Raw genomic sequence first — 56,279 nt, forward strand, 5'->3', positions numbered from 1 at the left:
GGCTTCGTGGAGCCGGGCGAGTCCATCGAGACGTCGGTGCGGCGCGAGGTGTGGGAGGAGGCCGGTGTCATGATCGGCGACGTCGAATACGTCGCGAGCCAGCCCTGGCCGTTCCCCTCCAGCCTGATGCTGGGCTTCATGGCCGCGGCCACGTCGTCGGAGATCAACGTGGACGGCGAGGAGATCTCCGAGGCCCGATGGTTCTCCCGGGAAGACCTGCGGGCCGCATTCGAGTCCGGGGAGGTCCTGCCTCCCTACGGGATCTCGATTGCGGCCCGACTGATCGAGCTCTGGTACGGCAAGCCCCTGCCGAAGCCGGGCACCGTCGGCTAGGGGCCTGACGTCAGGTCAGGCCCGGCCGCTCAGGCGGCCAGCTTCTGCTTCACCTGGGCCAGCGACGGGTTCGTCAGCGTCGAGCCGTCAGGGAAGAGAACGGTGGGAACCGTCTGGTTTCCGCCGTTCGCCTTCTCGACGAAGGCCGCGGAGTCCGGGTCGTGCTCAATGTTGATCTCGTTGTACGTGATGCCCTCGCGGTCCATCTGGCCCTTGAGCCGGCGGCAGTAGCCGCACCACGTGGTGCTGTACATCGTCACAGTGCCCGGCATGTGTCTCGCGCTCCTTTGTAGCTCGGGGTGCGTCATCGCAATGACCTGAACGTACGTGACCCGGCCACCATTCCCGCATTAGTACGACCGCACCGGCCTCCCTGTGGACAACCGGCTCACGCGCCTCCGGCGACCTGGCAGCATGGCGGGGTGACAGCAGCAACGCACTCCACCCTCTTCCCGCAGGTCCCGGACTCTGCCGACGCGGTGCTCGCCGGGCTCGACCCCGAGCAGCGCGAGGTGGCCACCGCCCTGCACGGGCCGGTGTGCGTCCTGGCAGGCGCGGGCACGGGCAAGACACGGGCGATCACGCACCGGATCGCCTATGGCGTGCGCGCAGGGATCCTCCAGCCCGCCAGCGTGCTCGCCGTCACGTTCACCAACCGCGCGGCGGGCGAGATGCGCGGCCGTCTGCGCCAGCTCGGCGCCTCCGGGGTCCAGGCGCGCACGTTCCACTCCGCGGCCCTGCGCCAGCTCCAGTTCTTCTGGCCGAAAGCGGTCGGCGGCCAGCTGCCCCGGATCGTCGACCGCAAGATCAAGCTCGTCGCCGACGCGGCGGCCGCATCGCGCATCCGCCTCGACCGCAATGAACTGCGCGACGTGACGAGCGAGATCGAGTGGTCCAAGGTCACCCAGACCGTCCCCGCCGACTATGCGGCCGCCGCCGCGAAGTCGGGCCGCCTCATCCCCCGGGACGCGGCGGAGATCGCCCAGATCTACGGTGCGTATGAAGACCTCAAGCGCGACCGCTCCGTCATCGACTTCGAAGACGTCCTGCTCCTGGCCGTCGGCATCCTCCAGGATCGCCACGACATCGCCGACCAGGTCCGCGCCCAGTACCAGCACTTCGTGGTCGACGAATATCAGGACGTCAGCCCGCTCCAGCAGCGCCTCCTGGAGCTGTGGCTCGGCGACCGCGACAGCCTCTGCGTCGTCGGCGACGCCAGCCAGACGATCTACTCCTTCACCGGCGCGACCCCCGACCACCTGCTGAACTTCCGCACCCGCCACCCCGGGGCGACGGTCGTCAAGCTCGTCAGGGACTACCGCTCCACACCCCAGGTCGTCCACCTCGCCAACGGCCTGCTCTCCCAGGCCCGCGGCCGCGCCGCGGACCACCGCCTCGAACTGATCTCCCAGCGCGACGCCGGGGCCGAACCGGTCTATACGGAGTACGCGGACGAGCCCGCCGAGGCCGAAGGCGCCGCCCGCCGCATCCGTGCCCTCATCGCCGACGGCGTACCGGCGAGCGAGATCGCGGTCCTGTTCCGCACGAACTCCCAGTCCGAGATCTACGAACAGGCCCTCGCCGACGCCGGAGTGCCCTATCAGCTGCGGGGCGCCGAGCGGTTCTTCGAGCGCACCGAGGTCAGGGAGGCGGGCGCCGCGCTGCGCGGCGCGGCACGCTTCGGGGGTAACGACTCCCTGCTCGACGACGTCGTCGACCTCCCCTCGCAGGTGCGGGCCGTCCTTTCTACGAAGGGCTGGACGACACAGCCCCCGGCCGGCTCCGGCGCGGCCCGCGACCGCTGGGAGTCCCTGGCGGCCCTGGTGCGCCTCGCGGAGGACTTCGAGCGGGCCAAGCCGGACGCGACGCTCTCCGACCTCGTGGGGGAGCTCGACGAGCGCGCGAGCGCCCAGCACGCGCCGACCGTCGAGGGCGTCACCCTCGCCTCGCTGCACGCAGCCAAGGGCCTGGAGTGGGACGCCGTCTTCCTGGTCGGCCTCGCCGAGGGCATGATGCCGATCACGTACGCCAAGACCGACGAGCAGGTGGAGGAAGAGCGCCGCCTCTTGTACGTGGGCGTCACCCGGGCCCGTGTGCACCTCTCCCTCTCCTGGGCACTGTCGCGTTCGCCGGGCGGTCGCGCGGGACGCCGGCCCAGCCGCTTCCTGGACGGGCTGCGGCCGGGCTCGGGGGCGGGCACCGGAGCGCGCGCCGCGGGCGGCGGACCCGGCGGCGTCGAGCGCGGCAGCGGCGGCGAGGAGAGCGGCGGCGCCAGGAGCCGCCGGAGGACGAGCAGGTCCCCGGCCCGGTGCCGGGTCTGCGGGCGGACCCTGACCGACGCGGGCGAGATGAAGCTCATGCGGTGCGAGGACTGCCCGTCCGACATGGACGAAGGGCTCTACGAACGACTGCGGGAGTGGCGCTCGGGCCAGGCGGAGCTCCTTGGACAGCCCGCGTACTGCGTGTTCACGGACAAGACCTTGATCGCCATCGCGGAGGCCGCACCCGACGAAGAGGGCGAGCTGGCCCGGATCCCGGGCGTCGGCGTGCGCAAGCTCAACCGCTTCGGATCTGATGTCCTCGCTATTTGTGCAGGTGAGGAGCGTGTAAGGGGCGCCGATGGCAACTGATTCAAACTCGTCGAAAAAATAGTTTGCGCATGCGCAAGGAAGACCCATAGGTTCTTAAGCACGGGAACGGCGGCTTCTCCGAAGCCCTGGCCTCGTGCTGTACTTAATAGTCCGCCCGCAGGATCGGTTCCGGCCGATCCCATAGACGCCGAGAGGAGGCGATTCCAGTGATCAGCATCAACGAGAGCTTCATCAGCACCGCGAAAATGACCGATCGCTCGGTCGTCGCTTCCTGCCTGCTCGGCTTCTCGAACCTGGGCACCGGTCTGTCCGGTGGCATCGCTGCCGCCGCCATCCGTCCGGAGTCCTCTGTCCTGCCTCTGTTCCCGCGCGCCGCCAGCACCGCTCTCAACGTGCTTCCGATGCGTGAGGTCAATGAAGGCAGCGAGCGAGCGACCAAGGCACCGGAAGCAGTAGCGACGGCACAGGCGCAGGCCTATGCCTTTGCCGCAGCCGGTGCCGGATCCAAGAAGCAGACGACGCAGCACCAGACGCAGCAGCACCACACGATGTGGGCCTTCCGTGGGCTCGAACCCTGGAGTGATCCAGTCTGATCCTCGATCAGACCGGCGCCTTCAGGGCCGCGGAACCCCACCCGGGATCCGCGGCCCTTCTGTTTTCCCCAAAACGGGATGACGGAGCGAAGGGGCCGAGCAAGACCCGGTACCAGCCGCCAACCGGCCGACCCAGGCCGGCACGACCAGACGAGGAAAACACCACCGTGCAACTCGAAGCGCACGCCCCGTCCGTACCGCCTTCAGAGACTCTCCCCCCGCCCGCTCCCACGGAGGACCCGACCTTGACTCCCCTGACCGCGCTCACCGCGCTCGACGACGCCATCGAGAACCTCGGCGTACCCGTTCCCTGCCGTGCCTACGACCCTGAGGTCTTCTTCGCCGAGTCGCCCGCCGACGTCGAGTACGCCAAGTCCCTCTGCCGTACCTGCCCGCTGATGGAGGCCTGCCTCGCCGGCGCCAAGGAGCGGCGTGAGCCGTGGGGCGTCTGGGGCGGCGAGCTCTTCGTCCAGGGTGTCGTCGTTGCCCGCAAGCGGCCGCGTGGCCGTCCGCGCAAGAACCCGGTTGCGGCATGAGCATCACCGGAACGATCGATCGCCCCCTGACGCACGACCCCAAGAAGCAGGCCCCGATGAAGGCAGCCACCGCCGAGCCCGCGCGCTCCGCAACCCCAGACTTCACCACCACCGGCGCGAACGACTCGCGCCAGAACAGGACCCGCGAGATGCAACTCATCCCAGAAGCCTTGGCTCGTGCGCATATGCACGAACGCATGCGTGAGGCCGAGGCCCAGCGCCCGGCCGCCCGCCTGATAGCGGCCCGCCGGATGCAGCGCCGCGCCGAGCGCGCGTCGCTGCGCGCCAGGCGCGCGCTCGCCATCGCCGTCATGCAGTGACGAGCCGGCCGACACGCTGACTGAGCTTCACCACGATGCCCGCGGGGGCCGGTCCGAACGGACCGGCCCCCGCGGTGCGTTGTGCCGGGCGAACCTCCGGGAGCGGCGATATGGTCGCCGGGTGGACCAGCAGACTCCTCAGCCCGCGGGCATCGAGAATGCCGAGAACCTCGTGTGTCACTGCTGCGGCAAGATCGCCGAAGGCGCGCCACCCACCTGGACCTGCTCCGTGGAGAACGGCGTCCGTCGCTACTTCTGCGACTCCTGCGCCCGCGAGAACCTCAGGGCCATCGAGGGACGCCTCGACTCCACCTGGTGGTGAGGCCTACCCCGTGGTGAGGCCTACCGCCTACCCGGTGGTGAGGTCCGCCTCATCCTCCGGCTCCTCCTCCAGGAAGCCCGGCAGCCACTCCTCGAGCTCTTCCCGCATCCGCACCGTAGCCCCGAGCTGACAGAGCACCCCGATCGTGCTCAACGTCACACGGTGGATCAGCAGATACGACGGCGGGAGGTTCAGCCGCTTGCCCAACTGATAGGCGGGGGACCGGGGATCGGCCACCCGCGCCGCCTGGCCGCGCATCCAGCCGCGGGTGAAGGTGAACTCCTCCACCAGCATCGGTTCGATGATCGGCAGCAGATAGTCGAGCACCGCGTCCGGTTCGAGCTCCACGGAATCCTGGACGAAGTCCTCCTCGCGCAACATCGCGTAGACCGCGTCGGCCTCGCCGTCGAGCGTCATCCGCAGGGAGCGGCCGATGGTCGGGGGGAGCCCCCCGGGCAGCCGGTCCACCGTGCCGAAGTCGAGGACCCCGAGCCGCCAGCCGTCCTTCTCGTCGGGCAGCAGACGGAAGTTGCCCGGATGCGGATCGGCGTGCAGCAGGCCGGTGCGCGCCGGACCCGAGAAGAGGAAACGGGCGAGGAGCTGTCCCGCCCGGTCCCGCTGCTCCTGCGTGCCGTCCGCGATCACGTCCGAGAGCGGAATCCCGTCGATCCACTCGGTCACCAGGACCTGCTCGCACTGATGCACCACATCGGGCACCACGACATCCGGATCGTCCGCGAACTCCTCGGCGTGCGCCCGCTGAGCCTGGGCCTCCAGGCTGTAGTCGAGCTCCTCGGAGACCCGGTCGCGCAGCTCCGCGATGAGGGGCTTGATGTCCATGCCCGGGATCAGCGGCCCCAGGAGCCGGGCGAACCTGCTGAGTTGGTTCAGGTCGGAGAGCAGCGCCTCGCCCGCCCCCGGATACTGCACCTTGACCGCGACCTCGCGCCCGTCCTTCCACACCGCCCGGTGGACCTGGCCTATCGAGGCGGCGGCGGCCGGCTTGTCCTCGAACTCCAGGAACAGCTCGCGCCAGTCCTCACCCAGCCGCTCAGCGAGCACGGCGTGCACGGTGCGCGTCGGCATCGGCGGCGCCGCTTCCTGCAGCTTCGTCAGCGCGGCGCGATACGGCCCCGCGACCTCCTCAGGCAGCGCCGACTCGAAGACCGACAGAGCCTGGCCGAACTTCATGGCCCCGCCCTTGAGCTCGCCGAGCACCTTGAACAGCTGCTCCGCCGTGCGCTGTTGCAGCTCACGGCCGACGATCTCCGCCGACTTGCCCCCGATCCGCTTGCCGAGCCCCCAGGTCGCCCGCCCGGCGAAGCCGAGTGGCAGCGCGGCCAGTTTGGCGGTACGGGTTACCGCCTTCCGGGGAAGATCAGACATGCGCCCCTCCAAGTCCCAGACAGCCACGCCCTCGCAGGCGGTTACCCGGCCATTGTGTCGTGCGGCTCTGTGTCCCTGGCGAGGTGTTCCCCCTTATCCACCACACCCGCCCCGCACGGGCACGTGAGATGCGGTGGCACCGGCCGTGCGTGCCAGTCGAATCCGGGCACGGACGCCTCCCAGCGAACCCCGGCGCTCGCCGGTGCCGCCCCGTCCAGAAAGGCCAGGGCATGCGCCGCGGCAAGGCCTGCGACCGTGGTCGACAGTGCCAGGTCGCATGCGTGCACATGGCGCGCGCGTCCCGAACGCCACTGCGCCAGCATGCGCGGCCAGGTCGGATCACGGTCCGCGCGATCCAGCGCCAGACACCCCGCGCAGGCTGTCGTCCCCGGCAGGACGAGCGGCCCGACCACTCCCGTTCCCTCGATCACACCCGCATAGAGATGAGGCGTCCCCGACGAGACGAGCGGCTCAGCGGTGAGCGGATCGGGTGCGTGGACGTCGAGCCCGTCCCGCGGGGCGATGATCACGAGGGAGAGACCCGGCTCCCCTTCGCCCGGCGCCTGAGTCTCCTTCCGGCCCCGGCGGTCCGGCCGGTCCGGAGCCGACCGCCGCACGACCTTCCGCGCCGCCGTGTCCCTGCGATGCCCCACCGCGTCGGCGGGCAGGCCACCCGGCGCCACATCCCAGGGTTCGACGACGCCCCCCTCCATCACGTCGACCTGCCCCACGCCCGCCCCGGACAGGACCGAGGCCACCACCGCCCCCACCCGGCCCGCTCCGCGGACCTGCACCCGCATCGCGCGACGCGCCGCCAGCTTTCTCATCCCGTCGCCCGGTTCGGGAGTCACGACCGACAGGGAGGCCAGATCCGGGCGCAGCCGGTCCATGGCCGACGTCCGTTTGCGCAAGGCGTCGGCTGCCGCGCCCCCTCCCGTCGCGTCGTCGATGAGCCCGGCTCTGGACAGTCGCCGCACGAGCTTGTCCACGTGATCGTCGGGCAGGCCCATCCGCTTGCCCTCGTCGCGCAGGAGCGGCAGCCCGCGTGTCCCGTCCAGGAGCTGGAGAAAGCTGCCCGTCGCCGTGTCGACAGGGCCGAGCACCAGGGCATGCGCGGGCGCCACGCCGAACTGGATGGTGTTCAGATCGCGCCAGCCGCGCCGCAGCGCCGGTTTCAAGATCGGATGCATGGTCTTCGTCCCCCGTGGTTCCCCGTGTTTTCGCCGGCGCTGTCCCCGTCCGCATCACCGGTCGACAGCCAGAATGCCCGCCCCGCCGGACAGTCGCCGAGCGTTGTCCACAGGCAGGGGGTATTCGTCGTACTAATCGATCGCACGGGGAGCGATACCCCGCCGAACCGTCCCGGAGGCGGGACTTCCCCCACGTCCAGCGGGTAACGTCGGGGCGTGCCCGCCGACCCACTGCACCGCGCCGGAAACCCACAGCGCAGCACGACCAGCCCGCCGTCACCCGGCCCGCGGACGAGCGCGGTCGAGGTCAGACGGAGCGCCCGCCGCCGCAGAACGGTCTCCGCGTACCGAGAGGGCGATCGCACCGTCGTGCTCATCCCCGCCCGCATGTCCGAGGCCGAGGAACAGCGCTGGGTCAACGTCATGCTCGACAAGCTCGCGGCCCAGGAGAGCAAGCGGGTCCTGGGCGACGCGGAACTCGCCGAGCGCGCCGAGCGTCTCTCCGAGCAGTACTTCGGCGGTCGCGCCAGACCCACGTCCGTTCGCTGGGTCACGAACCAGAACACCCGGTGGGGTTCGTGCACCCCGTCGGAAGGCAGCATCCGCCTTTCGCACCGGTTGCAGGGCATGCCCGAGTACGTCGTCGACTACGTCCTCGTCCACGAGCTCGCGCATCTCCTCGTCCCCGGTCACGGGCCCAATTTCTGGCAGCTCCTCGAGGCGTATCCCCGTACGGAGCGGGCTCGTGGGTACCTCGAAGGTGTGGTCGCGGCCGACCGGCTGCCCCATCTGCCGGCCGCCCGCGACGAGTGAACTTCCGCCGGGTGCGCGGGTTGTGTACCGGGTCTGTACCGGCTTGGTCCGCTGTCCGAGTTTGCGGTTAGCCTGGCGCGACGCATTTACATTCGGGATGGGGGACGGTCGTTACGTATGGCCAGGGAATTCCAACGCGGCCACAAGGCCAAGATCAGTGACCTCACCGCGGGGACCGATCTGTACGTAGGCGTGCAGATCTCCGCCCCCGGACTGAGCTTCGACATCAGCTGCTTCGGCCTGGACGCGGACGAGCGCCTGTCGGACGACAGTTACTTCATCTTCTTCAACCAGCCGAAGTCTCCCGAGGAGTCCATCCAGCTCCTCGGCGCGCAGGCCGGCGACACGGAGTCCTTCCGGGTCACGCTCGACCGCATCCCGGCGAAGATCCAGAAGCTGTCCTTCACGGCGACCATCGACGGCGCGGGACAGATGTCGCAGGTCGCCCCCGGGTACATCCGGATCGTCGCGGGCGGCGAGGAAGTGGCCCGCTACTCCTTCAACGGCGCGGAGTTCTCCACGGAGCGTGCCGTGATGCTGGGCGACTTCTACATGAAGGACGTCTGGCGGTTCGCCGCGATCGGCCAGGGCTTCGACGGAGGCCTCGACGCGCTCCTGAAGAACTTCGGTGGCGAGGTCGCCGAGGAGGAGCCCGCGCCGCAGGCACCGCAGGCCACCGGCGCCCCGGCCTTCGCACCGCCCGGCCAGGCCGCCGCACCGCCCGCCTTCGGCGCCCCCGCTGCACCCGCCCAAACCCCGGCACCGGCGCCCGCTCCGGCCCCCGCGCCCGCCCCTGCTCCGGCCCAGAATTTCGCGCCGCCGCAGGGTGTCACTCCGCCGCCCGCCCCGGCCCCGGTGGACCCCTCGGTGCACGCCGCGCAGACCATCGTGGCGCCGATGAACCAGCCGCAGGGCGGCACGGTCCCGCCCCCGCCGGCCCCCACGCCGTACGGCCAGCCGGGACAGCCAGGCCAGCAGCCGCCGCAGCAGCCGCAGTTCGGCCAGGTCCCCGGCCAGTCGGCGCCCCCGCCGCCCGGTTACGGCCAGCAGCCGAGCGCCCCGATGCCGCCCGGCTACGGCCAGCAGCCCCCCGGCCAGTTCCCCGGCCAGCCCGCCGCCCCGTCCCCGTACGGAGCCGGAGCTCCCCAGGGCGCTCCGCAGCCCGGCGGCGTGGCAGCGGCTCTCGCCGCGTACCGCGAGGCCCCCACCGGGCAGCGCTGGACGCAGCAGAACGAGAAGCTGATCCGCGTCGACCTCGGCATCAGCGAGCAGGCCGTGCTCGCCCGGCAGGGCAGCATGGTGCTCTACCAGGGCAAGGTCGAATTCAGCTACAAGGGCGCGGGCTTCGCGGGCCGCGTCGTGGGCAACTCCACCGGCCAGGAGATGCAGTTGATGCGCTGCTCCGGCCGGGGCCAGGTCTTCCTCGCCGAGGCAGCCACCTACCTGCACCCCATCGAGCTCCAGGGGGACGCGATCTGCGTCTCCGCGGAGAACGTCCTCGCGTTCGACGAGTCCCTCCAGCACGAGGTGCGCAGGATCGAGGGCCACGGCATCCCCGGCGGCGCGCTGTTCGTGATGCAGTTCCAGGGCACTGGCACGGTCATCGTCAAGACACACGGTGTGCCCGTCGTCCTGCCCGTCACGCCGACGACGTTCGCCGACTGCCACGCCGTCGTCGCCTGGTCGGCGGCGTCCCAGGCGATCGTCTCCAGCCAGGTGCGGCTGCGCAGCAACGCGTACGCGGGCTCCACGGGGGAGAGCGTGAACCTCCAGTTCCGGGGCGCTCCCGGCAACTTCATCATCGTCCAGCCGTACGAGGTCTGAGGGAGCCCGTCATGAATCAGCAACTCGCGGGCTTTGCCCCGGCGCCTGTCGCCGCCCGTATGGAGAACCACGGCCACCACATGGTCAAGGTGGCGATGCAGACCGGAAACGACCTCCTCGCGCGCGTGGGTTCGATGGTCGCCTACGAAGGGTTCGTGCAGTACGAGCCCAATCCGCCCGCGGTCCGCCAGATCGCCAAGGAGTGGATGACCGGCGAAGGCGCACCTCTGATGAAGTGCTCCGGAGACGGCCTGCTCTATCTCGCCGACTACGGAGCCGACGTCGTCGTCATCAATCTGGCGGGCGACTCGCTCTCGGTGAACGGCACGAACCTCCTGGCCTTCGACGCGAACCTCCAGTGGGGTGTCGAGCGGGTCAAGGGCCTTGCCAAGTTCGCCGGTCAGGGCCTGTGGAACATCAAGATCTCCGGCCAGGGCTGGGTGGCGCTGACCTCCCGAGGCACCCCGATCGTCGTTGACTGCGGCCGCGGCGATGACGAGACGTACGTCGACCCGGACGCCCTGATCGCCTGGTCCCCGAACCTCAAGGTGAAGGGCAAGCGCAGCTTCAAGGCCGGTTCGCTCATCGGGCGCGGCAGTGGCGAGGCCTACCAGATGGGCTTCTCCGGAGAGGGCATCGTCGTCGTACAGCCCAGCGAGGACAGCACCGACCGTCTCCGAGCCCGGGGCTGAGGGGGAGCAACACACCATGCAGAGCCCACTTTTCGCGCACACCGAGCAGCAGACTCAGGAGCGCTACACCGTCCAGAACCCGCAGCTGCTGCGGGTCGCCCTCGCGGGCCACGACGACATCCTGGCCCGCAAGGGCGCCATGGTCGCCTATCAGGGTCTGGTCGAGTTCGACGCCGAGTACCAGAGCCAGGGCAACCAGCGGGCCCGCGCCCACACCGGCGAGGGCCTCGACCTGATGCGCTGCCACGGCCAGGGCACGGTCTATCTCGCCAACCTCGCCCAGTACATCCACGTGGTGGATGTGGACCAGGACGGCCTGACCGTGGACAGCAGCTATGTCCTCGCGCTCGACTCGTCGCTGACCCATCAGGTCATCGCCGTGGACAGCCAGTACGGCATCTCCGGCTCCGGCAAGTACCAGCTCAACATCACGGGCCGCGGCAAGGTCGCCCTGATGACCTCGGGGCAGCCGCTGATGCTCCAGGTCACGCCGGACCAGTACGTGAACGCCGACGCCGACGCGATCGTCGCCTGGTCCAACGGTCTGCGAGTGCAGATGCAGGCCCAGACGCACTCCTCGGGAGTGTGGCGGCGCCGCGGCAACACCGGTGAGGGCTGGGAGCTCAGCTTCATGGGCCAGGGCTACGCACTCGTCCAGCCGAGCGAGATGCTGCCGCCCCAGAACGCCGTGATCGGGCAGGGCGCCAGGGCTCAGTACGGCATGGGCCAGCAGGGCGCTCGGGGGCAGAATCAGGGCAACGTCTGGAGCTGAGCCTTCTCCGGGCGGGACGGAACCAAAAGGGGCGCGGAAAATCTGCGGGCCGGTTGTGGCTGGTCGCGCGGTTCCCCGCGCCCCTTACGGGGCACGGCTACAGCCGTGCCCTCGTTGCTTCCATCAGGCGTACCACCGACTCGTCCGCCACCCCCGCCACCTCGTCGTACGCGAACCAGCGCAGGTCCAGTGACTCGTCGCTGATCGCCTCGACGGCGTCGGCGGGAGCCAGGGCGGCGTACTGCACGTCCAGGTGCTGTGTGCAGGGCCTCGGGATCGGGTGGCGGTCCAGTCGGACGGGGCCTCCCGGCAGGAGCGTCAGGCCCGGCACACCCGACTCCTCCGTGGCCTCGCGCAGCGCCGCCGCGGCCAGGGTCGGGTCGCCCGGCTCGCAGTGGCCGCCCATCTGAAGCCACATCCGCAGCTTCTTGTGCAAGGTCAGCAGCACGCGCCCGCGCGCCGGGTCGATCACCAGGGCGCTGGCCGTCACATGCCCGTCCGTGCAGGCCTTCCACATGCCGTCCTCGGGGTGGGCGGCGAGATGGTCCAGGTAGTACTGGCGCAGCTCTTCCTGGTCCTCGTCCTCGTACCCCTTCAGGACGAGGACCGTGTCGTCGTACAGGCTCACTTGTCGCTGTCGCCCTTGTCCTCGCCCTTGTTTTCGTCCTTGGTGTCGCCGTCGTCCTCGGTGTCCTTCTTGAGGTCCGGCTTGGCGGAGCCGCCCGCTGCCTCGCCGAGCATCTTGTCCAGCTCGGAGAAGTCCAGCTGCTCGTGGTGCACGAAGCCGTCCGGGTCGTCCAGGTCCGAGGCCGTCGGCAGCATGTCCGGGTGGGCCCACAGGCCGTCGCGGCCGTCCACGCCGCGCGCGTCCGTGAGCGAGGCCCACAGGCGCGAGGCGTCACGCAGCCGGCGCGGGCGCAGCTCAAGGCCGATGAGCGTGGCGAACGTCTGCTCCGCGGGGCCGCCCGTCGCGCGGCGGCGGCGCAGCGTCTCACGGAGGGCGTCGGCGGACGACAGGCGGGGCTTGGCCGCAGCGTGCACGACCGCGTCCACCCAGCCCTCGACGAGCGCGAGAGCCGTCTCCAGGCGGGCCAGGGCGGCCTTCTGGGCGGGAGTGTCCTCGGGCTGGAACATGCCCTGCTGGAGCGCTTCCTGAAGCTGCTCGGGGTTCTGCGGGTCGAGCTGGCCGACCACGTCCTCCAGCTTGGCGGTGTCGACCTTGATGCCCCGGGCGTACCCCTCGACCGCGCCGAACAGATGCGAGCGCAGCCACGGCACGTGGGCGAAGAGCCGCTGGTGGGCGGCTTCGCGCAGCGCCAGGTAGAGCCGGACCTCCTCCTGGGCGATGCCCAGGTCCTTGCCGAAGGCCTCGACGTTCACCGGAAGCAGGGCGGCCTTGCCGGCCGGGCCGAGCGGCAGGCCGATGTCGGTGGAGCCGACGACCTCGCCCGCGAGCACGCCCACGGCCTGGCCGATCTGCTGGCCGAACATGGCGCCGCCCATGGAGCGCATCATCCCGATCAGCGGGCCCGCCATGGCCTGCATCTCCTCGGGGAGCACGTCACCCATGGCGAGGCCGACGCGCTCGGCGACCGGGTCGACCAGTTCCTTCCACACCGGGAGGGTCGCCTCGACCCACTCGGCGCGGCTCCAGGCCACGGCCACGCCGGAGCCGGACGGCAGGGACGTCGCGTCGTCGAGCCACAGGTCGGCGAGGCGGATGGCCTCCTCGACCGCGCCGCGCTCCGTGGGACCGACGCTCGCGTCCTTGGTGCCGTCGGGCGTCCCCTGGGAGACGGTCTGGCGGGCGATGTCCTTGGCCATGTCCCAGTTCACCGGGCCGCCCTCGTACGAGAGCATCTGGCCGAGCTGCTGGAACGCGGCGCCCAGGTCGTTCGGGTTCATCGAGCCGAACATGGCTGCGAACGGATTGTCACCGCCCGGGCCGCCCGCGCCGGGCAGGCCTCCGAAGCCGAACGGGTTCCCAGGGCCGCCTGCACCCTGTCCCCCTCCGGGGCTGTCCTTCTTCTTGCCCTCGTCGCCGTTCTCCGGCTCCTCCGGCGGAAGGCCGAATCCGAATGGGGTGTCACTCACGGGATTCCTCGGCTCGTCAGGCCGCCGGTACGGTTCCGGCGGCGGCTGCCTTACAACACCACCCAGCGTAGACACCGTGACGGGATCGGGCCTCAGTGCTCCGCCGACTCATGGCCTGCGGCAGGATGGATGCCACCTGGTACGTACGCGTCATTCGCGTACGTACTGAAGACAACCGCTGGAGACGCCTGGTGAGTTCCCCAGATCCACAGGTTCGCGCAGCGCGAAACCTTTCAACCCCGGCCCCCGTCCGAGGGCCCGTGGTCGCCGTCACCGGCGCCGCCTCCGGCGTGGGCGCGCTCCTGACCGAGCGCCTGGCCGCGTCCGAGGAGATCAAGCAGGTCGTTGCCATCGACGAGCGGCGGGGCGAGTGCGCCCAGGCCCAGTGGCACATCCTGGACGTCAGGGACCCGGCCATCGCCGAGAAGCTGCGGGGCGCGGACGTCGTGGTCCACCTCGCGCTCGATCTCGACCTGGAGACCGACGCCGCGGCCCGTACGGCGTACAACGTGCGCGGCACGCAGACCGTGCTGACGGCCGCCGCCGCGGCCGGTGTCCACCGCGTCGTGCTCTGCACGTCGGCGATGGTCTACGGAGCGCTGTCCGACAACGAACTTCCCCTCTCCGAAGACGCCGAACTGCGCGCCACCGCGGAGGCGACCGGTGTCGGTGACCTCCTGGAGGTCGAGCGCCTCGCCCGGCGCGCGCCCCGGGCCCACCCCGGTCTGAACGTCACCGTGGTGCGGCCCGCGATCCTGGTGGGCGGCACGGACACCGCGCTCACGCGGTACTTCGAGTCGCCCCGGCTGCTGGTGGTGGCCGGTTCGCGCCCCGCCTGGCAGTTCTGCCACGTCGAGGACCTGTGCAGCGCTCTTGAGTACGCCGTTCTGGAGAAGGTCGACGGGGAGCTGGCTGTGGGCTGCGACGGCTGGCTGGAGCAGGAAGAGGTCGAGGAGCTCAGCGAGATCCGGCGGATGGAGCTGCCCTCCACGGTGGCCCTGGGCGCGGCAGCGCGGCTGCACCGGATCGGTCTCACTCCGTCTCCGGCCGGTGACCTCGCGTACACGATGTACCCGTGGGTGGTCAGCGTCAGCAGGCTGCACGACGCGGGATGGCGGCCGCAGTGGACCAACGAGGAGGTCCTCGCGGAGCTGCTCGAGGAGGTCGCGGGGCGCCGGACCGTGGCGGGACGCAGGCTGGGCCGCAAGGACGCGACGGCCGCGGGCGCCGCGGGTGCGACGGTCGCGCTGCTGGGCGCCGCCGCGGTTGTGCGGCGTGCGCGGAAGGCGCGGCGCCGGATCTGAGACGTGGCCGGGCCCGGCCGCGGTCCTGTAGAGAGCTCCAACGCGGCACGCGCGCGTGCCGGGCGAAAGCGCTATTCCGTGATGTCCGTGCCGTGCGGCACCATGGCCGCATGGCACGCACCACGAACGACCACCCCGGCGAGCAGGCCGCGCAGGACCCCATCAGGCTCCTCGCGATCCGTGACGCACCGCTCTCCCTGGACGAGGTCTTCCGGGCCGTCGGCGACGACGCCGCGGGTGGCACGGCGCTCTTCGTGGGGACCGTGCGCAATCACGACGGCGGTGCGGACGTCGACGAGCTCGGCTATTCGACCCACCCGACGGCCGAGGCCGAGATGCGCCGGGTGGCCGAGAAGGTCGTCGCCGAATATCCGGTGCGCGCGCTGGCCGCCGTCCACCGCGTCGGCGACCTGGCGGTGGGGGACCTCGCGGTCGTCGTGGCGGTTTCCTGCCCGCACCGCGCGGAGGCCTTCGCCGCCTGCCGCAAGTTGATCGACGACCTCAAGCACGAAGTGCCGATCTGGAAGCACCAGCGCTTCTCCGACGGCCAGGAGGAGTGGGTCGGGGCCTGCTGAGGTCCTGCCGCCACCAACCGGCCAGTTGGCCCCAAGTGCTTCCGGTTGCGTAACCCGACCCCTGGCGTGAGCGTTGACGCAGCGGATGGTTAATCTGCTGATCAGTCAGTTGCGGTCGCTCAAGGGGTCGGGAGGTCGACATGGCATCACTTGCCTGGTTGCTGATTCCGTTTGCGGCAGCGGTCGGTGCGGGGCTGTGGGCTGCCTTGGCGGCGCGCAACCGGAAGTCCGGAAAGACCGGGGACCACACCGAGCTGAACGGCTACGCGGCCTTCCGCGAGGCGATGGAGAAGTCCCACTCCGGAACGTGAGGCCCCGGGCCCCGTACGGACTGGCCCCAGGGGTGCACTGACAGACAGGTCCCGTACTGTCGTTCCATGCCACGCCGCACCGCGACGATGCTCGCCTCCACCCTGATGCTGATCGCGCTGCTCTGCGCCGGAGTCCTCATCAAAGTGCCGTACTCGGAGATGTCCCCGGGTCCGACGGTGAACACCCTCGGCGACCACGGCGGCGAGCCGGTGCTGCAGATCTCCGGCCACAAGACCTATCCGACGACCGGTCACCTGAACATGACGACGGTCCGGGTCACGAGCGCCGACTACAACATGAACATCGCGGAGGCCGTGTACGGCTGGCTGGCCCACGACAACATCGTGGTGCCGCACGACACCCTCTACCCGAACGGCAAGACCGAGCAGCAGTCGACCCAGGAGAACGCCGAGGAGTTCAGCCAGTCCCAGGAGAGCGCCAAGGTCGCGGCGCTCAAGGAACTGGACCTCCCGGTGAAGTCCCAGGTCGTCGTCTCCACCGTCTTCAAGAACAGCCCCGCCGAGGGCAAGCTCCACGCCGGTGACGTCATCAGGAAGGTCGACGGCACGCCCGTGAAGGAGATGACGGACGTCGCCAAGCTGGTCACCAAGCACAAGCCCGGCCAGGACGTCGTCTTCAGTGTCGTCCCCGTCAAGGAGGCGGCCGCCGCCGAGAAGGCGGGCAAGGAGCCGACCCGGACGGACGAGGTCAAGATCACCACGGAGAAGGCGCAGGACGGCCGCGCGATCGTCGGCATCGAAGCCGGCACCGATCACACGTTCCCGTTCACGATCGACATCAAGCTCGCCGACGTCGGCGGCCCCAGCGCCGGACTGATGTTCGCGCTCGGCATCGTCGACAAGCTGACCCCGGAAGACCTCACCGGCGGCAAATTCGTGGCCGGCACCGGCACGATCGACGCTAAGGGCAAGGTCGGCCCGATCGGCGGCATCGGTATGAAGACGGTCGGCGCGCGCGCCAAGGGCGCCGAGTACTTCCTGACGCCGAAGGACAACTGCGCCACGGCCGCCAAGGACGTCCCCGACGGGCTCACGCTGGTCAAGGTGGACACCATCGACGACGCGGTCGACGCACTCGACGACATCCGCAAGGGCGACACCGCGGACCTGCCGCAGTGCACGGCGAAGAAGTAGCGGCACGGACCACGAAGACAGAAGTACGCGGGTGGGGCCGCCCCCACCCGCGTACGAGAACGTCGTGGTGTCAGTCGGCGAACGTGGCCGCCAGCGCGTCCGCGAGCCCCGGAACCAGGTCGGACCCCGTGAGGACCTCGGTGGGCGAGTCCTTCTCGCGCAGCCGCAGAGCCGACTCACGCGCACCGTCACGCAGCACCGCCACCGTCATGCGGACCTCCTGGCGGTCGGGGTGCTCGGCCACCCACTTCGCGAGCTGACCCTCGCTGAGGCCCTCCGGCACGGAGGTCTCCGCCGACGGCGGCAGCATCAGGCGCTCCACCGTGAGGGCGCAGCCCGCCACGGCGTCCGGCCAGGCGATGGTGCCGAGGAACTCGTCCAGCGGCTTGCCCTCCGGGATCTCCTCCTGCTCGATGGGGGTGAGGCCGGTTTCCTCGGGGGAGTTGTCGAGGCCGAGCTGGTTGGCGAGGCCGGGTTCTTGGGAGCGCAGTCGCGCCGTGTCGACGAGCGCGAAGAGGCGTGCGGGCCGGTCCCAGCCGATGCCGGACGCGTACTCATCGATCTCGAGTACGGCACGGGTGAGGGGGCTCGCTGCCATGGGAGTGTTGGACATGGTCACAATCCTGCCTCGTTAGTCCCGAGAAACGGGAACCGAGTAAAGCGTAGGTAAGTTGCATAGGTGTGGGTCCACGATCACAGGGCCCTGACGGACCAACAGAATCAACATCGAACTTCGAGGTGCGCACCTTGGCTTTCCAGATGCCGGACCGCGGCGGAGGCCCGACGGGGCCACGGATCAGAGTGGGCCGACCGTCCCGTCGCGTCCGGACCCTGCTCATGACACTGGGCATCCTGGCGGTACTCGCCATGGTGTTCGTCATGTTCGCGGGGTTCTGGACGGACTGGCTGTGGTACCGCTCGGTCAACTATTCGTCGGTCTTCACGACGACCTTGTGGACCAAGATCGGCCTGTTCTTCGTCTTCGGCCTCCTGATGGCGGCCGCGGTCGGACTGAACATCTGGCTGGCGCACCGGCTGCGCCCGCCGCTGAGCGCCATGTCGATGGAGCAGCAGAGCCTCGACCGGTACCGCATGAGCATCGCGCCGTACAAGAAGTGGCTGCTGCTCGGCATCGCCACGCTCGTCGGCCTGATCGCGGGCGCGTCCGCCGCGGGCCAGTGGCGCACGTGGCTCCTGTGGGTGAACGGCGTCTCCTTCGGTCAGAAGGACCCGCAGTTCCACCTGGACGTGTCGTTCTTCGCGTTCGACCTGCCCTGGTACCGCTTCCTGCTGGGCTTCGGCTTCGCGGCGACGGTGCTCTCCCTGATCGCCGCGGCCCTCACGCACTACCTGTACGGCGGGCTGCGGATCACCAGCCCCGGCGCGCGCGCCACGGCGGCGTCCACCGGGCACCTGTCGGTGCTGCTCGGCGTCTTCGTGACGCTCAAGGCAGTGGCGTACTGGCTCGACCGGTACGGCCTCGCGGTGAAGTCCAGCGACTTCAAGGCGACGGGCAACTGGACAGGCCTTCGCTACGTGGACGCGAACGCGTACCTGCCGGCGAAGACCATCCTGTTCTGCATCGCCGTCATCTGCGCCCTGCTCTTCTTCGGGACGCTGTGGCGGCGCACCTGGCAGCTTCCGGTCATCGGCTTCGGCCTGATGGTCCTCTCGGCCATCCTCATCGGCGGTCTGTACCCGGCCATCGTGCAGAAGTTCCAGGTCTCGCCGAACGAGCAGGCCAAGGAAGCGCCCTACATCCAGAAGAACATCAAGGCGACGCGCGACGCGTACGGCATCAGTGGCGTGAAGCCCGAGGACTACAAGGGCGCGGGCAAGGCCGACGAGGATCCCAAGAAGAAGCGCGACGACGCGGACTCGGCCGCCAACTACCGGCTGAACGACCCGAACATCGTCTCGCCGACGTTCCAGCAGCTGGAGCAGGAGCGCGAGTACTACCGCTTCCCGACGACCCTGGACGTGGACCGCTACAACGGCCAGGACACCGTCGTCGGTCTGCGTGAGCTGAGCCTCGACAAGCTCGACAAGCGCAACTGGATCAACGACCACTTCGCCTACACCCACGGCTACGGCATGGTCACGGCCAAGGGCACGGAGACGAAGAAGGGCTCCAAGGGCGCGCCGGACTTCACGAACTACGGCCTGCCGACCGCCGGCAACCTCGGCCAGTACGAGCAGCGGATCTACTACGGCGAGAAGACCACCCAGTACTCGATCGTGGGCGGGCCCCAGAAGGAGCTCGACTACGAAGAGGACGGCGGAGGCCAGAAGACCTACAGCTACAAGGGCAACAGCGGGGTCAACCTCTCCAACCCGATCAACCGAGCCGCGTACGCCGTGTCCTTCGGCGAACCGCAGATGCTGTACTCGGGCGCGATCGGCGAGGGGTCGCGGATTCTCTACAACCGCACACCCAAGGAGCGCGTCGAGTCGGTGGCTCCCTGGCTGACCATCGACGGCGACACGTATCCGACGGTCGTCGACGGCAAGATCCAGTGGGTCGTCGACGCCTATACGACGAGCAACGGCTATCCGTACGCCTCGCGGACCACGCTCGGCGACACCACGGCCGACTCGCTCTCCGAGTCCGACGACGCGCGCGCGGTGGTGGCCCAGCAGAACCGGGTCAACTACATCCGCAACTCGGTGAAGGCGACCGTCGACGCGTACACCGGAGAGGTCAAGCTCTACACCTGGGACGACAAGGACCCGGTCCTGAAGACCTGGAAGAAGGCGTTCCCGGACACCGTCAAGGACAAGGGTGAGATCCCCAAGGCCCTGATGGACCACCTGCGCTATCCCCAGGACATGTTCAAGGTGCAGCGCGAGCTCCTGACGCTCTACCACGTCACGGACCCCGGCCAGTTCTACAACGCGAGTGACGCCTGGCAGGTGCCGAACGACCCGACGAAGAAGGACAACAGCGCGGTCCCGCCGTACTACCTGTCCATGAAGACGCCGGGCCAGACGCAGCAGCAGTTCGCACTGACGACGACGTTCACCCCAAGCGGGCGCCCCAATCTGCGCGCCTTCATGACGGTCGACGCCGACGCCAGAAGCAAGGACTTCGGCAAGATGAAACTGCTGAGAGTCACGGGCGACGTGGACGGCCCGGAACAGGTCCAGAACAAGCTGAACTCGATGACCGAGGTCGGTAACTTCGTCCGGGACATGAAGGGCGCCGACTCCGACGTCCTCTACGGAAATCTGCTGACCGTGCCACTGGACGACGGGTTCCTCTACGTCGAGCCCGTGTACGTACAGGGACGTAAATCGGCGTATCCGCTCCTGAAGAAGGTGGCGGTGTCCTACGGTACGGAGACCGCGTTCGCGGACTCCCTGAGCGACGGCCTCAACCAGGTCTTCGGTGCCGAAGGGTCCACCAAGCCACCGGCCGACGAGGGCGACACGGACGAGCCGACCGAGCCGCCCAAGACGAACGACCCGACGGTGCAGGCCGCCCTCGACGACGCCCAGAAGGCGTTCGAGGACGGGCAGACGGCCCTGAAGGACGGCGACTGGAAGGCCTACGGCGAAGCGCAGGAGAAGCTCGAGGACGCCCTGCAGCGAGCCGAGGACGCCCAGGCAGCGGCGGACAAGAAGGACGACAAGAACGCGGACAAGAACGGCGACAAGGACGGCGACAAGAACGGCGGCTGACCAGCTGCGAAACACCCCCTCCGCGCCGTGGTACGGTTTGAACACAACGGCGCGGGGTGGAGCAGCTCGGTAGCTCGCTGGGCTCATAACCCAGAGGTCGCAGGTTCAAATCCTGTCCCCGCTACTAGAAGACGAAGGCCCGGATCCTTATCGGATCCGGGCCTTCGTCGTGTGTGACCGGGGTCCGTGGTGTCGTGCGCTGGTCTGTGCGAACCGTGCTCCGCCCGGGGGGAGTTGGGAAAACTGTGTTTCACTTATCTCTCTGTGGGCATGTCGACAAAACGCTGAAGTGACCTCACTGGCTGCGGTATACCAGGTGTACCCAGGTTGCAGGTGGTGCGACGATGGACGTTATGGGGGACAAGGCAACTCTGTTGGAGACAGGGCGGTTTATGCAGCCGGCCGACCGGGAGGATCCCGGGGCGGCCGCCGAGGAGATGCGCCATCGGCTGGCCGCCGAGGCCGGAGACGTCGACGCGATGAGCGTCCTCGGAAGCCTTCTGCTGCGCCGCGGTGATCTCGACGGGGCCGAATCTCTCCTGCGTGCTGCGACCGCCGAGGGCGACCGCGCCGCCGCCAACAACCTCGGAGTCCTCCTCCACCAGCGCGGATACGCCGACGAGGCGGCCGGCTGGTGGCGGGTCGCCGCCGTCGCCGGTTCCGCCGCGGCCGCGCACGCGCTCGGACGGCACCACCGCGAGCGCGGCGACGAGCCCGCCGCGGAGTACTGGCTGCGGCAGTCCGCCGAGCAGGGCCACGCCCTGGGCGCGTACGCCCTCGCCGATCTTCTGGAGCACCGCGGGGACGTCGGCGCCGAGCGCTGGATGCGGGCATCGGCCGAGCGCGGTCACCGCGAGGCCGCGTACCGCATCGCCCGCGCCCTCGACCGGCGCGCCACAGCCGAGCGCACCGAAGACGGAGGCGTACGTTCCGCTGCCGCCGAGGCCGAGCAGTGGTACCGCCAGGCCGCCGCGCGCGGTCACCGGCGGGCCGCGCTGCACCTCGGCGCGATCCTGGAGCAGCGCGGCGAGCTGAAGGAGGCGGGGCGCTGGTACCTGAACTCCGCGAAGGACGGGGAGGCGCGCGCCGCCTGCGCCCTCGGCTTCCTGCTGCGTGACGCGGGCGACGAGGAGAGCGCCGCCGTCTGGTGGCTGAAAGCAGCCCAGGACGGCGACGGGAACGCCGCGAACGCCCTGGGCGCGCTGCACGCCGAGCGGGGCGAGACCCAGACCGCCGAGCGGTGGTACAGGGCGGCCATGGACGCGGGCGACGTGAACGGCGCGTACAACCTCGGTCTGCTCTGCGCCGAGCAGGGGCGGACCGCGCAGGCCGACCAGTGGTACAGGCGCGCCGCGTACGCCGGTCACCGCGAGGCCGCCAACGCGCTCGCCGTGCTGCTGCTCCAGGGCGGCGACGCGGCCGGCGCCGAGCCGTGGTTCTCCAAGGCCGCGGAGGCTGGCAGCGTGGACGCGGCCTTCAACCTCGGGATTCTGTACGCGTCCCGTGACGACGAGGGCTCCGCCCTGCCCTGGTACGAGCGTGCGGCGGCCGCCGGGCACACCGAGGCCGCGCTTCAGGTCGGCACCGCGCGGCTGCGGGAGGGCGACGAGCAGGACGCCGAGCGGCATCTGCGGTGCGCTGCCGGTGGCGGCAGCGCGGAGGCGGCGTACCGGCTCGGCACCGTGCTCGACGCGCGGCGGTCCGCCGCGGGCCCGCCCGCCCTCGGGGAGCCCGCCGCGGAGAAGACCGAGTGCGAGGAGTGGTACGAGCGGGCGGCACAGCAGGGGCACCGGCGTGCGCAGGTCCGGGTCGGGATGCTGGCCGCGGGGCGCGGTGACGTCGTCGAGGCGGCGCGGTGGTACCGCCTCGCGGCGGACGCGGGCAGCCGGAACGGCGCGTTCAATCTGGGGCTGCTGCTTGCGCGTGAGGGCAGTGAGCCCGAGGCCGCGCTGTGGTGGACGCGGGCCGCTGACGCGGGGCACGGGCGGGCTGCGCTGCGGCTTGCGCTGCTTTACGCTCGGCGCGGGCAGCTGGTCGAGGGGCAGCGGTGGGCTTCCCGGGCCGTGGAGCTTGGGCCCGCTGAGGTTTCCGAGCGGGCGGCTCGCTTGCGCGAGGCGCTTCAGCAGGAGCTGACTGCCTGACCGCTGTGGGTGGGCACAGCCCACCCACAGCCAGCGCGCGGAACGGATTTGCGCTGGTCGTCGCGCTTGACGTACGGTTACAACACAACGGCGCGGGGTGGAGCAGCTCGGTAGCTCGCTGGGCTCATAACCCAGAGGTCGCAGGTTCAAATCCTGTCCCCGCTACTAAAGGCCAAGGGCCGGAAAGCTTTTCGAAGCTTTCCGGCCCTTGGTGCGTTACCGGCCCGTTTGTCCTGTGTGGTGCGTAACCGGTCCGCTACCGCTTGTGACCCACCGCCTCCTCGTACAGCTTGCGGTCCACCGCCTTCTCCTCCGGGACCTTGTCGCCCTCGGCGACGCCCGCGGCCTCGTACGCCGCCTGGAGCCGGTCCGTCGTGCCGGCCCGGATCTCCCAGTCCATGCGCAGTGACGGAGTCGACCTCAGGACCGCCTCGTCGGTCTTCAGGAGCTTCGCGAGCTCGGCCACGAAGGCCTTGTCCGCCTTGTAGTCACCGGCGAAGTACGTGTTCACGGTCCTGATGTACGCGCGCAGCAGCGCGACGCCCGCGTCCGGGTCCTTGGTCAGGAGGTTGGGGCCGAACAGGAGGCCGCCGAGCGGCTCGCCCCGAGGTTGCCCGCCGAGGAAGGCGTACTGCTTGTCGCCGTCGACCTTGCGCCAGACCGGGTCGAGGAGCCAGGCGGAGTCGGTGCCGCCGTTCTGGAGTGCCGTCAGGACGTCCGCCGAACCCAGCTGCTGGAACTGGATCTTGTCGAGGCCGCCGCCGTGCTTCTTCAGGGCCTTGCTCATGGGGTACGAGATGACCGAGCCCTTGCCGATCATGGTGCCGAGCTTGCGGCCCGCCATCGGGACGTGGTCCGCGCTCTCGCCCTTCTTCAGCTTCACCCACAGGCCGCTCTTGGACTTCGGGTCGGGGGAGAAGTTCCCGGCCGCCCACTTGATGGTGAAGCCGCCCGTGATGCCGTTCATGACGGCGGCCTCGGGGGCGGCCCACTGGGCGTCGATGTCTCCCTTGGCGAGGAGCGGGAGGGCATCGGGGGTGGGGAGCACCTTGAGGTGGACGTTCAAGCCCTCCTTCTTGAACTCGCCCTTCTGCACGGCCATTTGAAGGGGCGCGACGTACTCGGCGCTGAGTGTGCCGGTCGCGATGGTGAGGCTGCGCTCCTTGGGCAGGGGGCGCGGGGCCGGGGCGCCCTTGTCGCAGCGGGCGGGCGCGCGGTCCTTGGCGAGGTCGGACGGGTCCGTCCAACTGCCCTTGCCGCAGCCGGGGACCGCCTTGATGGTGCGGGGCTTCGCGGGCGCTGCCGAGTCCGTGGTGTCGTCCTCCTTCGCGCAGCCCGCGGAGGCGAGCAGCGCGCCCGCCACGAGCAGCGTGAGGGCAGCGACGCCAGGGGTGCGGATGCGGGTGTGCATGGAGCCTCCGTACGCGTACGAATGGTTCATGACAGCTGGTACATGACTGCTGGTTCATGGCTGCTGCTTCAGGACTGGCTTCTGCCGCGGTCGCGCGGGGCCCACGGGGTGAGCAACCGGCCCGCGATCCGCACCAGTTCGGAGAAGACGACGCCGAGCACGGCCACGCACACGATGCCGACGAACATCACGTCGTTCTGGAAGAGCGCCCGGGAGTCGAAGATCAGGTGGCCGAGGCCGTTCGACGCCGCGATCTGCTCCGACGCCACGATCACCAGGACCGCGACGCCCGCCGCGATCCGCGCGCCCACGAGCACGGCGGGCAGCGAGGCGGGCAGCAGGACGTGGCGGAACATCTGCCACGGCGACGCGCCGAAGACCTGGCCCGCGTCGCGGTGTCCGGACGGTACGGCGAGCACGGCCGCCATCGTCGAGATCCACACGAAGAAGAAGACGGTGGCCGCCACGAGCGCGATCTGCGGGCCTTCCCCGAGGCCGAACATGTTCAGGAAGACGGGCAGCAGGGCCAGCTTCGGTACGACGTACAGCGCGTCCAGGAGCGGTTCGAGCGCCGCGCGTACGAGGGAGAGCGAGCCCATGAGGAGGCCGAGCGCGTAGCCGGTGACCGTGCCGATCGCGTAGCCGGCGAGCACGCGCTTGAGCGTGGCCCAGACGTCGGGCCACAGGTCGCCGTCCGCCGCGCGCTCCCAGCCGTCCTCGAGGATGGTCTGGGGAGCGGGGTAGACGCGGTCGTCGATCCAGGCCTGGGTGGCGGCCAGCTGCCAGAGGAGGATCAGGGCGAGGGGGACGGCTACGGCGAGGCCGATCTCCAGGGTGCGGCGCCTGCGGTGGGTGCGGGCGGGGTGCAGCTCCTGGGGGCCGGGCTTGCGGACGAGCACGCCGTCCTGGGGTTCTCCGGGCGCTTTGGGTGAGGTGGTCGTCGTCATGCCACGGCCGCCTCGTCCTGCGAGCCCTCGCGGACCACCTCGCCACGCAGCAGGTCCCACAACTCGCCCTTGAGGGCGGTGAATTCAGGGGTCGCGCGTACGTCTCCGGTGCGGGGCCTCGGGAACGGAGGGCGGTGTTCGGCGATGATGCGGCCCGGCCGGGCGGACATGACCAGGACGCGGTCGCCGAGGACGATCGCCTCTTCGAGGCTGTGGGTGATGAAGAGGGTGGTGGTGCGGGTGGTCTGGGTGAGGTCGAGGAGCTCGTCCTGGAGGATCGTGCGGAGCTGGGCGTCCAGGGCCGCGAACGGCTCGTCCATCAGGAGGATCTCGGGCTCCACGGCCAGGGCGCGGGCGATGGCCACGCGTTGGCGCATGCCGCCGGAGAGGGTGGCGGGGTAGGCGTCGGCGAAGTCGGCGAGGCCTAAGCGGGTCAGCAGGGCCGTGGCGCGGGCGTTTGCTTCTTTTCGCGGTACGCGCTGGATGTCCAGGCCGAAGCGGACGTTGGCCTGGACGGTCTTCCAGTCGTAGATGCCGTAGTCCTGGAAGATCATCGCGGCGGGTCGCTGCGCGGCTGTGCGGATGGTCAGCTCGCCCCTGCTGGGGCGCAGTAAGCCTGCGGCTATGCGGAGCAGCGTTGATTTTCCGCAGCCTGAGGGGCCGACTATGCAGGCGAATTCACCTGGGGCGATGGTGAGGTCCAGCGGGCCCAGGGCGTCCACGGCCTTGGCGCCGCGGCCGAACGTTCTCGTTACTGCGTGGGCTTCTAGTTTGGGGTGCGGATCTCCCACGGTGTCTCCTTGCGGAGGGCAGGCGGATGTTGGGCGCCGCCGACCATATGACGCACCGTCAGATTCCGGAAGAGGTCTGCTCTGGCTGAGATTCGCTGCCGTGTGCGGATCGTGGGTGGTTTGTGCCCACCCGTTCCGCCCTGCGGAACGCCTGCCCACAAACCAGGCGAAAGCCTTACGCCCCCGCGCAGTTCGGGCACGTGCCCCTGTAGGTGACGTCCGCGCCCTCGATCGTGAAGCCGAAGCGTTCCGAGTCAGGGAGGCTGCTCAGGGGGTTGCCCGTGGGGTGGACGTCGCGGATCGTGCCGCACTTCGCGCACACCAGGTGCTGGTGGGGGCGGTGGGCGTTCGGGTCGTACCGCTTGGCCCTGCGGTCCGTCGAGACCTCGAGGACCTCGCCGATGGTCACCAGCTCGCCCAGGGTGTTGTAGACGGTCGCCCGGGAGATCTCGGGCAGCTTGTCCACGGCGCGGGCGTGCACCTCGTCCGCGGTCAGGTGTACGTGGTCCCCGTCGAGGACCTCGGCCACGACGCGCCGCTGCGCGGTCATGCGCCAGCCGCGGCCGCGCAGTCGTTCCAACAGGTCGCTCATGAGAACCAGCCTAGCAGGCGAGGAGCCTAACTCCCGACGAGGTGTGACTTTGGATGTTCACTTGACTTAGACAAAGTCCATCGTAGGATCGGGTTCAGCGAAACCCAAGGACAGGACTTGCAGGAAATGACGCAGGAGGCGCACGTGACGCAGGGACCGCTCACCACGGAGGCCGGCGCGCCGGTCGCTGACAACCAGAACAGCGAGACCGCTGGTGTCGGCGGTCCGGTTCTCGTCCAGGACCAGGCGCTGCTCGAGAAGCTCGCGCACTTCAACCGCGAGCGCATCCCGGAGCGCATCGTCCACGCGCGCGGCGCCGGTGCGTACGGCACCTTCACGCTGACCCGCGACGTCTCGCAGTGGACGCGTGCGAAGTTCCTCTCCGAGGTCGGCAAGCAGACGGAGACCTTCCTCCGCTTCTCCACCGTCGCCGGCAACCTCGGCTCGGCCGACGCCGTGCGCGACCCCCGTGGCTTCGCGCTGAAGTTCTACACGGAGGAGGGGAACTACGACCTGGTCGGGAACAACACCCCCGTCTTCTTCATCAAGGACGCCATCAAGTTCCCCGACTTCATCCACACGCAGAAGCGCGACCCGTACACGGGCTCGCAGGAAGCCGACAACGTCTGGGACTTCTGGGGCCTGAGCCCCGAGTCGACCCACCAGGTCACCTGGCTCTTCGGCGACCGCGGCATCCCGGCGACGCTGCGCCACATGAACGGGTACGGCTCGCACACGTACCAGTGGAACAACGAGGCCGGCGAGGTCTTCTGGGTCAAGTACCACTTCAAGACCGACCAGGGCATCAAGAACCTGACGGCGGCCGACGCGGCGAAGCTCGCGGGTGAGGACCCCGACTCCCACCAGCGCGACCTGCGCGAGGCCATCGAGCGCGGCGACTTCCCGTCCTGGACCGTGCAGGTGCAGATCATGCCGGCGGCCGAAGCGGCGACGTACCGCTTCAATCCGTTCGACCTCACCAAGGTGTGGCCGCACGAGGACTACCCGCCGATCGAGATCGGCAAGCTGGAGCTCAACCGCAACCCGGAGAACATCTTCGCCGAGGTCGAGCAGAGCATTTTCAGTCCCGCGCACTTCGTGCCGGGCATCGGTCCCTCGCCCGACAAGATGCTCCAGGGCCGCCTCTTCGCGTACGGCGACGCCCACCGCTACCGCGTCGGCATCAACGCCGACCACCTGCCGGTGAACCGCCCGCACGCCACCGAGGCGCGCACCAACTCGCGTGACGGCGCGCTGTACGACGGCCGCCACAAGGGCGCGAAGAACTACGAGCCGAACTCCTTCGGCGGCCCGTTCCAGACGGACCGGCCGCTCTGGGTGACCACCCCGGTCAGTGGTGGCACGGGCAACCACGAGGCGCCCTCGCACGCCGAGGACAACGACTTCGTGCAGGCGGGCAACCTCTACCGCAAGATGTCCGAGGACGAGAAGGCACGGCTGATCGAGAACCTCGCGGGCAACATCGCGGGTGTCTCGCGCGACGACATCGCCGAGCGCGCGATCAACAACTTCCGTCAGGCGGACGGCGACTTCGGCAAGCGTCTTGAGGCCGCGGTCCAGGCCCTGCGCGGCTGAGACCGTTTGTCGTAGGGAGAACAGGCGGGCCGGATCCCTTCGGGGGTCCGGCCCGCCTGCCGTTCACGGGTCGCGGGGAGTGCTCAGGCCGTGAGCGTGGGCGCGGGGCGCCTGCTCGGGGCCCAGCAGCGGATGATGTCGCGGACCGAGACGATGCCGGTCGGTTCGTTCCCGTCCATCACGATCAGGTGCCGGAAGCCGCCGTGCGCCATGGCGTCGGCCGCCTCCTCCAGGGTCCATGACGGGGCGGCGAAGACGACATCGGTCGTGGTGTGGGTGCCGGCGGTCTCGGTGTCGGGGTTCTGGCCGAGTCCCAGCGAGATGAGGACGTCGCGCTCGGTCAGGATTCCCAGACCGGAGTTGTCGGAGTCGAGGACGACGGCCGCGCCGACGCGGCGCGTCGACATCAGACGCGCGGCCTGGCGCAGTGTGTGGGCGGGACCGATGGTGAGGACCACCGTGCTCATGGCGTCGCGGACGAGCATGGGCTTGAGCCACCTCCTGAGTGGACCGCAAGAGAAGCGATTCACAAGTTCACAAGTGGGGGGACTCTCAGAGTCGCAGCCATGCGGGTCGTCAACAAGGGGGCGCGTGCTGCCAGTTCAGGGCGTGCGCCAAAGGGACGTACGCCTCAGTAGCGCTGGTTGAGGTAGCCGAGCAGCTCGTCGTGGAGCAGGCCGTTCGACGCCGCGGCGTTGCCGCTGTGCGGGCCGGGAGCGCCGTCGAGGCCGGTGAAGGTGCCGCCCGCCTCGGTCACGATGATCGCGGTCGCCGCCATGTCCCAGAGCGAGAGCTCGGGCTCCGCGCAGATGTCGACCGAACCCTCGGCGACCATCATGTACGGCCAGAAGTCGCCGTAGCCACGCGTGCGCCAGACCGCGCGCGTGAGGTCCATGAACCCGTCCAGGCGGCCCTGCTCCTCCCAGCCCGTGAGCGAGGAGTACGCGAACGAGGCGTCCTGGAGCCGCGAGACCTTGGAGGCGTGGAGCCTGGTCGCGGAGGTCAGGCTGCGCCCGGTGTAGGCGCCCGCGCCCTTCGCGGCCCACCAGCGTCGGCCGAGCGCGGGCGCCGACACGACACCCACCACCGGCTGGAAGCCGCCCTCGCCCGCCTCCATCAGGGAGATCAGCGTGGCCCAGACCGGCACCCCGCGTACGTAGTTCTTGGTGCCGTCGATCGGGTCGATCACCCAGCGGCGGGGGCCCGTGCCCTCGACTCCGAACTCCTCACCGAGGATCGCGTCGCGCGGCCGGCCCCGCTTCAGGTTCGAGCGGATCAGCTCCTCGGCCGTTTTGTCCGCCTCGCTCACCGGCGTCATGTCCGGCTTGGTCTCGACCTTGAGGTCGAGAGCCTTGAACCGGTCCATCGTCGCGGCGTCGGCGGCGTCCGCGAGGACGTGGGCAAGACGCAGATCATCGTGGTAGTCGGGCATGAGTGAACAGTATCGATCTCGTTGTGCCTGAGCCACAGCGCCGTATGTCCGGGCCATTCCGGGACATGACGCATACCGTGCCAGGTCGCGCCGGGCCTATTGACACCGCTCCAGAGCACGTCAACTCTGGCCGCAGAGCCGCTTCGGCCCCCGGGAGGCGACGATGCCTGCGGCACGGGAATCCTTATTGGACGCGGCCAAGACGGCGCTCGCCCGCCGACCGTGGCCAGGCGTCCGCATGGTCGATGTCGCGGCCACCGCCGGGGTGTCACGGCAGACCCTCTACAACGAGTTCGGCAGCAAGGACGGCCTCGCCCGCGCCCTGCTCCGGCGCGAGACCGACGCCTATCTGCACGGCGTGGAGCGCGCGTTGGCCACGGAGGGCGGCCCGGTGGACCGGCTCGCCGCCGTGGGCGCCTGGACGATCGCCGCCGCCCGCGCGAACGAACTCACGCGGGCCATGCTCACCGGCTGCTGGAGCGAACGCCTGCCCGCGCCGAGCAGGCCCGGGGTCTCCGCCTCACCCGTACCGGCACAGCGGCGCGCGGACGCGGGCGTTCCCTCGCCCACCGAACTGCTCGCCCTCGTCCGGGACAAGGCGGTGAACGCGCTGAACGGCAGGGCACGGCCGAAGGACACGGAAGAGCTGGCCATGGCCTGCGAGAGCGCCGTGCGGATGGCCTTGTCGTACGTCGTCGCGCCCTCGCCCACAGGTGAGGATCCCGTGGAACTGGTACGCGGGGTCCTGGGGCACTGGACCGGCGCCTGAGGACCCGCGGCCAGGTCAGACAGGTCAGGTCAGGTCAGTGGGCGGAGCCCGAGAGCTGGAGGCCGATGACACCGGCGATCACCAGCGAGATGGAGACGATCTTGAGCGTGGAGACCACGTCACCGAGGAAGATCATTCCGTAGATCGCGGTGCCCGCGGCGCCGATGCCCGTCCAGACCGCGTACGCGGGCCCCACGTCGAGCTTCCGCAGCGCGAGCGTGAGCAGACCGAAGCTGCCCAGGGCGAAGGCCGCGAAGGTGATCGTCGGCCAGAGCCGGGTGAAGCCGTGCGAGAGCTTGAGGCAGACCGCGAAACCGGTCTCCAGGAACCCCGCGACAATGACCAGCAGCCACGCCATGTATCTGCCTCCCGCAACCGTACGTTCGGTGACCGCTTCGCCTGGCTTGGATCAGGCATGGTGCGATTATGCCTTTGCCACTGTGCCCCGGGCGCAAACAACGGCGAGGTCAGTCGTCCTCGCGTCGCTCACGGGTCGCCAGGAGCCTGCGCAGCGAGTAGAGACGCGCCGGATCCGCGTGCCCCTCCTCCACCCACGCGTCGAGCGCGCAGTCCGGCTCGTCGTGGCTGCACGCACGCGGACAGTCCTCCGTCCCCGGCACCAGGTCGGGGAACGCGAGGATCACGCGGGACGGGTCGACGTGGTGCAGGCCGAAGGACCGCACGCCGGGCGTGTCGATCACCCACCCGCCGTGCGAGCCCGCGAGCGGGAGCGCGAGCGCCGACGTGGTGGTGTGGCGGCCGCGGCCCGTCACGGCGTTCACGTGGCCGGTGGAGCGCCGGCGATCCTCGGGGACCAGGGCGTTCACCAGCGTCGTCTTGCCCACTCCGGAGTGGCCGACGAACGCGGTGACCTTGCCGTCGAGCACCTCACGCACCCGGGCGAGGTCCGTCTCGTCGGTGAACTCCTCGCGGCTGGTGACCACGTAGGGCATGTCGAGCGTGGAGTACGTCTCCAGGATCTTGTCGGCGGAGGCCAGATCGGACTTGGTCAGGACGAGGAGCGGCGTGAGGCCGCCGTCGTACGCCGCCACGATGCACCGGTCGATCAGCCGCGTGCGCGGCTCCGGGTCGGCGAGGGCGGTGACGATGGCCAGTTGGTCGGCGTTGGCGACGACCACACGCTCGTACGGGTCGTCGTCGTCGGCCGTGCGCCGCAGGACCGACGTACGCGGCGAGATGCGCACGATGCGCGCGAGGGTGTCCTTCTTGCCGGAGAGATCACCGACGAGCGAGACGCGGTCGCCCACCACGGCGGCCTTGCGGCCCAGTTCGCGGGCCTTCATGGCCAGTACGATCCGGTCGTCGACCAGGACGGTGAGGCGGCCCCGGTCGACGGTGAGGACCATGCCGTCGGACGCGTCCTCGTGCTTGGGCCTGATGTGCGTGCGCGGGCGGTTGCCCTTGCGGTTGGGGCGGACGCGGATGTCGTCCTCGTCGGGGTTCTTTCCGTAGCGGCGCATGTTCTGGATCCGCCCGTCAGTTCCCGAGCATTCCGGTCCAGAGGTCGGGGAAGTCGGGCAGCGTCTTCGCCGTCGTCGCGACATTCTCGATCTGTACGCCCTCCACCGCGAGGCCGATGATGGCGCCCGCGGTGGCCATGCGGTGGTCGTCGTACGTGTGGAAGATCCCGCCGTGCAGGCGGCGCGGACGGATGTGCAGGCCGTCGGCGGTCTCGGTGACGTCGCCGCCGAGTTCGTTGATCTCCTTGGTGAGGGCCGCCAGGCGGTCCGTCTCGTGCAGGCGCAGGTGGGCGACGCCGCGCAGGGTCGAGGGGGAGTCGGCGAGGGCCGCGACGGCCGCGATGCCGGGGGTGAGCTCGCCGACCTCGCTCAGGTCCACGTCGATGCCGTGGATCGAGCCGGATCCGGTGAACACGAGCCCCTGCTCGGTCAGTTCGCAGGAACCACCCATCTCGGTGAAGATCTCCCGCAGCTTGTCGCCGGGCTGGGTGGTGTGCGCGGGCCAGTCGGGGATGGTCACGCGGCCGCCGGTGACCAGCGCGGCGGCCAGGAACGGCTGGGCGTTGGAGAGGTCCGGCTCGACGGTCAGGTCACGGCCGAGCAGGGCGCCGGGGGTGACCCGCCACACGTTCGGCTCGCCGCCCGACTCCGGGGTGTCCACCTGGGCGCCGACCGCGCGGAGCATGTCGACGGTCATCCGGATGTGCGGCATGGAGGGCAGGGCGGAGCCGGTGTGCCGTACCTCGACACCCTGGTTGAAACGCGGGCCCGAGAGCAGCAGGGCGCTCACGAACTGGGAGGACGAGGAGGCGTCGATCTCGACAGGGCCGCCGTCCAGGGCGCCCGCGCCGTGCACGGTCAGCGGCAGCGCGCCGCGGCTGTCGTCGTCGATGCGGGCGCCGAGCGCGCGCAGGGCGTCGATCACGCCGTTCAGCGGCCGCTCGTACGAACGGGGGTCGCCGTCGAAGCGGATCGCGCCGTCGGCGAGAGCGGCGACCGGGGGCAGGAAGCGCATGACCGTACCGGCGTTGCCGACGTCGACCGTGGCGGGGCCGTGCAGACCGGAGGGGATGATCCGCCAGGCCTCACCGGAACCGTCCGGGCCCACGCCTTCCTCGATACCGACGCCGAGCGCGCGCAGGGCGCCCGCCATCAGGAGGGTGTCGCGGGAGCGCAGCGGCCGGCGGAGCCAGCCGGGCTCGGCGGCGAGAGCGGCGAGGACGAGGCCGCGGTTGGTGACCGATTTGGACCCGGGCACATGGACCGTCGCGGCGACGGCTCCGCTCGCGTGCGGGGCTGGCCAGAGGGTGCTGTGCGCTGGGTTTGCGGTCATGCCCCCACTTTAGTGGCAGAGAGCTGAGGGGTCGTCGCTGCTCAGAGGCCGAGCAACCAGCGTCCGCCGCCTATCAGCGAGCACAGTGAGACGGCGTGGAAGAGGAAGAGCCACATCCCCGCGGGCACGTGCGTGAGCCGGGACAGCTGGTCCGCGTCCGAGTCGCCCGCGCCCCCGCGCCTGCGCTTGGACTGCAGCTCGAAGGCGGGACGTACGCCTCCCAGGAGCAGGAACCACACCACCGCGTACGCGAAGGCCGCCTGCACCTGCGAGCTGGTCAGCCAGGAGACGAGCAGGAAGGTGCCGCCGGTGATGATCACGGTGAGGGCGCCGTACGCGTTCCGGATCATGACCAGCATCACGATGAGCAGCGCCGTCGCGATCCACAGGAACGCCGTGATGTGGTCGGCGGCGAGGAGCGCGGCGCCCGCGAGGCCCAGCAGCGGCGGCGCGGTGTAGCCCGACGCCGCGGTCAGAATCATGCCGAGGCCGGTGGGCTTGCCGCGGGAGACGGTGAGGCCGCTGGTGTCGGAGTGCAGCCGGATGCCGTCGAGGCGGCGGCCGGTCAGGAGGGCGACCAGGCCGTGGCCGCCCTCGTGCGCGATGGTGATGGCGTTGCGGGCTATGCGCCAGATCCCGTGCGGGAGGATGACGGCCAGCGCGAGGACGCCGGTGGCGATGACCAGCCACTCGTCGGGTGCGGCCTGCGTGCCGAAGACGCGGTCCCAGAGGTCGGTCAGGCTGGCGTTCGCGGTGCTTTCCATTGCTCGTGCCATCTTCGGGACCGGCTCCTCTGGTCGTACGGGGTCTGGCAGTCTGGCACGTATGTGCGGACGGTATGCATCGAGTCGTAGGCCCGAGGATCTCGCAGGAATTTTTGAGATCGAGAAGTGGGAGCCGGAGGAGGGCCTCGCCCCCGATTTCAACGTGGCCCCCACCAAGGAGGTCTACGCGGTCCTGGACCGTCCTCTGAAAGACGCCGAGGACCCTGCTCCGGTTCGCCAGCTGCGCACGCTCAAGTGGGGACTCGTCCCGTCCTGGTCCAAGACGCCCGAGGGCGCAGCCCGGATGATCAACGCCCGCGCGGAGACCGTGCACGAGAAGCCGTCCTACCGCCGGGCCTTCACCTCACGCCGCTGCGTCATCCCGGCCGACGGCTACTACGAGTGGGTCACCGGCTCCGGCGAGCGCGATCTTGAGGTCGAGGGCAAGAAGAAGCGCCCCCGCAAGCAGCCGTACTTCGTGACGCCCGCCGACGGCTCGGTCTTCGCGATGGCGGGGCTCTATGAGTTCTGGCGCGACAAGACGCTCCCCGACGAGCACCCCCTCGCCTGGTGGGTGACGTGCACGGTGATCACCACCGAGGCGGAGACCGCGCCCCTGGCGGTCGCCCCGGAGGAAGGCCCGCGCTCGCTGCACGACATCCACCCGCGGATGCCGCTGATGCTGACGCCCGACCGCTGGGACGCCTGGCTCGACCCCTCGCGCACGGACGTCGAGGACCTGCGGCCGCTCCTGGAGCCGCCGCCGCACGGCCTGATGCGGGCCTACCCGGTGTCGACGGCGGTCAGCAACGTACGCAACAACGGCCCGGAGCTCCTGAAGGAGCTGGAAGGGCCCGAAGAAGGCACACTCTTCTGACGTGACCAAGAGTGCTGTGACCAAGAGCGAGATCGTCCAGACCGATGCCGGTGAGGCCCGCATCACCTGGCACCCCGCGCCGAAGTCCAAAGCCCGCCACGTCCTGGCTCTCAGCCACGGAGCCGGCGGCGGCATCGAGGCGCGCGACCTGCGGGCCATCGCCGCCGCCCTGCCCGCGCACGGCGTCACCGTCGCCCTGGTGGAGCAGCCCTGGCGCGTCGCGGGGAAGAAGCTGGCGCCCGCGCCGAAGACGCTGGACGTGGGATGGCGCGGCCTGTGGCCCGCGCTCGCCAAGCCCGGCCTCCCGGTGATCGCGGGCGGCCGCAGCGCAGGGGCCCGCGTCGCGTGCCGTACCGCCACGGAGCTGGGCGCCGCCGCCGTGCTCGCCCTCAGCTTCCCGCTGCACCCGCCGGGCAAGCCGGAGAAGTCACGCGCGGAGGAACTGCTCGGGGCAGGGGTGCCGACCCTCGTTGTGCAGGGCGGGAACGACCCCTTCGGGAAGCCCGCTGAGTTCCCGGAGGGGACGTACGAACTGGTAGAGGTCCCCTACGGCGATCACGGCTTCGCGATCCCCAAGCGCGCGGACATCACCGAGGCCGAGGCCATGACGCGCATCACGGATGGCGTCATCCGGTGGGCGGGAATGTTGGGTGCGTGACCTCTGTTGTGCCGAACAGACGTTAAACGCTGTTCGTACGAGAGGAAGTCCGCCGCATGGGTTCGACCATCTGCCCGGCCCGCTCCAGCGCCTCTGACCTGGAATGGACGGTGCTGAGCGCGCCCAAGACCGCTCCTATTCGGGCGGCGGCGGGACCGGATCGTCGTCTATCCTCCGATTCGAGTGGGACTGCTTTTGGTCTCACCACGTCTTTGGAGGAGGTGGGTCCGGTCACTGGGACCGACGCAGGGGCCGAGAACGGCCAGGCGGAGCGACCCGACGGAAGCGCTGAGACGTCGGCGGAGCGCACCGCCCGCTTCGAGCGGGACGCCCTGGGCTTCCTCGACCAGATGTACTCGGCGGCGCTGCGCATGACGCGCAACCCGGCGGACGCGGAGGACCTGGTGCAGGAGACCTACGCCAAGGCGTACGCGTCGTTCCACCAGTTCCGTGAGGGCACCAACCTCAAGGCGTGGCTGTACCGCATCCTCACCAACACGTTCATCAACTCGTACCGCAAGAAGCAGCGCGAGCCCCAGCGCAGCGCCGCCGAGGAGATCGAGGACTGGCAGCTCGCGCGTGCCGAGTCGCACATGTCCACCGGTCTGCGCTCGGCCGAGTCGCAGGCGCTCGATCACCTGCCCGACTCGGACGTGAAGTCCGCACTTCAGGCGATCCCCGAGGAATTCCGCATCGCCGTCTATCTGGCCGACGTAGAGGGCTTTGCGTACAAGGAGATCGCGGACATTATGGGGACACCCATCGGTACGGTGATGTCCCGGTTGCACCGCGGCCGTCGCCAACTGCGCGGCATGCTCGAGGACTACGCCCGCGACCGCGGCCTCGTCCCCGCCGGCGCCGCGTCAGAGTCGTCGAACGAAGCGAAAGGCTCAGGCTCATGAGCTGCGGAGAGCCGCACGAGACGGATTGCAGTGAAGTCCTGGACCATCTGTACGAGTTCCTGGACCACGAGATGCCGGACAGCGACTGCACCAAGTTCGAGACGCACTTCGAGGAGTGCTCTCCGTGCCTGGAGAAGTACGGCCTCGAGCAGGCGGTCAAGAAGCTGGTGAAGCGCTGCTGCGGCCAGGACGACGTGCCGGTCGACCTGCGCGCCAAGGTCATGGGTCGCATCGATCTGATCCGCTCGGGCGAGGCGGTCCCCGAGCACGATGTGACGGTGGAGACGACGGCCGCCGACGCCGGTGTCTCTGCGAAGAGTCTGAGGGCCAAGGAAGCCTGAGCTTCCGGTAGTTGAGTGTGAGCAGGCCGTGACGGGAGTCCGTCACGGCCTGCTTTTTTTCTGCGCCCCGTCGTTCACTGTCACTCGTACGTGCCAATTTCCGCGAGGGGGGCTCGGAGCGGAGGGCAGTCGTTCTAGTCTCCGGACCTTGGAACGTGGTCCCTGGGGGCGGTCACGGGGGAGGAGACGGTGCCATGCGGTCCATCGCCCCATGGGCGCGCGCCTACATCCTGTGCGCCGCCCTGGCCGGTGCCGCCTGCGCCGCGCCCGCGCTGACCTCGTCGCGCACGCCGTGGGGCGCGCTCGCCCTGCTCGCCGCGCTGTACGCCGGGTGCGAGCAGATCACGCGGTGCCGGGTGATCGGCCGCCGCGCCGGGCCCGGACTCAACGGCCTCGGCACCTTCTTCCCCGTGCTGCTCGCCGCCGTCTTCCTGCTGCCGCCCGCGTCCGCCGCCCTCGTCGCGGTGCCGGGGGCGCTGCTCGCCCGCGTCGAGCGACGCCCCCGGTGGGTGCGCAGGGTCTGGCGCGCGGCCCAACTCGCCCTGGCCGCATGGGCTTCGGCGTGGACGTACGGAGCGCTCGGCGGTCGCGAGGCCGTGGCCGCGCCCGACTTTCCGTACGCGCTCGCTCCCGCGGGGGCGGCCGTCCTCGCCTTCTCCGGCGTACTGACGGTCCTGGACGGCGGCATCCTCGCCACGGCGGAACGGGTGCCGGTGCGGACCGCGTGGCGAGGGCTCTTCCTGCGGTCGTTCGCGCCGGTCGCGGTGCACGGACTCGCCGGTCTGATGATGGCGGTGCTGTGGCGCAGTCCGTACGGGCCGCTCGCCGCGCTCCTCGTGCTGCTTCCGATGGGGGTCTCCTGCTGGGTCTTCGCGCAGTACCACCGCGAGCGCGCCGCGCATCAGGCCACCATCCGGGCGCTCGTGCAGGCCGTCGACATCAAGGACCGGTACACCCGCGGGCACAGCGAGCGCGTGGGGCGGGCCTCCGTGATGATCGCGCGGGAGCTGGGGATGGCGGACGAGCGGGTGGAGAGCCTGCGGTTCGCCGGGATCCTGCACGACGTCGGCAAACTCGGCGTACCGACCCGGCTCCTTCGCAAGGACGGGCCGCTGACCCCCGAGGAGCGGCGGGTCATCGAGCTGCATCCCGAGTACGGGCACGAGATGGTGCGCGGGATCGGCTTCCTCGGGGAGGCACGGGCGGCGATCCTCCACCACCACGAGCGGATGGACGGCAGCGGGTATCCCTACGGGCTCGTGGGGCGGCAGATTCCGGAGTTCGCCCGGGTGGTGGCCGTCGCGGACGCGTTTGACGCCATGACGTCCACCAGGTCCTACCGGCGGGGGAGGCCTGTCACCGCTGCTGTGGCCGAGCTGTCCCGGTGCGCGGGGGCGCAGTTCGATCCTGTGATGGTGGCGGCGTTGCAGCGGGCGCTCGACCGGTACGGATGGCACCCCGCTGTCACGGCGGACACCGGTGACGTGCCCGCGCCCCGCCGAGGAGCGCCCAGCGTTCCCGCGGCCCCCGGGACGGCGTCACGGTGAGGGCCGTCACGGGGCTCATTTACGGCGCCGCCGGGCTGCTCACTCTCCTCGGTCTCGGGTGGACCCTCTGGCACGGGGTGGCCGAAGGGGGGATCGCGCTCGCCTTCGGGGGACTCGTCGCCGTGGGGGAGCTGGCCCGGTGGGGCGCCCGCGGGAGCGACCGGGAGCCCGCGCCGCTCGGGGCCGCGGGGGCGCTCTCGTACGCGCTGCTCGGGGAGGTCGGGGGGCGGTCCACGCACCACGGAGTCCTCCAGGTGATCGCCGTGGTCGTCGCGGCCGCGCTCGTCGGAGCCGTGCCGCACGTCGCGCTCGGCAAGGGGCCCGCCCTCGACCACGTGGCCCGGCGCGTGCTCACCGTCGGATTCGCCGCCGCGTGCTTCCAACCGCTCTACAACGCGGGCAAGTTGGGGGAGTGGGTGGGGCAGGGCCCGGCCTTCGCCGTCGTCATCGTCGCGCTGCTCGTCCTGACCGCCCTGTGCGACGCCGTGCTCGCCGCCGCCATGGCGCACGCCCGTACCCGTTGGCCCTTCGGACCGCTCCTGCGCGACGAACTGCGGGCCATGCTCGGCATCGGGTCCGCCGTGTGCGCGACGGGGGCCGTCATGGCGCTCGCGGTCGCCGTGGCGGGGCTCTGGGCGCTGCCGGTGTTCAGCCTGCCGCTGCTCCTGACCCAGCTGTCGTTCGGGCGGTACGCCGCGGTGCGGACCACCTACCGGCAGACCATCACCTCCCTCGCGAGGTCCACCGAGATCGCCGGGTACACCCCGCAGGGCCACGCACGCCGCGTGGCCGCGCTCAGCCGGGCCGTCGGGCGTGAGCTGGGGCTCTCCGCGCCGGACCTCGCCGTTCTGGAGCACGCGGCGCTGATGCACGACATCGGGCAGCTCTCCCTCGTCGACCCCGTGCCCGCGGGCGCCACCGCCGCCCTGCCGGACGCGGAACAGCGGCGCATCGCCCTGCTCGGGGGCGCCGTCGTGCGTCAGACGGGAGTGGACGGCGACGTCGCCGTGGTCGTGGAGCGGCAGGCGGACCCGTACCGCGACCAGCCGCTCACCGCCCGTATTGTGCGAGCCGCCAACGCGTACGACGAGATGGCCAGGGGAGAAGGTCCCACAGGCCCGCTCCACGCCCTGGAGCGGCTGCGGCTCGGCACCGGCCGTGACTATCAGCCCGAGGTGGTGGAAGCCCTGGCCCGGGTGCTTTCGCGGGGCGGTCATAGCTTGCCGCCGGTTGGGTAACCCATGGGTAATGAGCGGCCGTCCGACCGTACGTGGTTGGATGCGAAGAGGGCCCTCGGGCACAGCGGAACACAGGAACTCAAGTACCGGCAGGCGGGAATCGTGAGGATCTTCGGCAAGGGACGGCACCGGCCCTCCGCCTCATGGCGGCAGGCCACCGACCGCGCCTTCACGCTGATCGGCGACGGGCGGTACGAGGACGCGGGCGCGCTCCTTACCCGCGCGGCGGATCTGGAGCCGTGGCTCTCGGAGTCCTGGTTCAACCTCGCGCTGCTCCACAAGTTCCGGCACGACTGGGAGCAGGCACGGGCCGCGGGCCTGCGGGCCGTCGCGCTGCTCGACCGGTCGCAGGGCGCCCCCGACTGGTGGAACGTGGGGATCGCCGCCACCGCCCTCCAGGACTGGCCCCTTGCCCGGCGCGCCTGGCAGGCGTACGGCCTGCGGGTGCCGGGCGGTGTGGCCGCCTCCGGGGAGCCCACCGGCATGGACCTGGGCAGCGCCGCCGTGCGGCTCTCGCCCGAGGGTGAGGCCGAGGTCGTGTGGGGGCGCAGGCTCGACCCCGCACGCATCGAGGTGCTCTCCATCCCGCTGCCGTCCTCCGGGCGCCGCTGGGGCGAGGTCGTGCTGCACGACGGCGTTCCGCACGGCGAGCGGACGACGGGCGCGGGGGACTCGTATCCCGTGTTCGACGAGATCGAGCTGTGGGCTCCCTCACCCGTTCCCACCTGGGTGGTTCTCCTGGAGGCCGCCACCGAGGACGACAGGGACGCCCTGGAGAAGCTCGCCGCGGACGCGGGCTTCGCCGCCGAGGACTGGTCCTCGTCCGTACGGCTGCTGTGCCGCATGTGCTCCGAGAGCCGCATGCCGAGCGACGAGGGCGATGGCGAGCACCTGGACCCGCACGACCACAGCGAGCCGGGTCACCCCGGGCCGCTCGGCCACCGCAGCCCCGGCGCCCTGTGGGTGCCCGAGCGCGAGTGCGGCATCGCGGCGCCCGCCGCCCTGGTGCGCGGCCTGCTCGACGGCTGGGTCGCGGACAGCCCGGACTCCCGCGACTGGCGGGATCTGGAAGAGGTCTGCTGACTCCTGGCCGTAGGCTGTACCGGCACTATCTCTTGTGGGTTCCCAGGAAGGCGTACGTCGGACAATGGCGCAGGACACTGAGCAGCAGGCCTCGGGCGGGGTCCTCCCCGTCGACGACGAGGGCTTCGTCATCGACACGGAGGACTGCGAGGAGCGGGAGACGGCCTACCGCGAGCGCGGCACGTCCCGGCCCATCACGGTCGTCGGCAATCCTGTGCTGCACAAGGAGTGCAAGGACGTCACCGCCTTCGACGCCGAGCTCGAACAGCTCGTCGCCGACATGTTCGCCAGCCAGCGGACCGCCGAGGGCGTGGGCCTTGCCGCCAACCAGATCGGCGTCGACCTGAAGGTCTTCGTCTACGACTGCATGGACGACGAGGGCAGGCGGCACGTCGGCGTGGTCTGCAACCCCGTCGTGCGCGAGCTCCCCGCGGACCGGCGCCGCCTGGACGACTCGAACGAGGGCTGCCTCTCGGTGCCCACGGCCTACGCCGAGCTGGCCCGCCCGGACTTCGCGGAAGTGACCGGGCAGGACGAGAAGGGCAACCCCATCAAGGTGCGGGGCACCGGCTACTTCTCCCGCTGCCTCCAGCACGAGACGGACCACCTGTACGGCTACCTCTACATCGACCGCCTGTCCAAGCGTGACCGCAAGGACGCGCTGCGGCAGATGGAAGAGGGCACCCCGCGCTACCCCGTGGTGCCGAACGCCTGAGCCGACTCCAGACACGGGCGCACCACGCGCCACCTGCGGCCCCTGGCCGGGAACTCCTTCCCGGCCAGGGGCCGTTCGCGTGAACCGACACCAACCGGTCAGCTGTGCGATCGAATCTGGCTCATGGTGATCCATAATCAGTCACGTACGGGGATTTTCTCGGCACTGGGGGGTAGTGAATGGCGCAAATCTGTTCCCTGAACGGTCAGTTGTGGTGCTGAATGGAAAGCGCGGGGATACACAACGGCGCGCGCCCGGTACGGCGGGAGGGGCGTGCGTTTTCACGCGGCTGAGAGGGGTTTGTCCGTGCCTGCATATGCACACAGCACTTCACCGACACAGACGCAGGCGCCGGCGGTATCCGTGCCACCGGCGTTGGCACTTCCAGTGATCGAGTCGGGGTTTCCTCGCCAACTGCACCCGTATTGGCCGCAGCTCCAGGAGAAGTCCAGGACGTGGCTGCGCGAAATGCGCCTCATGCCCGCGGACAAGGTCGAGCGGTACGCGGACAGCCTGTGCTACACGGACCTGGTGGCCGGCTACTACATTGGCGCACCCGATGAGTTGCTCAGTGCGATAGCCGACCTCAGCAGTTGGTTCTTCGCGTGGGACGACCGGCACGACCGCGACTCGGTGCACGGCAGGGCGGCACAGTGGCGCCGTCTGTGCCGCGGGCTCCACGAGACGCTCCGGACTCCCCGGCAGCAACTGCGCCACCGTGACCCTCTGGTAGCGGGGTTCGCGGACTGCGTCCTCCGGTTGTACTCCCACCTCGGCCCCAGCTGGAACGCCCGGTTCGCCCGGCATTTCCACAGCGTGATCGAGGCGTACGACCTGGAGTTCAGGAACCGCAGAACGGGCACGGTCCCGACGGTCGAGGCCTACATCGAGCTCCGCAGACTCACGTTCGCACACTGGACGTGGATCGACCTGCTCGAGCCCACGGCGCGCCACGAGCTGCCTCCGGCGGTGCGGAAGCATCCCGCGTACCGGCGGGCGGCGCTCGCCACGCAGGATTTCTCCGCCTGGTACAACGACCTGTGCTCGCTCCCCAAAGAACTCGCGGGAGATGAATTGCACAATCTCGGGATCAGTCTGATCCAGCACGAGGGACTTTCCCTGGAAGAAGCCGTGGCGGAAGTGCACGCGCGGGTCACCCGATGCATATCGGATTTCCTCGTGGCGGAAAAGGAAGTACTGCGCCTCGCCGGGCAATTGGCCGACGGAAGCGTACAGGGAAGGAAACTCTCGGACGCGGTGGAATCGTGTGTCGCCAATATGCGGAACTGGTTCTCTTCCGTGTACTGGTTCCATCACGAATCCGGCCGCTATCGGGTGGACAGCTGGGACGACAGGTCCATTCCTCCGTATGTGAGCGACGCCGCAATGAGCGAACTGGCCGAAACTGAATTGGTAGGTGAGGAATGAGCGTCGAATCCGCGATACCCGCGACCATGACTCCACCGCTCGTCAGCGGTGGCGCCCCGCTCATCGGTCACGCCTGGAACCTGGTGCGCGACCCCCTCGGCTTCCTCGCCGCGCTGCGGGATCATGGTGATCTCGTACGCATAAGGCTGGGACCCAAGACCGCGTACGCGGTCTGCGACCCCGAGTTGGTCGGGCAGCTCCTGAGGAGCCCCGACTACATCGTCGGAGGGCCGCTCTGGGACACCCTGGAGGTGCTCCTCGGTAAGGGCGTGGCGACCAGCAACGGCAAGCTGCACCGGCGTCAACGGCGCATGATGCAGCCCGCGTTCAGGCGCGAGCGGGTCGCCGGCTACGCCAAGGTGATGGAGGAGGAGGCCCGCATGGCGGCCGCGCGCTGGCGGCCGGGCGAGATGGTCGACATCAACGCGGAGATGTTCCGCACCGCCGTGCGCGTCGTGTCCCGTTCGCTCCTGGAGGTCGACGCGATCAGCGAGAAGGCGGACCGCATCGCCGAATCGCTGCACACCGTCTTCGAGGGTCTCTACCGCAGGATGGTTCTCTCGGTCGGGCCGTTGTACCGCGTGCCGACCCAGGGAAACCGCCGCTTCCAGAACGCGCTCGCCGAGCTGCACGCACTGGTCGACGAGATCGTCGCCGAAGGCAGGGCGGCGGGCGACGACCAGGACGACCTGTTGGCCGAAATGCTGCGGGCGCGCGATGAATCAGGGCAGCTGCTCAGCGACCAGGAGGTCCACGACCACGTGATCTCCCTTGTCGTGGCGGGCGCCGAGAATATCGCGTCGACCCTGGCGTGGACGTTCCATCTGCTGGCCCAACACCCCGAGCAGGAAAGGCGATTGGTTGAAGAAGTAAATTCCGTGGCACCGGACCGGGAGATCACATTCGCCGACCTCGGTGACCTGCCGCACACCCGGAATGTCGTCACCGAGGCCATGCGTATACAACCGGCCGCCTGGATATTCACCCGCAGGTCGGTGGGAGAAACCAACCTGGGTGGCTACCGCATTCCGGCCGGTGCCGACATCGTCTACAGCGTGTACGCGATGCAGCGCGATCCGCGTTCCTTCGAGCAGCACCTCGAGTTCGACCCGGACCGCTGGAGGCCGGAACGTGCGGGCGACGTACCGGAGTTCGCGATGATGCCGTTCGGCACCGGTAACCGCAAGTGCCCGGGCGACCATTTCAGCCTGGTCGAACTGGCCATCATCCTGGCGACGGTGGCCCCGAAGTGGCACCTGGCGCCGGTCGCGGAGACCGACGCCGACACGAAGATCGGGATCACGCTACAGCCGAAGAAGCTGGTTCTCCGGGCCGAGCGGCGCTGACGGCCGGGCCGCGGAAGGTGCGGCGGTAGGCGTTCGGCGTGGTGCCGAGCGCCCGCAGGAACTGGTGGCGCATCGCCGCGGCGTTGCCGAAACCGGCACGCCCGGCGATGGCGTCCACCGTCTCGTCCGAGCCTTCGAGCAACTCCTGCGCCAGCAGCACGCGTTGGCGCAGGAGCCAGCGGTAGGGCGTGGTGCCGGTCTCCTGCTGGAAGCGGCGCGCGAAGGTGCGCGGCGACATGTGCGCACGCTCGGCGAGCCGCTCGACGGTGATCTCCTCGTCCAGATGGCGCTCCATCCAGGCCAGTACCCCGCCCACGGTGTCGCACGCCGATCGCGGCAGCGGGCGCGCCACGAACTGGGCCTGCCCGCCGTCGCGGTGGGGCGGTACGACCATGCGCCGGGCGATGGCGTTGGCGACCTCGGTGCCGTGCTCCTGGCGCACGATGTGCAGGCAGGCGTCGATCCCGGCTGCGGTGCCCGCCGACGTCACGACCGGGCCCTCGTCCACGTACAGGACGTCGGGTTCGACCCGGGCGCGCGGATAGCGCACCGCGAGCTCCGTGGAGTGCTGCCAGTGCACGGCGCAGCGGCGCCCGTCGAGCAGCCCCGCGGCGCCGAGCACGAAGACGCCGGAGCAGACGGAGAGGATGCGGGCCCCGCGGTCCACCCCGCGGCGCAGGGCGGCGAGCAGCTCCTCGGGGTAGTCGCGGGCCACGAACGACTGGCCCGCGGGGACGGCGATGAGGTCGGCCTCTTCGAGCCGGTCGAGGCCGTACGGAGTGGTGATCGAGAACCCGGCGTGATTGCTCAGGGGCCCGCTCTCCGCGGCGACCACAGCGAAGTCGTACACGGGAAGGCCCTCGTCGCTCCGGTCGAGGCCGAACACCTCGCAGACGACGCCGAGTTCGAAGGGATGCACGCCGTCGAGCAGCACGACGGCCACGTTCTTCAGCATGCTGCCAGTGTGCCGCGGTCTTGGCAGTAAGTCGATGGTGTGTGGCAGTCCTGCCACTGACGTTACGGTCCGGCACGCACGACAGTGAGGACATGAACACATTCCTCGGATACGTGACCGTTGTGACCGTCTTCCTCCTCCTGGCCGCACCCTCGCTCGTCGGGTACGTCCACGACCGCAGGATCGACCGTGAGCTGCGTGAGGCCCCCCGCGCCCCACGCAGCTCACGGAAGCCGGAGGTTCTAGAACTCGTCGTCGAAGGAGACCGAACCCTCGACGGCGACCTGGTAGGCGGAAGGCCGCCGCTCGAAGAAGTTGGTCAGCTCCTGGACACCCTGGAGCTCCATGAACGAGAACGGGTTTGACGAGCCGTAGACCGGCGCGAAGCCGAGCCGCTGGAGCCGCTGGTCGGCGACGCACTGCAGGTACTCGCGCATGGAGTCGGTGTTCATGCCGGGCAGGCCCTCACCGCACAGGTCGCGCGCGAACTGCAGCTCGGCCTCGACGGCCTCTTTGAGCATGTCCGTGACCTGCGTCTGGAGCGCGTCGTCGAAGAGCTCGGGCTCCTCCTTGCGGACGGTGTCGACGACGTCGAAGGCGAAGCTCATGTGCATCGTCTCGTCGCGGAACACCCAGTTCGTGCCGGTGGCCAGGCCGTGCAGCAGACCGCGCGAGCGGAACCAGTAGACGTAGGCGAAGGCACCGTAGAAGAAGAGCCCCTCGATGCACGCGGCGAAGCAGATCAGGTTCAGCAGGAAGCGGCGCCGGTCGGCCTTGGTCTCCAGACGGTCCATCTTCTCGACCGAGTCCATCCACTTGAAGCAGAACTCGGCCTTCTCGCGGATGGAGGGGATCTCCTCGACCGCGTCGAAGGCGGCGGCGCGGTCCTCCGGGTCGGGCAGATAGGTGTCGAGCAGCGTCAGATAGAACTGGACGTGCACGGCCTCCTCGAAGAGCTGGCGGCTCAAGTAGAGCCGTGCCTCGGGGGAGTTGATGTGCTTGTAGAGCGTGAGCACGAGGTTGTTGGAGACGATCGAGTCGCCGGTCGCGAAGAACGCGACCAGGCGGCCGATCATGTGCTGCTCGCCGGGCGAGAGCTTGGCGAGGTCGGCGACGTCCGAGTGGAGGTCGACCTCCTCCACCGTCCAGGTGTTCTTGATCGCGTCCCGGTAGCGCTCGTAGAAGTCGGGGTAGCGCATGGGGCGCAGGGTCAGTTCGAAGCCCGGGTCGAGCAGGTTCTTCTCGGCGTTCGTGGTGGAGCTCATTACTGGCAGGCCTCGCAGGACTCGGGGTTTTCCAGGGAGCAGGCGACGGCTTCTTCGGCCGTGACCTGGGCGGGGACGGGGGCGGGGGCGGCTGCCTCGGTCTGGCCGGCCGCCGCGCGGGCGATGCGGGTCGCCGGGCGCGAGCGCAGGTAGTACGTGGTCTTCAGACCCTGCTGCCAGGCGTAGGCGTACATCGAGGAGAGCTTGCCGATGGTCGGCGTCTCCAGGAACAGGTTCAGGGACTGCGCCTGGTCGAGGAACGGCGTGCGCGCGGCGGCCATGTCGATCAGGCCGCGCTGCGGGATCTCCCACGCGGTGCGGTAGAGCTCGCGCACCTCGGCCGGGATCCAACTGAAGCCCTGCACCGAGCCGTTGGCCTCGCGCAGCGCCTCGCGAGTCTGCGCGTCCCAGACGCCGAGCCGTTTGAGCTCCTGCACCAAGTAGGCGTTGACCTGGAGGAATTCACCACTCAGCGTCTCGCGCTTGAAGAGGTTGGAGACCTGCGGCTCGATGCACTCGTACACGCCCGCGATGGACGCGATCGTGGCGGTCGGCGCGATGGCGAGAAGCAGCGAGTTGCGCATGCCGGTCGCGGCGATACGTTCGCGCAGCGCGGCCCAGCGCTCCGGCCAGGTCAGCTCGACGCCGTAGTGGTCGGGGTGCAGGACGCCGCGCGCGGTGCGGGTCTTCTCCCAGGCGGGCAGCGGGCCGTTGCGCTCGGCGAGGTCGGCGGACGCCTCGTACGCGGCGAGCATGATCCGCTCGGCGATGCGCGTCGAGAGGGCGCGCGCGGCGGGCGAGTCGAAGGGCAGCTTCAGCTGGAAGAAGACGTCCTGGAGGCCCATGGCGCCCAGGCCGACCGGACGCCACCTGGCGTTGGAGCGGCCTGCCTGCTCGGTCGGGTAGAAGTTGATGTCGACGACGCGGTCGAGGAAGGTGACGGCGGTGCGGACGGTCTCGTCGAGCCGCTCCCAGTCGATGTCACCGGCGGCCGTGTCCACGAAGGCGCCGAGGTTCACCGAGCCCAGGTTGCAGACGGCCGTCTCGCCGTCGTCCGTCACCTCCAGGATCTCCGTGCAGAGGTTGGAGGAGTGGACGGTGTGGCCGGGCTCCGCCGTCTGGTTGGCGGTGCGGTTGGCGGCGTCCTTGAACGTCATCCAGCCGTTGCCGGTCTGCGCCAGGGTGCGCATCATGCGGCCGTACAGATCGCGCGCGGGGATGGTCTTGCGGGCGAGCCCGGCGGCCTCGGCCTTGCGGTAGGCGGCGTCGAACTCGTCGCCCCACAGGTCGACGAGCTCCGGCACGTCGGCCGGAGAGAACAGCGACCAGTCCTGGTCGGCGGCGACCCGGCGCATGAACTCGTCCGGGATCCAGTGCGCGAGGTTGAGGTTGTGCGTGCGGCGCGCGTCCTCACCCGTGTTGTCGCGCAGCTCCAGGAACTCCTCGATGTCGGAGTGCCACGTCTCCAGATAGACCGCGGCGGCGCCCTTGCGGCGCCCGCCCTGGTTCACGGCGGCGACGGAGGCGTCCAGCGTCTTCAGGAACGGCACGATGCCGTTGGAGTGACCGTTCGTGCCGCGGATCAGCGAACCGCGGGCGCGGATGCGGGAGTACGAGAGGCCGATGCCGCCCGCGTGCTTGGAGAGGCGCGCGACCTGGTGGTAGCGGTCGTAGATGGAGTCCAGCTCGTCCAGCGGGGAGTCGAGGAGGTAGCAGGACGACATCTGCGGGTGGCGGGTGCCGGAGTTGAAGAGCGTCGGCGAGGACGGCAGGTAGTCCAGGCGGCTCATCAGGCGGTACAGGGAGGCGACTTCGGCCATCGCGCGGGCACTGCCGTCCTCGGCGAGGCCGCTCGCGACGCGCAGCATGAAGTGCTGCGGGGTCTCGATGACGTGCCGGGTGATCGGGTGGCGAAGCAGATAGCGGCTGTGCAGGGTGCGCAGGCCGAAGTAGCCGAAGCGGAAGTCGGCGCCGTCCTCCAGAGCCGCCTCCACGAGCCCGTCCAGGCGCTCCGCGTGGTCGGTGACGAACGCGGCGGTACGGTCCGCGATCAGCCCCTCGCGGTGGCCGACGGCAACCGAGTCGGAGAAGCTGCGCACGCCCTGCGACGCGGCCTCGTCACGGATGCTGAGGCTGAGGAGCCTGGCCGCGAGCTGCGAGTAGGTCGGATCCTCGGAGATGAGCCCGGCGGCCGCCTCGGTCGCGAGGTCCCGCAGCTCCGCCACGTCGGCCTTGGCCGAACGGCCGCGCAGCGCCGCGGCGGCGACCCGGCCGGGGTCGGCGTCGGGGAGGTCGGCGGTGAGGTCGGTCAGGGTACGCAGCAGCGCGGTTCCTGGGCCGTCGGCGATCCGCTGATCGTCGGTGGTCTGCGCTGACGCAGGTTCGGCTGGCGCGATGGTCACGGAGCACTCCCTCGCTCGGCTCGGAGCCTTGAGGAGGGCAGGAGTGACACACGGGGGCCGCCCCTGGACAGGGCTGCGCTCCGCGTCCACCAGCCCATTCCACGAGGCCCGGACGTCGTTGGCACCCGGACCGGTCGGAACGGGCGCACTGTCGACAGGTCTTCGGACTTGCGAGCACGACAAATGCGTACTCATACACCGTTGCGGGACAGTTCCGGACTTGCACCGGATTCCCCTGCGGCGACAGCGAGCACGAGCATACATCTTGTGCTGGCTCTGCGAGGCAGCCCCATATCTTGTGTCGGCGCGCGTATCCCCTAGGGTGGCGCCGAACTGATCGTCGAACAGGGGGAGACGGCGTGCGAGGGCGGGGCGCGGGCTGTACGGCGGTGTTGCTGATGCTGCTCACGGGGTGCGGGGGCGAGGGGAGCACCGCTGAGACGAAGCCCACGCGCACCCCGAAGTCGACCACGGCCGCCGGTGTCGACGGAGACGTGGACCCCGGCAAGATCTTCACGGACGCCGAGCTGAAGTCGGCGCTGCTCCCGGCGAAGGCGATCGGGGCGAGGGCCAGGGCGTACGACGTGACGTCCGGCCCCTCCAATCCGTACCAGGGTGGCGGTGATTGGGGCGCCTGTGCTGCCGGCGAGGAGGTGCACGAGCAACTGCTGCGCTTGCGGGGACCCAGCGCGAGCCACACCGTGCGTCCGTTCCCCGAGGCGGTCGAGGACGAGAATCCCTACGTCCACGCGTCCCTGCTCTCCATGACCGCCGAGCGGGCCGGGCGCCACATCGAACTGCGCCGGCAGCTCAACAAGGCGTGCCCTCGCGTCACCGTCGACACCGACGCGGCCCCCGTCGAGGAGCACCACGTGGCCGAGAGGCTGCCGGATCTCGGCGACGAGGCGCTCCTGGAGACCTCGCGGATCGTGGGCGGCGACGAGTACGACGGCGGCCGTCCGCGCTACGACGTCGAGGTGCGGGTCGGTGGCGTGCTCGTCAGGGTGACCGCGGGCACCGACAAGAAGCTGACGCTCACCTCCGCCGCCCAGGCGGCGGCCAGGGTTCGCACGGAGCTCCACCGGGCCGGGTGAGTCCGCACGCACGAGAGCGGGCCGCCGGATTCCTCCGGCGGCCCGCGTCACGTACGTACAAGAAGGGGGTCAGTGGCCGCCCGGTGCTCCCACCGTGGCCGGCGGCAGTTCCTCCTTGACGCCCGGGTCGCCCGCGTCCGCGGTGTAGTCGCCGGGAGACGTCTCGTCGATGCCGTCAGGGGCCTTCATGGCGCGCAGGACGAAGGTCATGACCACGGTGACCACCACGTTCAGGACGAACGCCGTGAGGCCGATGTAGCCGATCTCGCCGATGCCCGGGATCTCGTCGGACGAGCCGCCGAAGTGCTTCTGCGTCGGCGAGGCGACGCCGTACGCGGCGACCGTGCCGTAGATCATGCCGACCGCCCAGCCCGCGAGCAGCGCCCAGCGGTGGAACCACCGCGTGAACAGCCCGCCGACCAGCGCGGGCATGGTCTGCAGGATCCAGATGCCGCCCAGGAGCTGGAAGTTGATCGCGACCGTCTTGTCCATGGTGAGGACGAAGGCGAGCGCGCCCACCTTCACCATGAGCGAGACCAGCTTGGAGACCTTCGTCTCCTGCGCGGGTGTCGCGTCCGGCTTGATGAAGTCCTTGTAGATGTTCCTGGTGAAGAGGTTCGCTGCCGCGATCGACATGATCGCCGCCGGGACGAGCGCGCCGATGCCGATCGCCGCGAACGCGACGCCCGTGAACCAGTCGGGGAACATGTTCTCGAACAGCTGCGGGATCGCCAGCTGCCCGTTCTCCACCTTGACCCCGGCCGCGATCGCCATGAAGCCGAGCAGCGCGAGCAGGCCGAGCATCAGCGAGTAGAGCGGCAGAATCGTGGTGTTGCGGCGGATCACGTCGCGGCTCTTGGAGGAGAGCGTCGCCGTGATCGAGTGCGGGTACATGAACAGCGCGAGCGCGGAGCCGAGGGCCAGGGTCGCGTACGTCCACTGTCCGGGCTCGCCCGGTGCCAGGCCCGCGACGGGCTTGCCCGCCGCCTCGTTCGCCGAAGAGAACTTGTCGCCCGCCGCCTGGAAGATCTCGTCGAAGCCGCCGAGCTTGATCGGGATGTAGATGATCGCGACGGCGATGACGAGGTAGATCAGACCGTCCTTCACGAACGCGATCAGCGCCGGTGCGCGCAGACCCGACGAGTACGTGTACGCGGCGAGCACCGCGAACGCGATCAGGAGCGGCAGGTCCTTGATGAACCAGTTCGTGTCGGGTCCGCCGCCGACGCCCATGACGTCGAGAACGGCCTGGATGCCGACCAGTTGGAGCGCGATGTACGGCATCGTGGCGAGGATGCCGGTGACCGCGACGGCCAGCGAGAGCCCCTTGGAGCCGAAGCGCCCGCGCACGAAGTCGGACGTGGTCACGTATCCGTGCTTGTGCGAGACCGACCAGAGGCGCGGCAGGAAGGTGAAGATCAGCGGGTAGACGAGGATCGTGTACGGCACCGCGAAGAAGCCGGCCGCGCCCGCCGCGTAGACCGCCGCCGGGACGGCCACGAAGGTGTACGCCGTGTAGAGGTCGCCGCCGAGCAGGAACCACGTGACCCAGGTGCCGAACGACCGGCCGCCCAGGCCCCATTCGTCCAGGCTCTCGGTCTCGGCCTTGCGCCAGCGCGCGGCCAGGAAGCCCATCACCGTGACGGCGATGAAGAAGAAGATGAAGACGGCGAGGGCGATGCCGTTGACGCCGCCCGTGTCCGCTGCGAGCACGTTCATCGGGTCGCACCCCCCTGGGCCTGCTCGGCCTTGCGGGCGCGCTGGTCACGCTGCCACAGCTTGTACGCGATCATGGTGAGAAGCGTGGATATGAGCACCCACAGCATCTGGTACCAGTAGAAGAACGGGATGCCGATGAAGGTCGGTTCGACCTTCGCGTAGGAGCTCACCCAGAGCATCGCCACGAACGGCGCGACGAGACAGAGGGCAACGACCACGCGGACCGGCCTGATCACCGGTCTGCTCACTTCAGGCGCATCTGACACTTCGCGGCTCCGCTCCCTCGCTTATCCCACCTTTAACGTGCGGGAAATCTAAGCGAGAGGATTGATCTATGGAACCCCCGTCCGGATACCGGACGGGTGTCAGGTGGGGCAACGCGCCTGCTCAGCAGCAGCGGAACCCCTGCCGGGGGTCTGACTCCTGCTGGTCCGTCCGCATTCGCTCGAACTCCCTCCGGGAGGGCACGGATGCCCCGGGATGCGTCTTCCGCGTGTGCGCGACATAGCGGTCGTACGCGGACTCGTCGGTCAACTCCCGTGCGTACCAACGCACCCAGCGCAGCCCGCGCAGCACCCACGTCATGACGGGACCTGCGCGTCGTCGGAAGTCCTCGCCTTCGCCGCCGCCAGTTCCGCCTTCTCCTCCCGGGTCGCGATGAGCCCGGCCGGCGCGGTCAGCTTCGACTCCACGTACTCGGCCTCGCTCAGCTTCGACGACTGGGGGTTGCGGATGTGCTTCACGCAGATCCGGGTCGCGTCCGCGATCACTATGACGATGAGCAGGGCGAGCACGGCCGAAAGGACGCCGTCCACCGTGGAGTTGGTGACGACGGTGTGCATGTCGTCCCTGGACTTGGCGGGCGGCAGGATCTTTCCGTCGTCGATGGCGTCCTGGTAGATCGAGCGCTGCTTGAAGAAGCCGACGCGCGGATCGCTGGAGAACACCTTCTGCCAGCTCGCGGTGAGCGTCACCGTCGCGTCCCAGGCGAGCGGAACGCCGGTGATCCAGGCCCACTTGAGGCGCCCCGACTTCACCAGGAGCGTCGTGCAGACGGCGAGCGCGACCGCGGCGAGGAGCTGGTTGGAGATGCCGAAGATCGGGAAGAGCTGGTTGATCCCGCCGAGCGGCTCGTGCACGCCCACCCACAGGAAGTAGCCCCACAGACCGGTGACGACCGCGCTCGTGATGATGAGTCCGGGCTTCCAACTGACCTTCTTGAAGGGCTTGTAGACGTTCCCGAGCATGTCCTGAAGCATGAAACGGCCCACGCGCGTGCCCGCGTCGAGCGCGGTCAGGATGAACAGCGCCTCAAACATGATCGCGAAGTGGTACCAGAACGCCTTCATGGAGCCGCCGGTGACCTTCGAGAAGATCTCGGAGACACCGACCGCGAGCGTGGGCGCGCCGCCGGTGCGCGAGAGCAGTGAGGACTCCTCGACGTTCTTGGCGGCCTGCGCGAGGTCTTCGGGGGAGATGGAGTACCCGAAGTTCGCGACCGCCTGGCTCGCGGCCTGGACGTTGTCGCCGATGACGCCCGCGGGCGCGTTCATCGCGAAGTAGAGACCCGGGTCGATGATGCTCGCCGCGACGAGCGCCATGACCGCGACGGACGACTCCATCAGCATGGAGCCGTAGCCGATCATCCGGATCTGCGTCTCCTTCTGCACCATCTTCGGCGTCGTGCCCGAGGAGATCAGCGCGTGGAAGCCGGACAGGGCCCCGCAGGCGATGGTGATGAAGACGAACGGGAAGAGCGACCCCGCGAAGACGGGCCCGTCGCCGCGCGATGCGAAGTCGGTCACCGGGTCCATCTTCAGCGTCGGCAGCGTGATGACGACGCCGAGCGCGAGCAGCAGGATCGTGCCGATCTTCATGAACGTGGAGAGGTAGTCGCGCGGCGCGAGCAGCATCCACACCGGCAGGATCGAGGCGATGAACCCGTACGCCACCAGCCAGATGACCAGCGTCGAGGGCGCGAGCGTGAACGTCTCCGCGAGGGGCGACTCGGCGACCCAGCGCCCCGCGACGAGCGCGACGAGCAGCAGCGTGATCCCGATCAGGGAGACCTCGCTGACCCGCCCCGGCCGCAGGATCCGCAGGTAGAAGCCCATGAACAGCGCGATCGGAATGGTCATCGCGATGGAGAAGGTGCCCCACGGCGAGTCCGCGAGCGCGTTGACGATGACGAGCGCGAGCACCCCGAGCAGGATGATCATGATGGCGAACGCGGCGAGCAGCGCGGCGGCCCCGCCGAAGGGGCCGATCTCCTCGCGCGCCATCTGGCCGAGCGACTTGCCGTCGCGCCGGGTGGAGAAGAAGAGGACGACCATGTCCTGCACGGCGCCCGCGAAGATCACGCCGACGATGATCCAGATCGTGCCCGGCAAGTACCCCATCTGCGCGGCGAGTACGGGCCCCACCAGCGGGCCCGCGCCCGCGATGGCCGCGAAGTGGTGGCCGAGCAGGACGCGGCGGTCGGTCGGGTGGAAGTCGATGCCGTTGTCCAGGCGCTCCGCCGGGGTGGCCCGCTTCTTGTCGACCTTCAGGACGCGGTTGACGATGAACTTGGAGTAGAAGCGATAGGCGATGGCGTACGAGCCGAGGGCCGCGGCCACCATCCAGGCGGCCGACACCTCTTCGTCGCGCGAGAGCGCCAGTACGGTCCAGCCCGCGGCGCCCACCAGCGCGACGAGGGACCAGATGACGATGGATCGGGGATTCGCTGTGCGCACCGGCTCGTCCTCCCGTTCATCATGCGATGACGGGAGGAACCTAGAGCAGCGCGGTGATCCGCGCCAGACCCCCGGAAGAGGGTCGGTGCGCGGGGAGGCGGGTTACTCCGTGGGGCGTTTGAGGCGGGCCACGAATTTGTAGCGGTCACCTCGGTACACCGAACGGACCCATTCCACCGGCTGGCCGCCGCCGTCCAGGGAGTGCCGCGACAGGAGCAGCATCGGCAGGCCCACGTCCGTGCCGAGCAGGCCGGCTTCGCGTGGGGTCGCGAGGGAGGTCTCGATGGTCTCCTCGGCCTCCGCGAGGTGGACGTCGTACACCTCGGCGAGTGCGGTGTAGAGCGAGGTGTACTTCACCAGGGAGCGGCGCAGGGCCGGGAAGCGCTTGGCCGAGAGGTGCGTCGTCTCGATGGCCATGGCCTCGCCGTTTGCGAGCCGCAGCCGCTCGATCCTGAGCACCCGGCCGCCCGTGCTGATGTCGAGCAGTCCGGCGAGGGTGTCGTCCGCTGTGATGTACCCGATGTCGAGGAGCTGTGAGGTCGGTTCGAGGCCCTGGGCCCTCATGTCCTCGGTGTACGACGTGAGTTGGAGGGCCTGGGAGACCTTCGGCTTGGCCACGAAGGTGCCCTTGCCCTGGATCCGCTCCAGGCGGCCCTCGACGACCAGCTCCTGGAGGGCCTGGCGCACCGTCGTGCGCGAGGTGTCGAACTCGGCGGCCAGCGTGCGCTCGGGCGGGACGGGGGTGCCGGGCGGCAGCGTCTCGGTCATGTCCAGCAAGTGCCGCTTCAGGCGGTAGTACTTGGGCACGCGCGCGGTGCGGCCGACTGCCGCGGCCGGGCCGGTGTCCGTGGCCTCCATGGGCGCTGACGCACCCGCCTCGGTTTCCGCACTCCCCGCCTCGGTGCCCATGGCCCGCCTTCCTGCTGCCGTCACCGGCTCCTCCGTCTGTCGCGGCTCACATCGTGGCACGTACCGGGCCGGGCATACCGTGCCCGCTCAGGTGTCGGTCCGATAACGGACCTGACAGCCCTTCTTATACACCCTTGACACCCCTAAAGGTCTAGGCCAAGCTCCCCGTACTGGTCTACACCATTAAAGACCAGGTTCCAGTCCCACGGGCAGATCTCGGTCCATTTGGTCGCTGCGGGTGGGGGGTTGACTGGCATCCCTTGAGGAGGGTGACGTGAAGCGCAAGCTCATAGCGGCCATCGGTGTCGCGGGCATGTTGGTCTCGATCGCGGCCTGTGGCAGCGACGACAGCGACGACAAGAAGGCCGGAGCGGACGGCTTCAAGGGGGAGACCCTGACGCTCTGGGCGATGGACGGCTCCACGCCCGACGGCTGGAGCAAGGACGTCAAGGCCGCCTTCGAGAAGAAGACCGGCGCCAAGCTGAACGTCGAGGTCCAGCAGTGGAACGGCATTCAGCAGAAGCTGACCACGGCCCTCTCCGAGGAGAACCCGCCGGACGTCTTCGAGATCGGCAACACCCAGACCGCCGCGTACGCCAAGACCGGTGGCCTCGCCGACCTCAGTGACCTCAAGGAAGGTGTCGGCGCCGACTGGACCGAGTCGATCAACAAGTCCTCGGTCGTGGACGGCAAGCAGTACGCCGCCCCGTGGTTCGTCCTGAACCGCGTCGTCATCTACAACAAGAAGGTCTGGGCGGACGCGGGCATCAAGGAGACGCCCAAGACCCGCGCGGAGTTCCTCAAGAACCTCAAGGCGATCGAGTCCAAGACGGACGCCGAGCCGATCTACCTGCCGGGCCAGAACTGGTACCACTTCGTCGGCCTGACCATCGGTGAGGGCGCCGAACTGGTCAAGAAGGACGGCGACAAGTACGTCTCCAACCTGAGTGACCCCAAGGTCGCCAAGGCCATGAAGACGTACAAGCAGTTCGCGGACCTCTCCAAGGCCCCCAAGAACAAGGACGAGGCCACCCCGCAGCAGGCCGAGGTCTTCGCCAAGGGCAAGACCGGCGCCTTCATCGGCATGAGCTGGGAGGCCGCGACCGCGATCAAGGCCAGCAAGGACAAGAAGTTCGAGGAGAACATCGGCTACTTCACCATCCCCGGTGCCACGGCCGACAAGCCCGAGGGCGTCTTCCTCGGCGGCTCGAACCTCGCCGTCGCCGCGACCAGCAAGAAGCAGGAGCTCGCCAAGGAGTTCCTGAAGATCGCGCTGTCGGACAAGTTCGAGGGTGCGCTCGCCAAGGAAGGCGGCG

At 69.6% G+C, this 56,279-nt stretch carries 54 protein-coding genes, 2 tRNA genes and 1 riboswitch (2 of these 57 running past the window's edge); of the genes, 32 read left to right on the plus strand and 24 right to left on the minus strand.

Annotation, left to right across the window (positions count from 1 at the left end; genetic code table 11):
• On the plus strand, positions 1–333 hold the 3' portion of the coding sequence (gene nudC, locus ACWGI2_RS19460) for an NAD(+) diphosphatase (protein ID WP_453397819.1). Its footprint begins 615 nt before the window's first position; the window shows 333 of its 948 coding nt (coding positions 616–948); its start codon lies beyond the left edge, outside the window; the stop codon is at positions 331–333.
• Between the two features lie 29 nt (positions 334–362).
• Here nudC and ACWGI2_RS19465 read toward each other — a convergent pair whose 3' ends face one another.
• Complete coding sequence (locus ACWGI2_RS19465; RefSeq protein WP_160507106.1) at positions 363–605, minus strand: mycoredoxin; 243 nt, start codon at positions 603–605, stop codon at positions 363–365.
• Between the two features lie 45 nt (positions 606–650).
• On the opposite strand from ACWGI2_RS19465, the gene ACWGI2_RS19470 reads away from it, so the two are divergent.
• From ACWGI2_RS19470 to ACWGI2_RS19490, 5 genes are all read left to right on the plus strand, one after another.
• Positions 651–2,963 carry an ATP-dependent DNA helicase UvrD2 gene (locus tag ACWGI2_RS19470; protein WP_453696776.1) on the plus strand — a complete coding sequence of 771 codons (2,313 nt, stop codon included), beginning with the start codon at positions 651–653 and terminating at the stop codon, positions 2,961–2,963.
• A gap of 167 nt (positions 2,964–3,130) precedes the next feature.
• Positions 3,131–3,517 (plus strand): hypothetical protein, encoded by a 387-nt coding sequence (locus tag ACWGI2_RS19475; RefSeq protein ID WP_160507108.1) that lies wholly within the window; start codon positions 3,131–3,133, stop codon positions 3,515–3,517.
• 167 nt (positions 3,518–3,684) lie between these two features.
• The gene (locus ACWGI2_RS19480) at positions 3,685–4,053 is read left to right on the plus strand and encodes a WhiB family transcriptional regulator (RefSeq protein WP_160507109.1); all 369 of its coding nucleotides are present in this window, start codon (positions 3,685–3,687) and stop codon (positions 4,051–4,053) included.
• Complete coding sequence (locus ACWGI2_RS19485; RefSeq protein WP_453696511.1) at positions 4,050–4,373, plus strand: hypothetical protein; 324 nt, start codon at positions 4,050–4,052, stop codon at positions 4,371–4,373. The genes ACWGI2_RS19480 and ACWGI2_RS19485 overlap by 4 nt, the downstream gene beginning before the upstream one ends.
• A 121-nt stretch (positions 4,374–4,494) precedes the next feature.
• Entirely contained in the window at positions 4,495–4,695 is a 201-nt protein-coding gene (locus ACWGI2_RS19490) for a hypothetical protein (RefSeq protein WP_453696512.1), read from the plus strand.
• Positions 4,696–4,722: 27 nt separating this feature from the next.
• On the opposite strand, the gene ACWGI2_RS19495 is transcribed toward ACWGI2_RS19490, so the two are convergent.
• Positions 4,723–6,081: an ABC1 kinase family protein gene (locus ACWGI2_RS19495; protein WP_453696514.1), complete on the minus strand. Its 1,359-nt coding sequence runs from the start codon at positions 6,079–6,081 to the stop codon at positions 4,723–4,725.
• Between the two features lie 41 nt (positions 6,082–6,122).
• The gene (locus tag ACWGI2_RS19500; RefSeq protein ID WP_453397823.1) at positions 6,123–7,271 is read right to left on the minus strand and encodes a ThiF family adenylyltransferase; all 1,149 of its coding nucleotides are present in this window, start codon (positions 7,269–7,271) and stop codon (positions 6,123–6,125) included.
• A gap of 216 nt (positions 7,272–7,487) precedes the next feature.
• On the opposite strand from ACWGI2_RS19500, the gene ACWGI2_RS19505 reads away from it, so the two are divergent.
• The 4 genes from ACWGI2_RS19505 (at position 7,488) to ACWGI2_RS19520 (ending at position 11,372) form a co-directional block, all read left to right on the plus strand.
• Entirely contained in the window at positions 7,488–8,084 is a 597-nt protein-coding gene (locus ACWGI2_RS19505) for a M48 metallopeptidase family protein (protein WP_453397824.1), read from the plus strand.
• A gap of 117 nt (positions 8,085–8,201) precedes the next feature.
• Complete coding sequence (locus ACWGI2_RS19510) at positions 8,202–9,908, plus strand: TerD family protein (RefSeq protein ID WP_453696516.1); 1,707 nt, start codon at positions 8,202–8,204, stop codon at positions 9,906–9,908.
• An 11-nt stretch (positions 9,909–9,919) separates the two neighbouring features.
• Positions 9,920–10,600, plus strand: a complete 681-nt coding sequence (locus tag ACWGI2_RS19515; protein ID WP_453397826.1) for an AIM24 family protein — start codon at positions 9,920–9,922, stop codon at positions 10,598–10,600.
• A gap of 16 nt (positions 10,601–10,616) precedes the next feature.
• On the plus strand, positions 10,617–11,372 hold the full coding sequence (locus tag ACWGI2_RS19520) for an AIM24 family protein (protein ID WP_453397827.1): 756 nt from the start codon (positions 10,617–10,619) through the stop codon (positions 11,370–11,372).
• A 97-nt stretch (positions 11,373–11,469) separates the two neighbouring features.
• On the opposite strand, the gene ACWGI2_RS19525 is transcribed toward ACWGI2_RS19520, so the two are convergent.
• The gene (locus ACWGI2_RS19525) at positions 11,470–12,000 is read right to left on the minus strand and encodes an NUDIX hydrolase (RefSeq protein ID WP_453696517.1); all 531 of its coding nucleotides are present in this window, start codon (positions 11,998–12,000) and stop codon (positions 11,470–11,472) included.
• Positions 11,997–13,466, minus strand: a complete 1,470-nt coding sequence (locus ACWGI2_RS19530; RefSeq protein WP_453696518.1) for a zinc-dependent metalloprotease — start codon at positions 13,464–13,466, stop codon at positions 11,997–11,999. Before ACWGI2_RS19530 ends, ACWGI2_RS19525 begins: the two co-directional genes overlap by 4 nt.
• A gap of 191 nt (positions 13,467–13,657) precedes the next feature.
• Here ACWGI2_RS19530 and ACWGI2_RS19535 point away from each other — a divergent pair, with 191 nt between their 5' ends.
• From ACWGI2_RS19535 to ACWGI2_RS19550, 4 genes are all read left to right on the plus strand, one after another.
• Positions 13,658–14,770 carry an NAD-dependent epimerase/dehydratase family protein gene (locus ACWGI2_RS19535; protein WP_160507120.1) on the plus strand — a complete coding sequence of 371 codons (1,113 nt, stop codon included), beginning with the start codon at positions 13,658–13,660 and terminating at the stop codon, positions 14,768–14,770.
• Positions 14,771–14,880: 110 nt separating this feature from the next.
• Complete coding sequence (locus ACWGI2_RS19540; RefSeq protein ID WP_160507121.1) at positions 14,881–15,345, plus strand: molybdenum cofactor biosynthesis protein MoaE; 465 nt, start codon at positions 14,881–14,883, stop codon at positions 15,343–15,345.
• 140 nt (positions 15,346–15,485) lie between these two features.
• Positions 15,486–15,656 carry a hypothetical protein gene (locus ACWGI2_RS19545; RefSeq protein ID WP_202121319.1) on the plus strand — a complete coding sequence of 57 codons (171 nt, stop codon included), beginning with the start codon at positions 15,486–15,488 and terminating at the stop codon, positions 15,654–15,656.
• A gap of 66 nt (positions 15,657–15,722) precedes the next feature.
• Entirely contained in the window at positions 15,723–16,811 is a 1,089-nt protein-coding gene (locus ACWGI2_RS19550; protein WP_453696519.1) for a YlbL family protein, read from the plus strand.
• A 70-nt stretch (positions 16,812–16,881) separates the two neighbouring features.
• Here ACWGI2_RS19550 and ACWGI2_RS19555 read toward each other — a convergent pair whose 3' ends face one another.
• Entirely contained in the window at positions 16,882–17,424 is a 543-nt protein-coding gene (locus ACWGI2_RS19555; RefSeq protein WP_453397831.1) for a PPA1309 family protein, read from the minus strand.
• 146 nt (positions 17,425–17,570) lie between these two features.
• Between ACWGI2_RS19555 and ACWGI2_RS19560 the strand changes: the two genes are divergently transcribed.
• The 4 genes from ACWGI2_RS19560 (at position 17,571) to ACWGI2_RS19575 (ending at position 22,798) form a co-directional block, all read left to right on the plus strand.
• On the plus strand, positions 17,571–20,492 hold the full coding sequence (locus ACWGI2_RS19560) for a UPF0182 family membrane protein (RefSeq protein ID WP_453696778.1): 2,922 nt from the start codon (positions 17,571–17,573) through the stop codon (positions 20,490–20,492).
• 50 nt (positions 20,493–20,542) lie between these two features.
• Positions 20,543–20,616 (plus strand) — tRNA-Met (locus ACWGI2_RS19565).
• Between the two features lie 220 nt (positions 20,617–20,836).
• Complete coding sequence (locus ACWGI2_RS19570; RefSeq protein ID WP_453696520.1) at positions 20,837–22,633, plus strand: sel1 repeat family protein; 1,797 nt, start codon at positions 20,837–20,839, stop codon at positions 22,631–22,633.
• 91 nt (positions 22,634–22,724) lie between these two features.
• Positions 22,725–22,798: transfer RNA gene (locus ACWGI2_RS19575), tRNA-Met, on the plus strand.
• A gap of 91 nt (positions 22,799–22,889) precedes the next feature.
• Here ACWGI2_RS19575 and ACWGI2_RS19580 read toward each other — a convergent pair.
• The 4 genes from ACWGI2_RS19580 to ACWGI2_RS19595 all read right to left on the minus strand — a co-directional run bounded on the left by ACWGI2_RS19580 (position 22,890) and on the right by ACWGI2_RS19595 (position 26,374).
• Positions 22,890–24,044 (minus strand): ABC transporter substrate-binding protein, encoded by a 1,155-nt coding sequence (locus tag ACWGI2_RS19580; RefSeq protein ID WP_453696522.1) that lies wholly within the window; start codon positions 24,042–24,044, stop codon positions 22,890–22,892.
• A gap of 68 nt (positions 24,045–24,112) precedes the next feature.
• Positions 24,113–24,991 (minus strand): ABC transporter permease, encoded by an 879-nt coding sequence (locus tag ACWGI2_RS19585; protein ID WP_453397833.1) that lies wholly within the window; start codon positions 24,989–24,991, stop codon positions 24,113–24,115.
• Positions 24,988–25,782, minus strand: a complete 795-nt coding sequence (locus ACWGI2_RS19590; RefSeq protein WP_453696524.1) for an ABC transporter ATP-binding protein — start codon at positions 25,780–25,782, stop codon at positions 24,988–24,990. The genes ACWGI2_RS19585 and ACWGI2_RS19590 overlap by 4 nt, the downstream gene beginning before the upstream one ends.
• A gap of 175 nt (positions 25,783–25,957) precedes the next feature.
• A complete protein-coding gene (locus tag ACWGI2_RS19595; RefSeq protein WP_453397835.1) occupies positions 25,958–26,374 on the minus strand; it encodes a Fur family transcriptional regulator in 417 nt (138 codons plus the stop codon).
• A gap of 126 nt (positions 26,375–26,500) precedes the next feature.
• Between ACWGI2_RS19595 and ACWGI2_RS19600 the strand changes: the two genes are divergently transcribed.
• Positions 26,501–27,970, plus strand: coding sequence for a catalase (locus ACWGI2_RS19600; RefSeq protein ID WP_453398109.1), 1,470 nt, complete (start codon positions 26,501–26,503; stop codon positions 27,968–27,970).
• 83 nt (positions 27,971–28,053) lie between these two features.
• Here the strand turns inward: ACWGI2_RS19600 and ACWGI2_RS19605 are convergent, their stop codons facing one another.
• Together ACWGI2_RS19605 and hisN are read right to left on the minus strand one after the other, a co-directional pair.
• The gene (locus tag ACWGI2_RS19605) at positions 28,054–28,455 is read right to left on the minus strand and encodes a CBS domain-containing protein (RefSeq protein ID WP_453696525.1); all 402 of its coding nucleotides are present in this window, start codon (positions 28,453–28,455) and stop codon (positions 28,054–28,056) included.
• 146 nt (positions 28,456–28,601) lie between these two features.
• The gene (gene hisN, locus ACWGI2_RS19610; protein WP_453397837.1) at positions 28,602–29,402 is read right to left on the minus strand and encodes a histidinol-phosphatase; all 801 of its coding nucleotides are present in this window, start codon (positions 29,400–29,402) and stop codon (positions 28,602–28,604) included.
• A gap of 163 nt (positions 29,403–29,565) precedes the next feature.
• On the opposite strand from hisN, the gene ACWGI2_RS19615 reads away from it, so the two are divergent.
• Complete coding sequence (locus ACWGI2_RS19615; protein WP_453696526.1) at positions 29,566–30,171, plus strand: TetR/AcrR family transcriptional regulator; 606 nt, start codon at positions 29,566–29,568, stop codon at positions 30,169–30,171.
• 34 nt (positions 30,172–30,205) lie between these two features.
• Here ACWGI2_RS19615 and ACWGI2_RS19620 read toward each other — a convergent pair whose 3' ends face one another.
• From ACWGI2_RS19620 to ACWGI2_RS19635, 4 genes are all read right to left on the minus strand, one after another.
• Entirely contained in the window at positions 30,206–30,529 is a 324-nt protein-coding gene (locus ACWGI2_RS19620) for a DMT family transporter (protein WP_344525002.1), read from the minus strand.
• 109 nt (positions 30,530–30,638) lie between these two features.
• Positions 30,639–31,652 (minus strand): ribosome small subunit-dependent GTPase A, encoded by a 1,014-nt coding sequence (gene rsgA / locus ACWGI2_RS19625; protein WP_453397839.1) that lies wholly within the window; start codon positions 31,650–31,652, stop codon positions 30,639–30,641.
• A gap of 16 nt (positions 31,653–31,668) precedes the next feature.
• Positions 31,669–32,985, minus strand: a complete 1,317-nt coding sequence (gene aroA, locus ACWGI2_RS19630) for a 3-phosphoshikimate 1-carboxyvinyltransferase (RefSeq protein WP_453397840.1) — start codon at positions 32,983–32,985, stop codon at positions 31,669–31,671.
• Positions 32,986–33,026: 41 nt separating this feature from the next.
• Complete coding sequence (locus tag ACWGI2_RS19635; protein WP_453696779.1) at positions 33,027–33,749, minus strand: M50 family metallopeptidase; 723 nt, start codon at positions 33,747–33,749, stop codon at positions 33,027–33,029.
• 61 nt (positions 33,750–33,810) lie between these two features.
• On the opposite strand from ACWGI2_RS19635, the gene ACWGI2_RS19640 reads away from it, so the two are divergent.
• From ACWGI2_RS19640 to ACWGI2_RS19685, 10 genes are all read left to right on the plus strand, one after another.
• Complete coding sequence (locus ACWGI2_RS19640) at positions 33,811–34,626, plus strand: SOS response-associated peptidase (RefSeq protein WP_453696528.1); 816 nt, start codon at positions 33,811–33,813, stop codon at positions 34,624–34,626.
• A gap of 1 nt (position 34,627) precedes the next feature.
• The gene (locus ACWGI2_RS19645) at positions 34,628–35,284 is read left to right on the plus strand and encodes an alpha/beta hydrolase family protein (RefSeq protein WP_453696529.1); all 657 of its coding nucleotides are present in this window, start codon (positions 34,628–34,630) and stop codon (positions 35,282–35,284) included.
• Between the two features lie 221 nt (positions 35,285–35,505).
• On the plus strand, positions 35,506–36,186 hold the full coding sequence (locus tag ACWGI2_RS19650; RefSeq protein ID WP_336605886.1) for a sigma-70 family RNA polymerase sigma factor: 681 nt from the start codon (positions 35,506–35,508) through the stop codon (positions 36,184–36,186).
• On the plus strand, positions 36,183–36,527 hold the full coding sequence (gene rsrA / locus ACWGI2_RS19655; RefSeq protein WP_453397843.1) for a mycothiol system anti-sigma-R factor: 345 nt from the start codon (positions 36,183–36,185) through the stop codon (positions 36,525–36,527). The genes ACWGI2_RS19650 and rsrA overlap by 4 nt, the downstream gene beginning before the upstream one ends.
• A gap of 194 nt (positions 36,528–36,721) precedes the next feature.
• Positions 36,722–38,074: an HD-GYP domain-containing protein gene (locus tag ACWGI2_RS19660; RefSeq protein ID WP_453696530.1), complete on the plus strand. Its 1,353-nt coding sequence runs from the start codon at positions 36,722–36,724 to the stop codon at positions 38,072–38,074.
• Complete coding sequence (locus ACWGI2_RS19665; protein WP_453696532.1) at positions 38,071–39,312, plus strand: HD-GYP domain-containing protein; 1,242 nt, start codon at positions 38,071–38,073, stop codon at positions 39,310–39,312. The genes ACWGI2_RS19660 and ACWGI2_RS19665 overlap by 4 nt, the downstream gene beginning before the upstream one ends.
• Positions 39,313–39,414: 102 nt before the next feature.
• Entirely contained in the window at positions 39,415–40,395 is a 981-nt protein-coding gene (locus ACWGI2_RS19670; RefSeq protein WP_344530122.1) for a tetratricopeptide repeat protein, read from the plus strand.
• Between the two features lie 64 nt (positions 40,396–40,459).
• Complete coding sequence (gene def, locus ACWGI2_RS19675) at positions 40,460–41,110, plus strand: peptide deformylase (protein WP_453696533.1); 651 nt, start codon at positions 40,460–40,462, stop codon at positions 41,108–41,110.
• 306 nt (positions 41,111–41,416) lie between these two features.
• On the plus strand, positions 41,417–42,538 hold the full coding sequence (gene cyc1 / locus ACWGI2_RS19680; RefSeq protein WP_453696781.1) for an epi-isozizaene synthase: 1,122 nt from the start codon (positions 41,417–41,419) through the stop codon (positions 42,536–42,538).
• Positions 42,535–43,884 (plus strand): bifunctional albaflavenone monooxygenase/terpene synthase, encoded by a 1,350-nt coding sequence (locus tag ACWGI2_RS19685; RefSeq protein WP_453696535.1) that lies wholly within the window; start codon positions 42,535–42,537, stop codon positions 43,882–43,884. The genes cyc1 and ACWGI2_RS19685 overlap by 4 nt, the downstream gene beginning before the upstream one ends.
• On the opposite strand, the gene ACWGI2_RS19690 is transcribed toward ACWGI2_RS19685, so the two are convergent.
• From ACWGI2_RS19690 to ACWGI2_RS19700, 3 genes are all read right to left on the minus strand, one after another.
• A complete protein-coding gene (locus ACWGI2_RS19690) occupies positions 43,838–44,839 on the minus strand; it encodes a helix-turn-helix domain-containing protein (RefSeq protein WP_453696536.1) in 1,002 nt (333 codons plus the stop codon). The genes ACWGI2_RS19685 and ACWGI2_RS19690 overlap by 47 nt on opposite strands.
• Before the next feature lie 242 nt (positions 44,840–45,081).
• Positions 45,082–46,104 (minus strand): ribonucleotide-diphosphate reductase subunit beta, encoded by a 1,023-nt coding sequence (locus ACWGI2_RS19695; protein ID WP_453397849.1) that lies wholly within the window; start codon positions 46,102–46,104, stop codon positions 45,082–45,084.
• Positions 46,104–48,506 (minus strand): ribonucleoside-diphosphate reductase subunit alpha, encoded by a 2,403-nt coding sequence (locus ACWGI2_RS19700; protein WP_453696538.1) that lies wholly within the window; start codon positions 48,504–48,506, stop codon positions 46,104–46,106. The genes ACWGI2_RS19695 and ACWGI2_RS19700 overlap by 1 nt, the downstream gene beginning before the upstream one ends.
• Before the next feature lie 136 nt (positions 48,507–48,642).
• Positions 48,643–48,766: riboswitch (cobalamin riboswitch) on the minus strand.
• A 99-nt stretch (positions 48,767–48,865) separates the two neighbouring features.
• Here ACWGI2_RS19700 and ACWGI2_RS19705 point away from each other — a divergent pair.
• Positions 48,866–49,600 (plus strand): hypothetical protein, encoded by a 735-nt coding sequence (locus ACWGI2_RS19705; protein WP_453696540.1) that lies wholly within the window; start codon positions 48,866–48,868, stop codon positions 49,598–49,600.
• A 69-nt stretch (positions 49,601–49,669) separates the two neighbouring features.
• On the opposite strand, the gene mctP is transcribed toward ACWGI2_RS19705, so the two are convergent.
• The 5 genes from mctP to ACWGI2_RS19730 all read right to left on the minus strand — a co-directional run bounded on the left by mctP (position 49,670) and on the right by ACWGI2_RS19730 (position 54,963).
• Positions 49,670–51,319 carry a monocarboxylate uptake permease MctP gene (mctP, locus tag ACWGI2_RS19710; protein WP_453696542.1) on the minus strand — a complete coding sequence of 550 codons (1,650 nt, stop codon included), beginning with the start codon at positions 51,317–51,319 and terminating at the stop codon, positions 49,670–49,672.
• Positions 51,316–51,585 carry a DUF3311 domain-containing protein gene (locus ACWGI2_RS19715; RefSeq protein WP_453696544.1) on the minus strand — a complete coding sequence of 90 codons (270 nt, stop codon included), beginning with the start codon at positions 51,583–51,585 and terminating at the stop codon, positions 51,316–51,318. Before ACWGI2_RS19715 ends, mctP begins: the two co-directional genes overlap by 4 nt.
• Positions 51,586–51,706: 121 nt before the next feature.
• Complete coding sequence (locus ACWGI2_RS19720; protein ID WP_160507150.1) at positions 51,707–51,904, minus strand: YbdD/YjiX family protein; 198 nt, start codon at positions 51,902–51,904, stop codon at positions 51,707–51,709.
• Positions 51,901–54,054: a carbon starvation CstA family protein gene (locus ACWGI2_RS19725; protein WP_453696546.1), complete on the minus strand. Its 2,154-nt coding sequence runs from the start codon at positions 54,052–54,054 to the stop codon at positions 51,901–51,903. The genes ACWGI2_RS19720 and ACWGI2_RS19725 overlap by 4 nt, the downstream gene beginning before the upstream one ends.
• Before the next feature lie 102 nt (positions 54,055–54,156).
• Positions 54,157–54,963 (minus strand): GntR family transcriptional regulator, encoded by an 807-nt coding sequence (locus ACWGI2_RS19730; RefSeq protein WP_160510513.1) that lies wholly within the window; start codon positions 54,961–54,963, stop codon positions 54,157–54,159.
• 274 nt (positions 54,964–55,237) lie between these two features.
• Between ACWGI2_RS19730 and ACWGI2_RS19735 the strand changes: the two genes are divergently transcribed.
• Positions 55,238–56,279 carry the 5' portion of an extracellular solute-binding protein gene (locus tag ACWGI2_RS19735; protein ID WP_453397855.1) on the plus strand. Its footprint extends 239 nt past the window's final position, so the window shows 1,042 of its 1,281 coding nt (coding positions 1–1,042); its start codon is at positions 55,238–55,240; the stop codon falls past the right edge of the window.

Source organism: Streptomyces sp. NPDC054866 (assembly GCF_053610745.1).

Bases quoted from the DNA above. Each gene is read 5' to 3' on its own strand.
- ACWGI2_RS19465 (WP_160507106.1), bottom strand. From the start codon at position 605: ATGCCGGGCACTGTGACGATGTACAGCACCACGTGGTGCGGCTACTGC.
- ACWGI2_RS19485 (WP_453696511.1), top strand. From the start codon at position 4,050: ATGAGCATCACCGGAACGATCGATCGCCCCCTGACGCACGACCCCAAG.
- ACWGI2_RS19495 (WP_453696514.1), bottom strand. From the start codon at position 6,081: ATGTCTGATCTTCCCCGGAAGGCGGTAACCCGTACCGCCAAACTGGCC.
- ACWGI2_RS19500 (WP_453397823.1), bottom strand. From the start codon at position 7,271: ATGCATCCGATCTTGAAACCGGCGCTGCGGCGCGGCTGGCGCGATCTG.
- ACWGI2_RS19510 (WP_453696516.1), top strand. From the start codon at position 8,202: ATGGCCAGGGAATTCCAACGCGGCCACAAGGCCAAGATCAGTGACCTC.
- ACWGI2_RS19515 (WP_453397826.1), top strand. From the start codon at position 9,920: ATGAATCAGCAACTCGCGGGCTTTGCCCCGGCGCCTGTCGCCGCCCGT.
- ACWGI2_RS19520 (WP_453397827.1), top strand. From the start codon at position 10,617: ATGCAGAGCCCACTTTTCGCGCACACCGAGCAGCAGACTCAGGAGCGC.
- ACWGI2_RS19540 (WP_160507121.1), top strand. From the start codon at position 14,881: ATGGCACGCACCACGAACGACCACCCCGGCGAGCAGGCCGCGCAGGAC.
- ACWGI2_RS19545 (WP_202121319.1), top strand. From the start codon at position 15,486: ATGGCATCACTTGCCTGGTTGCTGATTCCGTTTGCGGCAGCGGTCGGT.
- ACWGI2_RS19550 (WP_453696519.1), top strand. From the start codon at position 15,723: ATGCCACGCCGCACCGCGACGATGCTCGCCTCCACCCTGATGCTGATC.
- ACWGI2_RS19555 (WP_453397831.1), bottom strand. From the start codon at position 17,424: ATGTCCAACACTCCCATGGCAGCGAGCCCCCTCACCCGTGCCGTACTC.
- ACWGI2_RS19560 (WP_453696778.1), top strand. From the start codon at position 17,571: ATGCCGGACCGCGGCGGAGGCCCGACGGGGCCACGGATCAGAGTGGGC.
- ACWGI2_RS19570 (WP_453696520.1), top strand. From the start codon at position 20,837: ATGGACGTTATGGGGGACAAGGCAACTCTGTTGGAGACAGGGCGGTTT.
- ACWGI2_RS19580 (WP_453696522.1), bottom strand. From the start codon at position 24,044: ATGCACACCCGCATCCGCACCCCTGGCGTCGCTGCCCTCACGCTGCTC.
- ACWGI2_RS19585 (WP_453397833.1), bottom strand. From the start codon at position 24,991: ATGACGACGACCACCTCACCCAAAGCGCCCGGAGAACCCCAGGACGGC.
- ACWGI2_RS19595 (WP_453397835.1), bottom strand. From the start codon at position 26,374: ATGAGCGACCTGTTGGAACGACTGCGCGGCCGCGGCTGGCGCATGACC.
- ACWGI2_RS19600 (WP_453398109.1), top strand. From the start codon at position 26,501: ATGACGCAGGAGGCGCACGTGACGCAGGGACCGCTCACCACGGAGGCC.
- ACWGI2_RS19605 (WP_453696525.1), bottom strand. From the start codon at position 28,455: ATGCTCGTCCGCGACGCCATGAGCACGGTGGTCCTCACCATCGGTCCC.
- hisN (WP_453397837.1), bottom strand. From the start codon at position 29,402: ATGCCCGACTACCACGATGATCTGCGTCTTGCCCACGTCCTCGCGGAC.
- ACWGI2_RS19615 (WP_453696526.1), top strand. From the start codon at position 29,566: ATGCCTGCGGCACGGGAATCCTTATTGGACGCGGCCAAGACGGCGCTC.
- ACWGI2_RS19620 (WP_344525002.1), bottom strand. From the start codon at position 30,529: ATGGCGTGGCTGCTGGTCATTGTCGCGGGGTTCCTGGAGACCGGTTTC.
- rsgA (WP_453397839.1), bottom strand. From the start codon at position 31,652: ATGCGCCGCTACGGAAAGAACCCCGACGAGGACGACATCCGCGTCCGC.
- aroA (WP_453397840.1), bottom strand. From the start codon at position 32,985: ATGACCGCAAACCCAGCGCACAGCACCCTCTGGCCAGCCCCGCACGCG.
- ACWGI2_RS19635 (WP_453696779.1), bottom strand. From the start codon at position 33,749: ATGGAAAGCACCGCGAACGCCAGCCTGACCGACCTCTGGGACCGCGTC.
- ACWGI2_RS19640 (WP_453696528.1), top strand. From the start codon at position 33,811: ATGTGCGGACGGTATGCATCGAGTCGTAGGCCCGAGGATCTCGCAGGA.
- rsrA (WP_453397843.1), top strand. From the start codon at position 36,183: ATGAGCTGCGGAGAGCCGCACGAGACGGATTGCAGTGAAGTCCTGGAC.
- ACWGI2_RS19660 (WP_453696530.1), top strand. From the start codon at position 36,722: ATGCGGTCCATCGCCCCATGGGCGCGCGCCTACATCCTGTGCGCCGCC.
- def (WP_453696533.1), top strand. From the start codon at position 40,460: ATGGCGCAGGACACTGAGCAGCAGGCCTCGGGCGGGGTCCTCCCCGTC.
- ACWGI2_RS19685 (WP_453696535.1), top strand. From the start codon at position 42,535: ATGAGCGTCGAATCCGCGATACCCGCGACCATGACTCCACCGCTCGTC.
- ACWGI2_RS19690 (WP_453696536.1), bottom strand. From the start codon at position 44,839: ATGCTGAAGAACGTGGCCGTCGTGCTGCTCGACGGCGTGCATCCCTTC.
- ACWGI2_RS19695 (WP_453397849.1), bottom strand. From the start codon at position 46,104: ATGAGCTCCACCACGAACGCCGAGAAGAACCTGCTCGACCCGGGCTTC.
- mctP (WP_453696542.1), bottom strand. From the start codon at position 51,319: ATGAACGTGCTCGCAGCGGACACGGGCGGCGTCAACGGCATCGCCCTC.
- ACWGI2_RS19720 (WP_160507150.1), bottom strand. From the start codon at position 51,904: ATGACGTGGGTGCTGCGCGGGCTGCGCTGGGTGCGTTGGTACGCACGG.
- ACWGI2_RS19730 (WP_160510513.1), bottom strand. From the start codon at position 54,963: ATGGGCACCGAGGCGGGGAGTGCGGAAACCGAGGCGGGTGCGTCAGCG.